This is a genomic window from Nocardioides sp. YIM 152588, assembly GCF_040191335.1.
Taxonomy (GTDB): Bacteria; Actinomycetota; Actinomycetes; order Propionibacteriales; family Nocardioidaceae; genus Nocardioides.
In genome coordinates, this window is record NZ_JBEGDJ010000038.1 from 1 (window position 1) to 41,385 (window position 41,385).

Here is a 41,385-nt window from a genome sequence, read left to right on the forward strand (position 1 = left end):
GCAGCGGGTCGACGTTGCCCCCGGAGAGCAGCACGACCACCGGGCCGGTGAGGTCGTCGGCGGTGCCGTCGAGCGCCGATCACCCAGATCACCGTGCTGGCCGCGACGCCCGGGCGGAAGATGCAGAAGAACGCCGCGATCGTCGCGGTGACCCTGGTCGCGGTGGGCGCGGCCGTCGCCCTGTGGCTGCTCGCCCCGGGCTCGACCGCGGCCGCCGTCACGACCGTCACCGCCGTCGGCGGCGTCGTCGGCAGCGTCCTGTCCGGGGCGGCGGCGGTCAGCAAGCAGGTCGACGCCGGGGTGGACGGCGCCGCGTGGGCGCTAGGGACCCGCGTGCTGGGCGGCCCCGAGGCGCGCCTGCTGCGCGAGCACGACCTGGCGCTGGCCGCGCAGGGCCGGCAGGTCAGCGATGCCACCGCCGCGGCGTTCCAGGCGGACGCCGCGCTCCAGGAGGCCCAGGACCGCGCGAGCGTCGACCCGCTCGGCGTGCTGCTCGAGGACATCGACGCGGCCGGCGACTACCGCGACCACCTCACGCTGGTCAGCAAGGTCCAGGAGCACTTCACGCTGGTGAACCGGGCGGTGAGGGACCACACCGGCGATCCCCAGCACACGCCGGCGCAGCCGCTGGACCGGGTCGTGGTGCTCATCGACGACCTCGACCGGTGCCCGCCGAAGAAGGTCGCGCAGGTCCTGGAGACCGTGCACCTGCTCTTCGACTTCGAGATGTTCGCGGTCGTGCTCGCGGTCGACACGCGCTGGCTGGAGCAGTCGCTGCAGATCCGCTACCGCAAGCTGCTCGGGGGCGACGGCGCGACGGCCTCGCCGACCGACTACCTGGAGAAGATCGTCCAGATCCCGATCCAGCTGTTCGCCCTGGCGGAGACGGACGCGGCGCGCCTGGTCCGCGGCCTCACCGCGTCGGCGCCACCCACCGCGGGGACCGGCGAGACGACGGCCGCGCCCGACGGTGGGCGGGACGCGGCGCCGGACGGGGCGGACCGGATGCTGCTGCCGGTCGCGCCCCGGCCGGAGGCGACGACGGTCCGCGCCACCGCCCTGGAGGTGAGCGACCGGGAGGCCGCGGCGCTGAGCGCGGCGGCGTCGCTCGCCGGCAGCACCCCGCGCGCGGTGAAGCGGTTCGTCAACACCTACCGGCTGGTGAAGGCGACCGCCGACGCGCCCGAGGCGCTGGACCAGCCGCGCCACGGGGAGCTCGGCGACCACGACGCGATCGCCGTGCTGCTCGCGATGGGCGTCGGGCTCGGCACGCGGACTCCCGAGATCCATGCCGCGCTCCGCCTCGCACCGCCGGGCACCAGCCTCGAGCACGCCCTGGGGACCGTCGCCACCGGCGCGCCGCGGCTGGCGCGCTGGCTGGCCGACCACCCGACGTACGCCCGGGCGCCCGTCGACCTGTTCCGGCCGTGGCTGCGGCAGACCTCCCGCTACTCCTTCCACGCGCCGCCGTCGGGCTGACCCGTGGCGGGCGGGCCGCCGCCGCGGGCCGGCGTCAGCCGACGGCGCGGCGCACCAGGTCGGCGACGGCCTTCTCGACCTCATCGGTGACGGCGGTGACGGCGAAGGCCGTCGGCCACATCGGGCCGTCGTCGAGGCGGGCCGGCTCGTTGAACCCGAACGACGCGTACCGCTCCCCGAACTTCGCCGAGCCCTTGAAGAAGCAGACCACCTTGCCGTCCTCCGCGTAGGCCGGCATGCCGTACCAGGTCTTCGCGGCCAGCCCGGGGGCGACGTCGAGGACGATGGCGTGGATCCGCTCGGCGATGGCGCGGTCCGCGTCCGGCATGTCCGCGATCGCGTCGAGGCAGGCCTGCTCCTCCTTGACCCGCTTGTTGCCGCCCTTGGCGACCTTGAGCTCCTCGGCGCGGGCCTTCATCGCCGCCCGCTCCGACTCGCTGAACCCGGTGCTCGTCCCGGTGCTCGTCCCGGTGCTCGTCATCTCTGCCTCCCTGTCCGTGATGTCCGGTGCCGGCGATCCGCCGGCACCGCCGACGCTAGGTCGCGGCGGACGGGATCGCTTCTCCGTTCCTGACCGCCTTCGCCCGCGGCCACCGACCGCCGCGGGCTGCCATGATGGGAGCGCCCGACCGCACCTGCCCAGGAGTGCCATCGTGACCTTCATCGAGGCCGTCCAGGTCTGCCTCACCAAGTACATCGGGTTCGTCGGCCGCGCGCCGCGCTCGGAGTACTGGTGGTTCTTCGTCTTCAACCTGCTGGTCAGCCTCGGCGCCACGACGCTCGACGCGGCCGTCGGCGGCGACCTGATCGCGACCGTCGCGGCGCTGGCCCTGTTCCTGCCGAGCCTCGCCGTCGGCGTGCGGCGGCTGCACGACACCGGCCGCAGCGGGTGGTGGATGCTGATCGCCCTGGTGCCGGTCGTCGGCTGGATCGTGCTGGTGGTCTTCTTCTGCCTGCCGGGCGACCGGGCGAGCAACCGGTACGGCGCGCCGTTCGTGGCGTTCTGACGCCGCCGGTCCCTATCCCCCGCTGCCGGGCAGCGGGGGCAGCTGGCTCGGCGGCGGCTGGGTCGGCGACGGGCGGCTCGGAGACGGCGTCGACCGCACGGTCCGGGTCTGCGTCGGCGCGACGGTGGGCTTCCTGGTGGGGGCGGTCGTGGTCGGCGTCGTCGCGGTGGGGGTGCTGGGAGTGGCCGTGGTCGGCTCCTCCGTCGGCAGGGTCGGCTCGGTGGTCGGCTCGGTCGGCGGGGTCGTGATCGGCGGCGTGGTGGGCTCGGTGGTGGGCTCGGTGGTGGGCTCGGTGGTGGGCTCGGTGGTCGGTTCGGTCGGCTCCGTCTCGCAGACCGCGCCCCCGGACGAGCTCCCGCTGAACGGCTCGGTCGTCTCTCCGCCGGGGTAGCTCACCGTCACGGTCCAGTCGTAGCTCGCGCCCGGCGCCGAGTAGGTCTGGTGGAACCCCGACAGGTCGCCGTCGCTCGCGTAGTCGTCGACGACATCGTGCTGGGTGCCGCCGATGATGATGGTGATCGTCACCGGAACGGTGACCACGTTCATCTCGATCCACTCGGGCGCCGGGTCGTAGGTGATGTCGGCCCGGAACGTGCCGCAGGTCGCGTTGACGCTGATCGTCGGCGGCGCGGCGTACGCCGGCTGGGCGACCAGGAAGGCGGCGCCCCCGCCGATCATCGCGACGGCCGCGACCACGGCGGTCCCGATGACGGCGAGGGGCGGGCGCGGCGACGGGAGTGGCGACGGGCGTGGCGCCGGGCGTGGCGACATGGGGTGCCTCCGAGATCCGAGAGACCTCCGACAGTATCCGCAGGTCACAGCGTGCGCGACCCCCTGAGGAGGGCGACCGGCCGGACGCCGAGCGGCCCGGCGCCTCCGAGGAGGTGCCGGGCCGGTCGGGCCGATGGGGCCACCGTCAGTCGGTGACCACGGCCTTGAGCACGTCGACCTTGGCCGCCGACCGGGCCGGGCCCAGCGCGGCCAGGACCCCGGCGACCGCGGCGACCGCGACGTAGACGGCGATCTGGCCGAACGGGACCGAGATCGCCTCGATCCCCTCGTCCTTGAGCACCTGCGACATGGCGATCCCGATGCCGGTGCCGAGCACCGCCCCGGTGAGGGCGCCGATCAGCGAGATCACCGCGGACTCCCAGCGGACCATCGCCCGGACCTGTCCCCGGGTCATCCCGACCGCCCGGAGCAGCCCCAGCTCGCGGGTCCGCTCGAAGACCGACAGGGCGAGCGTGTTCACGATCCCCAGCAGGGCGATGATCACGGCCAGGCCGAGCATCACCGTCATGAAGGTGAGCAGCGTGTCGATGAAGCCGCTGGCCTCCTTCTCGAAGCCGTCCCGGTCGAGCACCTGGGCGTCGGGGTGGTCGGCCAGGGCCGCGTCCACGGCCGCCCGCACCGCGGCCGGGTCGGCCCCGGCGTCGAGGGTGACGAACGCGTTGGTGACCAGCTGCGGACCCGCCAGCGCCCGCTGCGCCGCGCGGCTGACCACGTAGTCGCTGCTGATCCAGCCCTTGCCGGCGTAGACCGCGGCGATCCGCAGCCGGTGCGCACCGCTCTGGGCGAACTCGGCGCTCACCCGGTCGCCGACCTTCCAGCCGTGCTCCTCGGCGGCGGACTCCGAGACCATCACGGCGTCCGTCCCCAGGTCGGAGAGCGAGCCCTCGCTGACCCCGAGGTTGAAGACCTCACCGGCGTTCGCCGGGTCGATCGAGGAGTAGCTGCCGCCCTCGCCGTCGAAGCGCGCCTCGCCCCAGCCGTCGGCCGAGACCTGGTCGACACCGTCGACCGCCTCCACCGCGGCGACCACGGACGGGCTGTAGCCCGGCGCCTGGGTGCTCGAGGTGACCACGTACAGGTCGGCGTCGACCCGGTCGGAGAGCACGTCGCCGAAGGAGGCCTTCAGCGAGGAGGCGAAGACGCCCATGCTGACCACCAGCGTCAGTCCGATCATCAGCGCGGCGGCGGTGGCAGAGGTACGGCGCGGGTTGCGCACCGCGTTCTGCCGGGCCAGGTCGCCGGGCAGACCGCGCAGCCGCAGGGGCGTCGCGATCAGGGCGGCCAGCGGGCGGACGGCGACCGGCAGGCCGATCACCACGCCGAGCATCGCGGCCGCGAGCCCGAGCCCGAACATCGACATCCCACCCTCGCCGAACAGCGCGTAGAGCAGTGCGGCCGTGCCACCGGCGAGGACGACGAGCCCGACCAGCGCGCGGGCCACGGAGGGCCGCTCGCTGCCCGGCGCCGAGTCGCGCAGCGCCTCGATCGGCAGCACCGTGGTCGCCCGGCGGGCGGGGACCAGGGCGGCCAGCACGGTGACGCCGGTGCCGACGGCCAGGGAGACCCAGACGTGGCCGGCCTCGATCTGCAGGGTGGTGAACGGCAGGGCCAGCCCGGTCGCGTCCATCAGCCACTTCAGCCCGCGGGCCAGCCCGACGCCGATCCCGAAGCCGATCGCCGAGGCGACCAGCCCGAGGCAGACGGCCTCGATCAGCAGGCTGCCGAGCACCTGGCGGCGCTTGGCACCGATGGCGCGCAGCAGGGCGATCTCCCGCGTCCGCTGGGCCACCGTCATCGTGAAGGTGTTCCAGATGATGAAGGAGCCGACGAAGAGCGCGATGCCGGCGAAGACGCCGAGGATGATGCCGACGATCCTGAAGTTCTCCTTGGTCGCCTCCGCGTTCTCCTCCGCGGCGGCCTTCCCGGTGATCGCCTCGGCGCCCTCGGGGATCACCCGGGAGAGCCGGTCGGCCAGCAGGGCCTGGTCGACGCCGTCGACCGCGCTGACCTCGATCCGGTCGAACCACCCGGGGCGACCGAGGACCCGCTGCGCGGTCGCTGTGTCGAAGTACGCCGCGGTGGTGCCGCCGAGGTCGGTGATGCCGTCGCCGTAGCCGACGGTCCCGACGACGGTGAACTCCCGCGTCGGTCCCTGGAACAGGACGTCGATCGTGGCGCCCAGCGGGATGTGGTGCTCCGTGGCGCTGGTGGCGTCGATGGCCACCTCGTGCCGGTTGGTCGGCGCGTGCCCGCTGAGCAGCTCCACGTCGCCGCGGAGCGCCTCCTCGGCGGCCATGCTGTAGCCGTTGGTCGGCGCGCCACCGGTGGTGGTGATCGCCCGGCCCTCGGTGTCGGTGAGCAGGGCGTAGCCCTGGACGGCGCCCTCGGCCGCGCGGACGCCGTCGACGCCGCGGACCGTGGCCAGGACCCGCTCCGGGATCGGGCCGCGGTTGGTGCCGACCCCGTCGGTCTGGGAGTAGGGGGCCTCGGTGCGGACCACCGCGTCGGTGCCGGCGCCGATCTTGCCGAACAGCAGGTCGAAGGCGGTCGCCGTGGTGTGGGTGAGGATCATCGTGCCGGCGAGCAGGGCGACGCCGAGCGCGATCGACGTCGTCGTGAGCAGGAAGCGCACGCGGTGCGCCACCATCCCCCTCAGGGTTGCGGTCAACATGTCAGGCTCCGAGGTTCTTCATGTGGTCGAGGACGTCCTCGGCCGTCGGGGAGTGGATCTCGCCGGCGATGCGGCCGTCGGCGAGGAAGACGACCCGGTCGGCGTACGCCGCCGCGTTCGGGTCGTGGGTCACCATCACGACCGTCTGGAACAGGTCGTCGACGGCGGAGCGCAGGAAGCGGAGCAGCTCGGTCCCGGAACGGGAGTCGAGCGCGCCGGTGGGCTCGTCCGCGAAGACGATCTCCGGACGCGAGGCCAGCGCGCGGGCCGCCGCGACCCGCTGCTGCTGGCCGCCGGAGAGCTGCGCGGGGCGGTGCCCCAGGCGCTCCCCGAGCCCGACGGTCTCGACGATCGAGGCCACCCACGCGCGGTCCGGCCGGCGGCCGGCGATGCGCAGGGGCAGCACGATGTTCTCGGCCGCGGTCATGGTCGGCAGCAGGTTGAACGACTGGAACACGAAGCCGATCCGGTCCCGCCGCAGCTTGGTCAGCCTGCCGTCGCGCAGCCGGGTGATCTCGGTGTCGCCGAGCCAGACCTCGCCGGAGGTGGGCCGGTCGAGGCCGGCGAGCACGTGCAGCAGGGTCGACTTGCCCGAGCCCGAGGGGCCCATGATCGCGGTGAACCGGCCGCGGTCGAGCTCCACGCTGACGTCGTCGAGGGCGACGACCGCGGCGTCGCCGGTGCCGTAGCGCTTGGTGGCGCCGACGACGCGGGCCGCGGGTGAGGCCTGGCCGGGGGCGCCGGTGCGGTGCGCGGGGTGCTGCGCTGCACCGGTGGTCGTGGTGCTGGTGAAGACGGACATCTCGGATCTCCCTCAGATCTCCTTGGTGGGATCGCCACCCGGTCGAGCGGCATGACACGAGCACACCGCGATCCGGCCCGGGCCTCGATCGGGCTGGGCGCACGCCGTACGGCGGCAGCCGCACGTCCGCGGGTGCTGCCGGGGTGGGGTGGGCCGCACCCCGGGGGTGGGGGCAGCCCCCTCCCCCACGGGTCCGGGAACGGCGAGACTGCTGCCATGACCTGGCGGCTGCGCGTGCGCCGGCCCACGCGCCTGGAGGTGCTCTGGACGAGCATCGTCTGGGGCGCCGTGACCGGGTTCGTGGTGCTGTCCTACCTCGTCGTCGTGGTCGGCGGCGGCGCCCTGCTCGGCGACTCCTCGTCGCCGCACCTGGGCCTGTCGGTGCTGGCCACGGCGATCGTGGCGCTCGGCTTCGACCCGGTGGCGGCCGGGGCCCGGCGGGCGGCCTCCCGCGTCGTCGCGGGCCGCCGCCCGTCGCCCTACGACGCGCTGCGCAGGTTCACCAGCGCCGTCACCGGCACCGGCACCGTCGAGGAGCTGCCCGCGCGCCTCGCCCGGCTCCTGGTCGAGGGCACCGGCGCCGCCTGGGCCCAGGTGTGGGTGGTGGTCGGCGGCGCGGCCGTGCCCGCCGCCGCCTGGCCCGCCGACGCACCGGTCCCGCCCGCGCTGCCCGATGCCGCGGCGGACCCGCCCGGGACCCACCGGCTGCCGGTGCTGCACGGCGGCGAGCGGCTGGGCGTGCTGGTGCTGCGCGAGCGCGACGGCGTCCGGCTGACGCCGATCGAGGAGCGCCTCTTCGCCGGTCTGGCCACCCAGTCCGCGCTGGTGCTGCGCGGCGCGCGGCTGCGGGCCGCGCTGGAGCAGCGACTCGCCGAGCTGTCCGCGCGGGAGGCCGAGCTGCGCCGCTCCCGCGAGCGGGTGGTCGACGCCCACGACGAGGCGCGCCGCCGCCTGGAGCGCGACATCCACGACGGCGCCCAGCAGCACCTGGTCGCCCTCGCGGTGAACCTCCGACTCGCGGCGACGCTGACCGAGACGTCCTGGGAGCGGGCCGCGGCGCTGCTGGACGCGCAGCGGGTGGCCGCGCGGGACGCCGTCGAGACGCTGCACCGCCTCTCCCGCGGCATCTACCCGCCGCTGCTGGCCGAGCACGGGGTCGCGGCGGCCCTGCGCGCCGCGGCGGGCGACGGGGTCGAGATCGTGGAGCGCGGCACGGTCCGGCAGCCGCGGGCGGTCGAGGCGGCGGCGTACTTCTGCTGCCTGGAGGCGGTCCAGAACGCCACCAAGCACGCCGGCGACGCGACCGTCCACGTGGTGCTGGACGGCACCGCGGACGGGCTGCGGCTGGCCGTCGAGGACGACGGCATCGGCTTCGACCCGGCCGCCGCGACCACGGGCGGTGGGCTGGCCGGCATCCGCGACCGGGTCGACTCCGCCGGCGGCACCCTCGAGGTGGTCTCGGCGCCCGGACGCGGCGCCCGGATCAGCGCGCTCCTCCCGAGCCGGGCGGGGGCCTGAGGTGCTGCCCCGCCTCGCCTGGTCCGTGGTCGGCCTCACCGTGGCCCTGGTGGTCGCCGACGTCGCCGTGTCGGTGCGTGCGGTGTCGCTGACCTCCGAGACCGCGATCGCCGTGCACGGCTTCCCGTTCGTGGACCTCGCCAGCCTCGGTTGCGCCCTGATGGGTGCCCTCGTCGTGTCGCGCTACCCGCGCCACGCGGTCGGCTGGCTGCTGAGCGCCGTCGGGCTGCTCACCGCCGTCTCGCTGCTCAGCGAGGCCTACGCCTACTGGGTGCTCGAGGCGGACGGCCCCGGCCCGGCCACCCTCGGCCGGGTCGCCTCCTGGGTCGCCCAGCTGGTCGGCGGGCAGATCGTGGTCGCGGTGCTGGCGTGGCTGTTCCTGCTCGCGCCCACCGGGCACCTGATCTCGCCGCGGTGGCGCTGGGCCGCCGTGGTGCCGACGCTCGGCGCGGCCCTGTGCCTGGTCGCGATCCTCACGGTCGACCCGACGACGTTCGACCTGGTGGACTCCGACGACCGGTTCGGCACCACCCGGCTCTACCTCCTCGGCGTCGGCTTCCTGCTGATCCTGGTCGGCATGGCCCTGGCCTGGGTGTCGGTGCTGGTCCGGATGCGGCGGGCCTCCGGGGAGGAGCGCCAGCAGCTGGGGCCGATCGCGCTCTCCGCCGGGCTGGCCGGGGCCGGCCTGGTCGTGCTGGTCACGGTCCAGGAGCTCAGCGGCGGCGAGCAGACCTGGGCCGCGGGCGTGCCCCTGTTCGTGTCGTTCCTGCTGATGCCCGTGCTCTTCGCGGTGGCCGTGCTGCGCTACCGGCTCTACGACCTCGACGTGATCATCGGCCAGACCGTGGTCGTCGCCGCGGGCACCGCGTTCGCCGCCGTCGGCTACACCACGCTCGTGGTGGTCGCCGGGCGCCTGCTGGAGGGCCCGCTGACGGAGGGCGGCCCCGGCTTCTGGCTGTCGCTGGCCGCGACCGCGGCGGTCGCCCTCGCCTTCCAGCCCCTGCGGCGCTCGGTGGTGCGGCTGGCCAACCGGGCGGCGTACGGCGCCCGGGCCCAGCCGTACGAGGCGCTGGCCGAGTTCGGCCGGAGGCTGGCGGAGGCGCCCGACCCGGACGAGCTGCTGCCCGCCGTCGCGGAGGCGGCCGGACGGGCGGTCTCGGCGCGGGGCTCCCTGGCGGCGCTCGAGGTGCCCGGCGGCGTACCGGCGACCGGCACCTGGGGCTGGTGGTCCGCGGAGCCCGACGGCGCCCGGCACTCCTTCCCGGTGCGCGCCGAGGGCCGGGAGCTGGGGCGGATCGAGGTGGCGCTGCGGCGGGGGCGCACGCTGCGGGAGGCCGACGCGCGGCTGCTGGAGGCGCTGGCCGACCAGACCGGGGTGGCGTTCCGCAACACCGCGCTCTCCGGAGCGCTCGCCGACCGGGTCACGGCGCTGGACCGCGCCACCCGGGAGCTGGCCGCCTCCCGGCTCCGCCTGATCGAGGCCGAGGACTCCGCGCGTCGGGCGCTGGAGGCGGCGATCGCCCGCGACGTCCTGCCGTTCCTCAGCTCGCTGCCGGAGTCGATCGCGACCGCCCGGCGCGCCGTCGCGGACGGCGCCGACCCCGGCCTCGAGGGCCTGGTCGAGGGCACCCACCGGGCGCTGGACGCGCTGCGGGCGCTGACCCGCGGCGTCTTCCCCGCCCAGCTCGGCCGGTCGGGGCTGCCCGCCGCCCTCCGCGCGCTGGCGGAGCGGCCCGGCGGCGCGGACGTCCGGGTCGCCGCGGACCTGGCGGGGCGGTACCCGGCGCGGGTGGAGGCCGCGGTCTACTTCTGCGCCGCCGAGGCGGTCGCCGCGGCCGCGGGACCGGTCGACCTCGAGGTCGCGGAGGTCGCCGGGGACCTGGTGCTGCGGATCGAGGGCACCGTGGACGGGCTGGACGCGCAGGCCGTGGGCGACCGGGCGGGCGCGGTCGGCGGCCGGGTGAGCGTCGCGCCGGGTTCGGTCCGGCTCGCGATCCCGGTCGTGGCCCCGGTCGAGGACCCCGGCTCAGCCGCCGTCGGCCTGCGCGGCGCGCCAGGCCTCGGCTAGTCGGTCGGGCCCGAACGCGCCTTTGGGGATGTAGGCGGAGGCACCGCAGCCGGCGGCGTCCACCTGGTCCTCGTCGTACGTCGACAGCAGCACCACCACCGGCGCCGCCCCCGCCGCGCCGGACAGGAGACGACGGGTCGCCTCGACGCCGTCGATGCCGGGCAGGTTGACGTCCATCAGCACCAGCTCCGGCCCCAGTGCGGCGGCCGCCGCGAGGGACTGCTCGCCCGAGACCGCCGAGCCGACCAGCTCGAACCCGGGCGTCGCGTCGACGACCGCGGCCATGGCGGCCCGGTAGGGCTCCTGGTCGTCGACGATCAGGACCCGCACCACCGCCCGCTCACCCACCGGCTCACCCACCGCGGGGACCGCCGGTCGCGTCGAGGTAGGCCAGCACCGCCATCACGCGCCGGTTCACGTCGGACTCGTTGGCCAGGCCGAGCTTCTGGAACACCGACCCGATGTGCTTCTCCACCGCCCGCTCGCTGAGGTAGAGCGCCTTCGCCGTCGCCGCGTTGCTCCGCCCGGTGGCCAGCTCGCGCAGGACGTCCAGCTCCCGCTCGGTGAGCCCGCGCAGCGCCGGACCGGTCGCGCTCTTGCGCGCGAGCAGCCCCTCGACCACCTGCGGGTCCAGCGCGGAGCCGCCGCGGGCCACCTCCTCCAGCGCCCGGACCAGCTCGTCGACCTCGCTGACCCGCTCCTTGAGCAGGTAGCCGAGGCCGGCGACGCCGTCGGAGAGCAGCTCGACGGCGTACTCGGCCTCGACGTACTGGGAGAGCACCACCACCCCCGTGTCGGGGAAATCCGCGCGGATCCGCTTCGCCGCGTCGATCCCCTCGGTGGTGAACGTCGGCGGCATGCGGATGTCGGTCAGGACGGCGTCGGTCCGGTGCAGCGCGACGGCCCGGTGCAGCGCGTCGGGGTCGGCGACGGCCTCGACCAGCTCCAGGCCCTCGGTCTCGGCGAGGAGGCCCGCGACCCCCTCACGGACCAGGTAGTTGTCGTCGGCGAAGACGACCCGCACCGCCATGGCCCCAATCTAGGGCGTGCGCCCGGGCGGGTCCTCAGACCCCGGGGACGATCCGCAGGTCGCGGACGGCGCCGTCGCCCAGCGCGGCCAGCGCCTCCTGGTAGGCCGGGCTGTCGTGGGCCGCCCGCGCGGCCTCGACCGACTCGAACTCGATGAGCACGCTTCGCATGTCCTGGCCGGCCTCGTAGACCTGCTCGGGGAAGCCGCGCGCGATGAAGGTGCCGCCCGCCCCGGTCAGCGCGGGTCCGGCGAGCTCGGCGTACGCGGCGAGCTTGGCGTCGTCGCGGACCTCCCGGTACAGCGAGATCCAGTAGGCGGTCATGGGCACTCCTCGGGCTCGGTCGTCGCGCGGTCCGCGCGAGGACGATTCTGCCGGTCCTCCGCCGTGGCCCGGCGACCCGTCCGGATCCGGGGTCAGTGGTGCGCGGCCGCCTCGGCCGCCCAGAGCGCGGCTCCGACGATGCCGGCCCGGTTGCGCAGCGTCGCCGGCACCATCTCGGTGCGGATGTCGATCAGCGGGAGGAACTCGGCGGACTTCTTGCTGATCCCGCCGCCGACCACGAACAGGTCGGGCGAGAAGAGCGCCTCCACCATCGAGTAGTACTCGGTCAGGCGCTCCGCCCACTCCTCGAAGGTCAGGTCCTCGTTCTCGCGGGCCGAGTTCGCGGCGTACTGCTCCGCGTCACCACCGTTCAGCTCGAGGTGGCCGAGCTCGGAGTTGGGCACCAGCGCGCCGTCGTACACCAGCGCAGAGCCGATGCCGGTGCCCAGCGTGGTCACGATGACGAGGCCGTCGCGCCCCTTCGCGGCGCCGTAGCGCACCTCGGCCAGGCCGGCTGCGTCGGCGTCGTTGACGATGTGCACCTCGTGCCCGGTCGCCTTCGTGAAGAGCGCATCAGCATCCTCGCCGATCCACGCCGGGTCGATGTTGGCGGCAGAGCCGACGACCCCGCGGTGAACGACGCCGGGGACGGTGATGCCGACGGGGCCGGTCCGGTTCGGGAAGTGGCCGAGCAGCTCGGCGACCACCTCGGCGACCGCGCCGGGGGTGGCCGGCTGCGGCGTCTTGATCTTCACCCGGTCGCCGTCGAAGTCGCCGTCCCCCAGGTCGACGAGTGCGCCCTTGATGCCCGATCCGCCGAAGTCGATGCCGAAGGGTCGTGTGTCCACGCGTGCTCTCCCGTCCTCGCCTGCGGTGCCAGTCTCACCGGATCGGCCGGGCGTTGCCAACCGCACGCGCCGGGGCACCGCGCCGGGGGTCAGCCGTAGCGCAGCGCCTCACCCGGGCGGAAGCGGACCGCCCGGTGCACCGGCAGGAACAGCACGAGCAGCGCCAGCACGGTGGTCCCGACGAGCGCGAGCACGACGTTGCCGGGCGGGAAGACGACCGGCAGGCGCACCTCGACCACCTCCCACACCAGCCGCAGCAGCAGCCGGGTGAGCAGGTAGCCCAGCGGGATCCCGACCAGCCAGCCGAGCAGCGCCAGCACCACACCCTCGGTGGTGAAGATCCGCCGGATGTCGCGGGCCCGGGCGCCGATGCTGCGCAGGATGCCGATCTCGCGGGTGCGCTCGAGCACGTTGGTGGTGATGGCGTTGGCCAGCCCGACCATGCTCATCGCGACGATGAGGAACCCGAGGACCGCGATGGTGGTGGTGAGGGTGCTGTTCGCGGCGATCTCGTCGCGCTCGGCGACGTAGCGGATCTCGCTGGTCACCTCGTAGCCCCGGGCGGCCAGGCGGTCCTCCACGAGCGCGGTGACCCGGTCGGCCGCCTCGTCCTCGCCGGAGTCGGTGCCGATCCAGTAGGTGCTCGCCGCCGACGGCCGGTGCAGCAGGTCGCGCGCGGTGCCGAGCGGCACGTAGAGCGCGGTGCCGTTCTCCTGCTGGTTCGTGGCGAGCCCGATGATCTCGAAGTCGGCCTCGCCGGCGGCCGTGGTCAGGGTGACCTCGTCGCCGACGTCGATGCCGGCGGTCTCGGCGAGGTTGCGCTCCAGCACGGCCACCCGAGCGGCGGACGCGTCCTCGGCGGCGTCGAACCACCGGCCCTCGGCGAGCCGGTAGCGGAACAGCGGGTCCGGCTCGACGCCCCACAGGTAGGCCTCGCGCCCGCCGAGCTCGACCGCGTTCTTCAGCACCGGCTGCGCCTCGGCCACGCCGGGCGTCGCCAGGATGGTCTCGCGCGCCCGCTCGTCGAACGGCGCCCCCGCGGTGGAGATCTGGACGTCCTCCAGGTGGGAGCCCCAGGAGGTGCGCGAGGCGTCGGCCGCCGACTCGGCGAGCGCCAGGACGGCGAGCAGGTTGCCGACCGCGAGGGCGACGATCGCGGCGGTGGCCGCGCTGCGCCGCTTGCGGCGCCCCACGTTGCGCAGCCCGATCTGGGCCACCCGCGGCAGGAAGGCGGTACGACGCAGCGCGCGGTCGACCGCGTCGTCCCCGCCGGTCGCGGAGCCCGTCGCCTCCAGCGCCTCGCGCAGGTCGACGTGGAGCGCCCGGCGGATCGCGGGCAGCGCGGCCAGCGGCGGCGCCGCGAGCCCGATCAGCAGGCTGGCCAGGAGGACCCACGGGGCGACGCCGAAGCCGACATCGATCGCCCAGAACGTCGTGCCGAAGTAGCCGGCCAGCGCGGACGACATCAGGATCCCCAGCAGCGTCCCGGCCACGGCCCCGATGGCGCCGAGCAGCAGGGTGGTCCGCACGTAGACCAGCGCCACCTGCCGGCGCCGCGCCCCGACGGCGCGCATGATGCCGATCTCGCGGGTCTGCTCGGCCACCAGCGTGCTCAGCGTGTTCGACACCAGGACCGCCGCGGAGATCAGCGCCAGCACCGTGATCACGCCCAGCAGCTGCGCGAACTGCTCGGTGTCCGACTTGCCCGGCCAGTCGCCGGGCGCCCGGATCGAGGGCAGGTTGGAGAACCCCTCGAACCCGTCGACCGTCGCCAGCGTGGACCGGACCTCCTCCACGGTGGCCCGGGCCGCGTCCGGGTCGGTGTCGTCGAGGCGCAGCGCCAGCTCGCCGTAGCCCGGCTCGCCGCTCAGCCCCGCGACGGTCACCGCGTCGGCGTAGAGCACGATGACGCTCTCGTCCTGCACCTGCTCGCCGCCCGGCAGGCTGCGCCCCCGGCCGGTGAGGGGCAGGTCCGCGCTCTCGCCCCCGGCGCCGAGCAGGGTGACCGTGTCGCCGGCCTCGCCGTCGTACACGCCCGTGTTGGCGTCCTGGACGTCGGCCATCAGCTCGCCGGGGCCGGGGAGGGCGCCGGACTCGACCCGCACGACGTCGACGCCCTGGTCGGCCAGGTCGCGGACCCCGATCAGGCGTGCGGGGGCGCGGCGCTCGCCGATCAGCACCCGGGCGTCGACGCTGGAGCGCGCCTCGACCGCCGCGACGTTCGGCAGGGCGGCGAGGGCCGCCAGGTCGGCCTCGGTCAGCTCGAGCGGGCGCATGGTCACGGTGACGTCGGCGAGCCGGCCGTCGCGGACCTCCTGCTGCATGGCGTCGTCGATGAGCGGCGGGATGGCGAAGAACGAGATGCTGGCGACCGCGATCGCCAGCGTCAGCACCGTGAAGAACGTGCGCGCCGGACGCCGCAGGAGGTCGGTGACGGAGAGGCGGCGCTCGCCGGACAGCACGGCGGATCAGTCCCGGACCACGCGGCCGTCGCGGATCTCGACCACCCGCGGCGCCCGCGCCGCCAGGTCGCGGTCGTGGGTGACGAAGAGGATCGTCTTGCCCTCCTCGTTGAGCCGCAGCAGCAGCCGGAACATCTCGTCCGCGGTGACGCTGTCGAGGTTGCCGGTCGGCTCGTCGCCGACGATCAGGCCCGGGTCGGCTGCCAGCGAGCGGGCGATGGCGACGCGCTGCTGCTCCCCGCCGGAGAGCTCGGCGGGCAGGTGGTCGGCCTTGTCCCCGAGGCCCACGACCTCCAGGTTGTGCCGCGCGTGCTCGAACCGCTCCTTCGTGGAGCCGCGGCGCAGGAAGTCCAGCGGGAGCGCGGCGTTCTCCAGCGCCGACAGCGTCGGCAGCAGCTGGAAGAACTGGAAGACGATGCCGACGTGCGCGCCGCGCCAGACGGCCAGCTGCTCCTCGCTCATCTCGTCGAGCCGGGCGCCGTCGAAGGCGACCGTGCCGGCGGTCGGGCGGTCGATGCCGGTGATCATGTTGAGCACCGTCGACTTGCCGCTGCCGGAGGGCCCGACCACGGCGACCATCTCCCCCGGCGCGATCGACAGGTCCACCCCGCGCAGCGCCCGGTACTCCAGCTTGCCGGTCTTGAACGTCTTCTCGACCCCGGCGAGCTCGATCAGCGGCGGTCTCGTCGTCGCCGCCGGCTCCTGGCTGGTCGTCGCTTCGGTCATCGGCTGCTCCCGCGCTCGGCTCCCTTGCAGGATCGTGCGCGGCGTGGCGGCCGGGCAGGGTCGTTCGGCCCGTGTCGGCGGGGTACCTCGCCTGGCGCCGCTACCGTTCGGCCATGGCCACGCGACAGGGAGACCCACGGACAGCCCAGCGCCGGGGCGGCGGCCGGTCCCCCGCCGCTCGACGGGCCACGCGCCGGGCGCTGGCTCTCGCGGCGGCGTTCTTCGCGGTGCTCGGCGTCCTGGTCGCCCTGGACGAGGTGCCGACCCTGCTGATGGCGGCGTACGGCGTGCTCAGCGTGGTCGCGTTCGCGCTGTACCGGTCCGACAAGTCCGCCGCCGAGCACGGCAGGTGGCGGACGCCGGAGTCGACGCTGCACACCGTCGCGCTGGTCGGCGGCTGGCCCGGCGCTCTCGTCGCCCGCCAGGTGCTGCGCCACAAGACGGTCAAGCAGCCCTTCCGCAGCGTCTTCTGGGGCACCGTGGTCGCCAACTGCGCCGCGCTCGCCGCGTACGTCGTGCTGCTCTGACGGCGTCGGCCGCGGGCAGCGCAGAGGGGCCCGGACCACATGGTCCGAGCCCCTCTGCTGGGCTGGTGGAGCTGCGGGGAATCGAACCCCGGTCCTCGAGCGTCGATCCAGGTCTTCTCCGGGTGCAGTCCGTGATGTCGTCTTCTCAGCCCCGGTGCTCGCACGAACACGTCGCCGACAGGCTCAGTCAGGTTTGAGTCCCGATCAACCGCCCTGACAGCAGCGGATCAGCAAGTCTCCTGGATGACGCCTGGGTCCGGGACGGAGACGGATGCCCGGTCAGACGCTTCGATCACCGCGTCAGGCGGCGAGAGCGAAGGAACTGCGCTTAGCGTTGGCAGTTATTGGTTTCCAGCGATCGTTTACGAGATGACGCTGGCTTCTCGACCCGCTTCCCCTGGAACTAACGTCCCAAGTCGAAACCGATCAGCCCCTCTTGAGTTGTGCGGTCATTCTACGGGGTACAACGCCGCGACCGCGCGCGGGATTCCCTCAGTCGCCCAGCAGCCGGCGGGCGTTGTGCCAGCACACGTCGCGCAGCCACTCCTCGCCGAGCCCGGTCGCGGCCAGCCAGTCCAGCTGCTGACGGTAGGCGAACGGCAGGGTCGGGAAGTCCGAGCCCCACACCACCCTGTCCTGCAGGTCGCGCAGCCGGGGCACCAGGTCGACCGGGTAGCCGTGGCCGTGCTCGACGGCGTCCTCGGTGAAGAAGTGGGTGAACGCCATGGAGGTGTCCAGGTGCACGCCGTCGTACCGCTCCGCGAGCGCCAGGAACTCCGCGCACTCGGGCGCGCCCATGTGCGCGACCACGAGCCGCAGCCGCGGGTGGCGGGCCAGCACGCGGGCGGTGGAGTCGGGACCCGTGTACGGCGTGCCGACCGGTCCCGAACCGGCGTGGACCATGATCGGCGTACCGGCCTCGGCCAGCGGCCCCCAGGCGGGCTCGAAGGCCGGGTCGTCGAGGTGGTAGCCGCCGACCTGGAGGTGGAGCTTGAAGATCTCCACGCCGTCCTCGATCAGCACCGGGACGTGGTCGGCGGCCTCGGGCTCCGGGTAGAACGTCGCCGAGCGCAGCGCCTCGGGGACGCCCGCGGCGAAGTCGCGCGACCAGTCGTTGAGGAAGCCCGCGACGCCCGGCTTGTGGGCGTAGGGCAGCGTCGAGAACCGGCGCACGCCGGCGTCGCGCAGGAACGCGACCCGCTCCTCGGCCGGGAGGCGGTAGCGGATCGGCCAGTCGCGGCCGATCAGCTCGCCGCCGCCGTCGAACTCGCGCCACACGGCCTTCTCGATCGGCGGCGGCAGGAAGTGGGCGTGCAGGTCGATCAGCCCGGGCAGTCCGAGTCCCTCCCAGAACGCGCGCACCTCGGCGGCATCCCGGGTCAGGTCAGTCACGCATGCCCTTGAGCCGGCGACCGAGCTCGGTCTGCTTCTCGCGGTCCGCCTCGCGGGAGGCGATCGCCTGCCGCTTGTCCCAGGTCTTCTTGCCCTTGCCCAGGCCGATCTCGACCTTGGCGCGGCCCTTCACGAAGTAGAGGCTGAGCGGCACCACCGTCATGCCCTTCTCACTCACCCGCCGCTCGATCTTGGCGATCTCGGCGCGGTGCAGCAGGAGTTTGCGCTTGCGACGGGCGGCGTGGTTGGTCCAGGTGCCCTGCGCGTACTCGGGGATGTGCACGGCGTGCAGCCACGCCTCGCCGTTCTCGATGTCCACGAAGCCGTCGACCAGGCTGGCCCGGCCCATCCGCAACGACTTCACCTCGGTGCCCTGGAGCACCAGACCGGCCTCGTAGGTGTCCTCGATCTGGTAGTCGTGGCGCGCCTTCTTGTTCGAGGCGACGACCTTGCGACCCTCGGCGATGTTCTTGTCGGGCTTCGCTCCCCCGGACTTCGCGGACATCCCGCCATTCTCCCAGGGACCGGCAACCGGATTGAAACCGACCGGCCGACCGGCCGGGTGCCGTCGTCGGCCGCGTCACATGGATTCTGGTCGCCTACCGGCGAGTAGGGCGACGAGAATCCATGTGACGCGACTCCGACCCCGACCTACAGGTAGCTCATCGGGTTGACCGGGTTGCCGTTCTTCAGCACCGTGAAGTGCAGGTGGCAGCCGGTGGACCAACCGGTGGTGCCGACGTAGCCGACCACCTGGCCGCGGGAGACGCGGGCGCCCACGCCGACGGCGTACCGGCTGAGGTGGTTGTAGACCAGGGTGATCACGGCGCCGTTGACCCGGCCGATCGCCAGGTAGAGGCGGTAGCCGTAGACCTCGTCGTAGTACTCGTTGACGACGGTGCCCGAGGCGCCCGCCCACAGCGAGGAGCCGCAGGGGGCGCCGAAGTCGGTGCCGTTGTGCAGCGCGTAGTAGCCGTAGATCGGGTGGGTCCGGTAGCCGTAGGGCGAGGTGACCGGCCCGGAGGCGGGCACGTGCAGCAGGCCGCCGGTGCTGCCGCTGTAGCTGCCGCTCTGCTTCCGGGAGGCCTCCAGGATCTGCTGCTTGATCCGCTGCTCGCGCTTCTCCAGCCGCTTCAGCGCCGCGCGGTCCTTCTCGCGGGCGCGTACGGCGGCGTGGCGGGCGTCGCGGGTGCGGGTGACCAGGACGGCGACCTTCTCGCGGCTGTCGCGGGCCTGCCCGACCAGGACGCGGACGCGGGACAGGTTCTGCTGGGCCGCGCGCTTGCTGGCGGCGACCTCGTTGCGGGCAGCGCGCACCTCGTCGCGGTGGTCCTCCAGGGCCTCCTCGGCCTCGACGAGGTCCTCCAGCACGTGCTGCTCGCGGCCGACCACGACACCGTTGCCGGTCTCGTTGATCATGATCTCCTCGACAGACCCGGAGTTCAGGTAGGAGCTGACCATCGCCAGCTCGGGGTTGCCGCCGGTGGCGATGCCGATCACCGTGTCGCGGGTGACGTCACGCTGGTCGGCGACGTCCTCGCGGGCGGCGCGCACCTGCTCGACGGCGGTCTCGAACCTGGCCTCGGCGCGCTCCAGGCGGGCGGCCAGCCGCTGCTTGAGCAGGCGGGCCTCGGCGAGGTCGCCGCGCACCCGGACGAGGTCGCTGCGGGCGGACTGGAGCTGCCCGCGCGCCGTGTCGAGGCGGCGCGAGATCCGCGTCACCCGGCGGCTGGACTCCTCCAGGTGGTCGTGGGCCTTGTGGATCTGGCCCTGGACCTGCTTCTGCTGCTTCTTCAGCGCGTGGGTGTCGTCGTCGGCCCGGGCCGCGGGGACCGCCACGCAGACGAGCGCGACGACCACGGCGAGGCACGCGGCGGCGTACCGGGCTGGGAGCGCACGGCTGGCAGGGCGCAGCCGTCGAGCGCTGGGGAAGGAGCGCACGAATCAGACCTTCGGTGTTCGGGGAAGAGAACGCCTGTGAAGGTATCCGGCGGCGGTCAGACCTTGATGTATTTCCTGGTCAGCAGGAGTGTCGGGATCAGCGTCAGCGCCGGGCCGAGCAGGGCGATGCCGGGCGGCAGCACGCCCCAGATCGCCTGGCCCCAGTCCGTCCAGTCGATCCACGGCAGGAAGGTGACGATCTCCGCCATCCCCTTCTCGATCGCGAAGTACTGGAACGCCGCCAGCGCGCCCGCAGCCAGGGCGACGCCGATCGCGGCGGTGACCAGCGCCTCGAGGAGGAACGGCAGGGCGATGTAGAGCGTCGAGGCGCCGACCAGGCGCATGATCGCGATCTCCCGGCGGCGCGCCATGGCGGCCAGGCGGATCGTGTTGGCGACCAGCAGCAGCGCCGCGAGCAGCAGGAAGCCGGAGCCGATCCAGGAGCCGTACTTGAGCGCGGTCATGATCCCGAAGATCTGGCCGAGCGCCTCGCGCTGGTCCTTGATCGAGGAGACGCCGTCGAGGCCCTGGACGGCGCTGATCACGCCGTCGGCCTCGTTCGGGTCGGCCAGGGTCACCCAGTACGCCGCGGGCCAGTTGTCGACGGTGACCACCGGGTTGGGGCCGGCGAAGACCTCCGGCGGGAGGATCTCCTGGGCCTTCTCATAGCCCTCCTCCTTGGTCTGGAAGTCGTAGGAGGCGACCTCGGGGCTCTCGTCGAACGCCGACTGGATCCGCTGCCGCTGGGCGTCGGTGACCTCACCGCCCGCGCAGTTGGGGCTGTCGGAGGGGTCGTCCTCGGTGCAGAGGTTGACCAGGATCTGCAGCTCGTTGCCGAGCGTCTCCGCAGTGAGGTCGGCCTGGCGCTGCAGCATGATGCCGCAGCCGGCGAGCGCCAGGGAGACGAAGAGCGTCAGGACCACGGCGACATGCATCGTCAGGTTGCGACGCAGGCCGGTCCGCAGCTCGGAGAAGGTGTAGCGCAACTGCATGGGAAGGAGGTTCTCCTGCTATCCGTGCCGGGCGGGGCGAGATCGGGTGCCGGGGCGGTGGTGGATCGGGGCCGGGTCAGTGCTGGAAGCCGTAGCTGCCGGACGCCTCGTCCCGGACGACCCGGCCGTGCTCCAGCTCGACCACCCGCTTGCGGAACTGGTCGACGATCCCGTGGTCGTGGGTCGCCATCACCACGGTCGTGCCGGTGGCGTTGATGTCCTCCAGCAGGCGCATGATCCCGACCGAGGTGGTCGGGTCCAGGTTGCCGGTCGGCTCGTCGGCGATCAGGATCATCGGCCGGTTGACGAACGCCCGGGCGACCGCGACGCGCTGCTGCTCGCCGCCGGAGAGCTCGTCGGGCATCCGCTCGGCCTTGTCCTTGAGGCCGACCAGCTCGAGCGTCTCGGGGACGACCTTGTTGATCTCCTTGCGGGACTTGCCGATCACCTGGAGCGCGAACGCGACGTTCTCGGCGACCGTCTTGTTCGGCAGCAGCCGGAAGTCCTGGAAGACGGTGCCCACCTGGCGGCGCAGCCGCGGCACCTTCCACCCGGCCATCCGGTTGATCTCCTTGCCGGCGACGTAGACCCGTCCCGTGGTCGGGCGGACCTCGCGCAGCACGAGGCGCAGGGCGGTCGACTTGCCGGAGCCGGAGGTGCCGACGAGGTAGACGAACTCACCCTTGTCGATGTCGATCGTCACCTGGTCCAGCGCCGGCTTCCCGGGCCCCGCGTACTTCTTCGTGACCTTCTCGAAGCGAATCACCGGTCAGACGGTACGCGACCTGTGGGCGCGGGTGAGAAATCCCAGGTGAAGCGGTGCGTCGGCCGCACTCTAGGGTGGTCCCGTGCCCACGTCCCTGCGGGCGCTGCTGCTGGCAGTGCTGTTCACCCTCGCGCCGGTCGGCGCGGGCGTGCTGCTCGCCGGCGGACCCGCACCGACCGCCGCCCCTCCCCCGGCGTACACCGGCACCGACCTGGACGGCTTCGACACCACCGCCACCGCGATCGCCCGCGCCGGCTTCTGCTCCCGCGTCGTGACCGAGGCGGTCACCGAGGCGCTCGGCGGCGAGGCGGCGAACGCGGGCGTGCACGTCAACGGCGACCGCCTCGCGGTCGCCGGCGAGCGCGACGTCGTGCACGAGTACGGCTGCCGCTTCCGCGGCGCCGGCGCCCGCGCCGAGGCGTGGGTCTTCGCGCCGCCCGTCACCACGGCGCGGGCGCGGGAGCTGACGAAGGGCCCGGCGGAGAGCCTCGCGGAGGGGACGGCGGGCGAGGGCTGCCGCCGGCTGGACGACGCACCGGCGTTCGGCGCCCCGGGAGGCGCGGTGCTGTGCCCGGACGGGAAGCCGTCGCTCACCTACGCCGGGCTGATCGGCGACGCCTGGCTGACCTGCCGCCTCACCCTCCCCGCCGGTACGCCGGTGGCCGAGCTGCGCACGCGCGCCGGCCGGTGGTGCGTGGCGGTCGTCAGGGCGGCCGCCGTCGCCTGAGGGCTGGGCCGGGGGCGGGTCGTGTGCCTCAGGCTGCATGGGCCGGGGGCGCGTCGTGTGCCTCAGGCTGCCCGTGCGTCACACCGGACAGGCACTTCGTTCACTTGTCGGGGGTTGCAATGCCTGTCAAGCGACGGAATCACCGGTCGACCGGTGATTCCGACCGCCGGCTCCGACCGCCGCCGCCGACCCACCACGCTCAGTGACAGACGCGCTCGCGGCACCCGCGCGGGAGCACCACCCGTCCGTCGCGCACCGCGGCGTCGAAGTGGTGGATGTCGGAGAGCCCGTAGGTCCAGCGCAGCCCGTGGCGGGACATCAGCGCGACCACCGGGTGGCTGCGGGAGCGCCACGCGACGCGCGGGTGGGAGTGGCTCAGCCACCACCGGTTCGGGAAGACGCCCTGGGGCGAGCGGTAGGGGTTCTCCCAGGTGTTGACGTCGAGCGCGCGGCCGTAGGCGTGCGGGGACCGGACGCCGGGCCGGCCGACCACCTCGCGGCAGTTGAACGCGGAGGTGTTGCCGGCGGCCATCGAGGCGTAGTCGTCGGCGCCGCGGAGCTTCGCCGACCAGCCGAACCGGTCGACGCGGTACATCGAGCGGATCGGCAGCTCGCGCCGGTACATCTCGGCCAGCGCGCCGGACATCTGGCCGACGGCCCCGGCGGCCGCGACGACCTCGCCGCGGTGGCGGTAGCCGTCGTAGCCCCAGTAGTTGATCCGCAGCAGCCGCAGCCCGGCCCGGCCGACCGGGCAGCCGCGGTGCCAGCTGCGCCCCTTCATCTGGCGCCACACCTTGTTCGGGATGGTGCTGATCACCGCGTTCGCGCCGGAGCCGACCGCGCGGCGCTGCGGCGGCAGCTTCCGGCGCGGCGCCGGGGCGTTGGCCGGCAGGGAGACCGGCGTGCCGGGCGGCACGTTGTCCAGCCGGTGCGCCGCGCTGCGGGCGCGCTCGACCCACGGCTGCGCCGGCGCCACCGCCCGCCACCGGCTGTCCTCGCGCGGACCGACCTTGAAGGAGACCTCCCCGTCGGCCCCGGTACGCCGGGTCGCGGTGGTGTGCCACCGGCCGTCGCGGCGGCGCTGCAGGGAGACCTCGCCGGGGACCGGCTTCGACCCGGTGCGCCAGCGCGCGGTGAGCCGGACCGTGGTCTCGTCGACGATCTTCGCGGGCCCGGTCAGCCGCAGCCGGCTCGACCGGCGCCGCAGCGGCACCTGGTAGGTGGCCGAGGTCGCGGCGTGCGTCTCGTCGCCGTCGTACCGGGCCCGGACGCGGTTGTCGGCGGGGTCGCGGGCCAGCGTGAGCTCGGCGACGGCGGTCCCGGACTCGTCGGTGACCAGGTCGGCCAGGTGCTCCCAGGCGTCGCCGTTGCGCCGTTCGAGCACGATCGCGGCGCCGGGCAGGGGCGCGGAGGCGTCGCCGAGGCTCACCGTGACGGGCGTCTGGTTCCCCTCGACCGCCGCCGGGGCCTCGATGGTCAGCGAGGTGGGCTCGGTCGGCTCGGCCGCGCCGGCGCCCGGCGCCAGCGCGACGCCGAGGGAGGCGAGGAGCAGCAGGACGCTGCCGAGGATCCCGATCCGCTGCACGACAGCCGGCTCAGCCCGAGAGAGCGCGGCGATCAGCTGGCGTCCGCCTGCTCGGCCCCGCGCCGCCAGCGGATGCCGGCCTCGAGGAACCCGTCGAGGTCACCGTCGAAGACCGCCTGCGGGTTGCCGGTCTCGAAGCCGGTGCGTAGGTCCTTGACGATCTGGTACGGGTTGAGCACGTAGTTGCGCATCTGGTCGCCCCAGCTCGCGGCGACGTCGCCCTTGAGGTCCTTCTTGAGCGCCGCCTCCTCGGCCTTCTTCTTGGCGAGCAGCTTGGCCTTGAGCACGATCATCGCCGCCGCCTTGTTCTGCAGCTGGCTCTTCTCGTTCTGGCACGACACGACGATCCCGGTGGGGATGTGGGTCAGCCGGACGGCGGAGTCGGTGGTGTTGACCGACTGGCCGCCGGGGCCGCCCGAGCGGAACACGTCGGTGCGGATGTCGTTCTCGTCGACCTCGATCTCGTCGGTCTGCTCGAGCTGCGGCACGACCTCGACCGCGGCGAACGACGTCTGCCGGCGGCCCTGGTTGTCGAAGGGGCTGATCCGGACGAGTCGGTGGGTGCCGACCTCGACCGACAGGGTGCCGTAGGCGTACGGCGCGTGGATCGCGAACTCGGCGGACTTGATGCCCGCCTCCTCCGCATAGGAGATGTCGAAGACCTCGACGGGGTACTTGTTGCGCTCGGCCCAGCGGGTGTACATCCGCATCAGCGTCTCGGCGAAGTCCGCCGCGTCGACGCCACCGGCGCCGGAGCGGATGGTCACGATCGCCTCGCGCTCGTCGTACTCGCCGGAGAGCAGGGTGCGGACCTCGAGCGCCTCGACGTCCTTCTTGATCCGGGTGAGCTCGGACTCGGCCTCGGCGAGGGTGTCGGCGTCGCCCTCCTCGGCGGCGAGCTCGGCGAGCACGTCGAGGTCGTCGATCCGGCCCTGCAGGTTGCGGAACCGCTCGAGCTGGCCCTGCAGCGCGGAGAGGCGCCCGGTCACCTTGGTCGCGTTCGCCTGGTCGTCCCACAGGTCGGGCGCGGCCACCTGCTGCTCGAGGTCGGCGATGTCCGCCTCCATCTTCGTCAGGTCCAGGACCTGCTCGATGGTGTGCATCGTCGCAGTCAGCTGCTTGATCTCGGCGTCGAAGTCGGGGCCTGCCACAAGGAGCAACACTACGTGGCCGCGGGTCGGACTGGCGAAACCCTGCCGTCACTCGCGGTCCGCGGCCCCGGGCGGGACCCGCGCGGGGGTCAGCGCCGGCCGAAGACCTGCGCGACCCACCAGATGCCCTGGTGGTCCTGGGCGGCACCGACGCCGATCAGCCGGAACGTCGGCCGCAGCACGTTGGCGCGGTGGTCGGGCGACCCCATCCATCCGCGCACGGCGCCCCGGGCGTCGACGTACCCCATCGCCAGGTTCTCCCCCACGCTCCACAGCCCGCACTCGTCCAGGATCGGGTCGAGCGGCTGGTGCTCGAGCCGGTGGATCCGCGCGAGCCTCCGCGCCTGCCGCTGCGCGAACCGGTCCAGGCACGCCTGGCGGCGCAGCCGTGCCCGGTCGTGGCGGGCGCGCGTCCGGTTGGTCACCTTGACCACGGAGCGCTCGAAGTGGACCTTGCTCTGCCCCTGCGCCGCGGCGACGGCGGTCGGCTGCAGCAGCGTGGTGCCCCCGCCGAAGACCACGGTCAGCAGCAGTACGGCGACGGCGAGCGGCGCCGCGAGGGCGGAGCGCGCCGACGGCGAGTGCCACCAACGCACACCCCGCGGATCGTCCTCCCGAGTGAACTCTCCTGGCGTCATGCACCAGTGATCGGCCGGGTGAGCCGGGACGCGAGTCACTTGCTGGAACGATTCAGGTAAAGGTTTCCGAGGGCCGCGCCGACGCCGGGGCGGCGCTACCGAGTTTCGGGGGTAAGCACCCTTACGTCGCCCGGCGTACGCCCTGCGTTCGCATGATGGCGGACCGGCTCAGCGCGGAGCCGCGCCCTGCCCTGCTCCCGAGGCGTCCTCTCGGGTGAGTCGTGCTCAGGAGGAGCCGATGCGCATCCCTCGTTCCCTGGTCGGCGCGGCCTCGGCCGTCGCGCTGCTGGCCGGGCTGCCGGCGACGCCCGCGGCCGCCGCCCCGCTCGTCCCGGCCACGGCCACCGTGCTGGCGCCGGGCGTCTCGGCGTACTGGGAGATGGACGAGGAGGCCGGGTCCACGCTGATGCACGACAGCGGGCCGAACGGGCTGAACGCGCCGATCGACCCGACCGGCGTCGACAGCGGGTTCACCTTCGACGGCGCGACCGGCTACCACTGGGAGCGGCGCCCACCCGCGCAGCCGCCGGTCGAGCCGGAGCGCGTCATCCAGGTGCCCGACAACGCCGCCATCGAGCCCGGCGACGGCCCGTTCACGATCGAGATGCGCTACCGGACCGCCGAGAACTTCGGGAACATCACGCAGAAGGGCCAGGCGAACACCACTGGCGGCCAGTGGAAGATCCAGGCGCCGCAGGGCATCCCCTCCTGCCTGTTCAAGGGTTCCAACGACCGGGTCGCGACCGGCGCGAAGACCGCGCTGAACGACGAGCGGTGGCACAACCTCACCTGCGTGCTGACCGACGAGGGCGTGACGATGTACGTCGACGGGGAGTTCCGCAACCGCAAGCGGGGCTTCACCGGCACCATCGACAACAGCTTCCCGATGACCATCGGCGGCAAGATCGACTGCGACCAGGACCGGGTCACCTGCGACTACTTCTCCGGTGACATCGACTTCATCAAGATCACCCAGGCCGAGAACCTGGAGCCGACCGCGGCGTTCGACTCCTCCTGCTTCGGCGAGGTCTGCACCTTCGACTCCTCGGCCTCGGCCGACCCCGACGGCAGCCTGACGGGCTACGCGTGGGACTTCGGCGATGGCACCACCTCGACGCTGGCCAACCCGACCCACACCTACGCCGCCGCCGGCACCTACTCGGTGCAGCTCGTCGTCACCGACAACCAGGCGGCCAGCAGCGGCCAGGCCGCGACGGTGGTCACCGAGGACGCCGAGCCGGTCGACAGCACGATCCAGTTCGTCGCCGCGATCACCGCGGCCGCCAACCGCGACAGCGCGACGGTGACCGTGCCGCTGACCGCGACCGAGGGCGACCGGATGCTCCTCGTGCTCGGCTACAACAACCTCAACCGGACCGTGGGCGACCCGGCCGGCTGGACCCGCCTCGGGGCGCTGACCTCCGGGAGCATGGGCTCGGTCGCGTGGACGAGGGTGGTCGGCGCCGACGACCCGGGCCAGGAGGTGTCGGTGCCGTTCAGCGGCAACTCGAAGTTCACCCTGACCCTGGCCGACTACACCGGGACGTCGGCGAGCGCCGCAGTGGCGTTCGCGGGCTCGACCTTCGCTGCCTCAGCGACGACGCGGACCACGCCGGTGGTGACCGCCGCCGCGGGCGACTGGGGCGTCTCCTACTGGGCGGACAAGTCGGGCAGCACCACCGCCTGGACCGCGTCGGACGCGGTGACCACCCGCGACGCGGCCTGCGCGGAGAGCGGTGGCCGGGTCTGCAGCCTGCTGGCCGACTCCGCCGGGCCGCTCACCCCCGGCCCCTACGGGAACGTCGAGGCGAGCACCGACGCCCCCTCCGACCAGGCGACGATGTGGACCTTCGTGCTGAAGCCCTCGACCGCGGCCCCGCCGGCCAACGTGGCGCCGACGGCGGCGTTCTCGGCCAGCTGCCCGGAGCTGGAGTGCGCCTTCGACTCCACTTCCTCGAGCGACCCCGACGGCAGCATCGCCGACTACGACTGGGACTTCGGCGACGGCGCCACGTCCACCGAGGCGTCCCCGGTGCACGCCTACGCGGCGGAGGGCTCGTACGACGTCACGCTGACCGTCACCGACGACGACGGCGACACCGGGTCGGTGACCGAGACGATCACGGTCCCGGAGCCCCCGGCGGCCGACCCGCTCGCGTTCGTCGACTCCGTCGCGATCGAGGCCAACAACAACGGCCCGAACGTCGACGTACCGGCGACGGCGAGCGTCGGCGACCGGCTGGTGATGGCGCTGAGCATCAACAAGGACGACCGCGAGATCTCCGACCCGACCGGGGTGACGGGGTGGACACTGCTGGACAACGTGGCCGCCTCGGACATGCGCACCGCGATCTGGACGAAGGTGGTCGAGGAGGGCGACCCCGGCACCCGCGTGCAGATCCCGATGGACAGCAACGCCAAGCACACGCTGACGGTCGCGGTCTACTCGGGCGTGGACGCCACCCCGGCGCTCACCTTCGCGGCGACCCCCGACACCGCCAAGCACGTCAACCGGGTCACGCCGGCGGTGCCGGTGCCCGAGGGCGCCTGGGTGGTCTCGTACTGGGCCGACAAGTCCTCCTCGACGACGTCGTGGACGCCGGTCAGCGCGGTGACCGGGCGGGAGATGCTCTGCGGAGACAACAGCGGCCGGATCTGCAGCCTCCTCGCCGACTCCGGCGGGCCGCTGACCGGCGCGCCGTACTCCGGTGCCACCGCCGCCACGGACGACACCTCGGGCAAGGCGACCGCCTGGTCGATCGTGCTGCCGCCGGCGGGCTGAGGCGGGGCGGGGTCTAGCCGATCGAGCCCTCCGGGAAGAACTGCACGACGAGCTGGCTGCCGTACACGCTGGCGTACGTGGAGACCTCGGCCTCCCGCAGCTGCCAGCCGTACGTGTGGCGGCCCTTCGTCACCGGGATCACCTCCAGCTGGGCCTGGCTCTGGTCGAAGAGGCCGTCGACGTCGCCGCCGTCCAGGTAGTGGGTGCGGCCGGCGATCGCGCCGTCGACGGTGAACCGCCCGTTCATGAAGGTGTCCGTGTCGCCGGCGCTGACCGAGGTCACCCCGTGGAGCACCACGTAGCCGTCCGCCGGAGCCGTCAGCTCGACCGTCGCCACGGAGGTGTACGGGTTGGCGAGACCGACGATCGGGCCGGCCGGGCTGGCCGCGACGCGACCCCGGCCGAGCGAACGGAGCTTGATGTCCTTCGCGGCGAGCGAGCGGTTCTTCACCTTCTTCGACGTGACCGCCCCGGCGGCCAGGTCGACGGTCTTCACCTGGCCGTTCCTGATCTGCGGGGAGGACACCGAGTTCTTCGCCAGCCCGGCCGCGACGGCCGCGCCGCCGCCCCCGGCGACGGCGACCACGAGGGCCAGGGTCGAGACGACGTTGGCGTAGGTGAGCCGGCGGCGCGGGCGGGGCCGGTCGGTGCTGGCGGTGGCGGGCATGGGTCCTCCGGTGCGCTCGGGAGCCGGCCCCGGGCTTCCCGGGACCGGGCAACGTGGCCGACCATGCTGGCGAACTCCGCGCGGCGCCGTGGGGGAACGGCGATCTCGCCGCGGCCCGGTCCGGCGGCGCGTCAGCGCGGGGTGACCACGGCCGACGCCGTCGCCCGCACGGTCGGGCGCGCCGGCACGCCGGGCAGGCGCAGCGGCAGGTCGACGGGGGCGGTGAGGGCGACCAGCACCCGGTCCCCCTCCACCCGTACGACGGCGCGCAGGCCGGGGTGCTGCCGGAGGGCGCCGACGTCGCGCAGGTAGGCCTCCACCGCCGCCCGCGCCTCCCCGGGCGAGACCTCGAGGTTCCCCTCGCCCAGCCCGCCCCGGTAGACGGCGTCGCCCTGCGCGCCCAGGTCGGCGCCCCGGAGCGCGGCACCGTCGGCGAGCGAGTCGAGCTCCTGCCGGCGCAGGTAGGCGGCGCTGGCGTCGACCACCACCACGACCAGCAGGAGCACGATCGCGGCGAACGCGATCACCAGCGGCAGCGTCGAGCCCCGCTGGCCGCGGGCCCTCACGGGCCGACCTCCCGGAACTGCCCGATCGGCACCGTGTGCGCGGCGTCGAGCCGGAACCGCGGCGCGCCGCCGCCGAGGACGTCGGGGAAGAGCGGCAGGTCGACCGCGGTGGTCACCCGGACCGTGATCACCGACGTGCCGCTGTGGCAGCGCGTCGGGTACGGCGTGCAGCTGACGCGCAGCGTCGGCTCGGCGTCCACCCCCTGGTCGGCCAGCGCGATCCGGGCCGCCTCGCGGGCCCGCCGCACGCCGGTCGCGTCGTCGGGCGCCAGCGCGTAGGCGCGGGCCGCGGCCCGCGCGGCGCCGCTGGTGCCGAACGCGCCGCGCTGCACGTCGAACGCGGCGACGACGATCCAGGCCAGCGGCAGCAGGAGCAGCAGCGCGATCCAGGTGACCTCCACCAGAGCGCTGCCGCGCTGGCCCACCGCGTGCCTCCGCCGGGGCGGCCTCACGGCAGCGCCTCCTCGCGCACGGCGTGGCCGGAGACGTCGAAGGAGATGGCGGGCCCGCCCAGCCCCAGGGCCGGCACCTCGGCGTGGACCACGATCTCGATCGCCGGCGCCCCGCCGATGGACGCCGGTCGCGGGACGATCCCGGTGACGAACGCCCCTCCGATCGCCTCGTCGACCTGGTCCCACGTCCGGGCCACGCCGTCGGCCGGGCCGTGGTCGGCGGTGGCGGCGTACCGGGCGCCCTCGGAGGCCGCGGCGGCGAGCGTGGCGCGCACGTGCAGCACCAGCGCCAGCTGGACCAGCCCGAGGAGGATCGGCACCAGCACCACGACGGCCAGCACGAAGTCGACCGCCGCGCTCCCCCGCTCGCCGCGGCGGGAGGAGGGTGTCATCGCACCGGTCTCACTGGACCGGGCTCACTGGACCGAGCTCAACGCGGACTGCAGCATCTGCGTGAGCTGGGGCTTCGCGATCTGGAACAGCGCCACGCCGACGCCGATCGTCATCACGGTGATCAGCACCCAGCCCGGCACGTCTCCGCGCTGGTCGCGGCGACGGAGCTGCCTGAGGCGGGCGCGGAGGCTGGCGCCGAGGCGGGTGTGGAGCGGGAGCGACTCCATGGTGGTTCCTTCCTGTGGGTGGTGAGGTCCTGTTCGGGAGACGGGTCGGGGTCAGGGTGCGGTCAGGGAGAGGCCCACGAAGCCGGGCCAGAACGCGAACAGGACGGTGACCGGGAGGATCAGGAACACCACCGGCACCATCATCGCGATCTCCTTGCGGGAGGCCTGCTCGATCAGCTCGCGGCGACCGGCCTCCCGGACGTCGGCGGCCTGGGCGTGCAGCACGTCCGCCAGCGGCGTACCGCGCTCGACGGCGACCGCGACGCCGTGGGCGAAGCGGGCGACGACGGGCACCCCGGTGCGCGCGGCGAGCCGGTCGAACGACTCCGCCACCGGTTCGCCGATCCGGATCTCGGCCAGCACGCCGCCCAGCTCGCGGCCGAGCTCGCCGCGGCTGCGCCGGACGACGCGGTCCAGCGCCGCGACGGGTCCCTCCCCCGCGGCGACGGCCAGCGCGAGCAGCTCGGCGACGGTCGGGAACTCGGCGACGATGGACCGCTCGCGGCGGCGCACCAGCGCGCTCAGCCGCTGGTCGCGCAGCATCACGCCGCCGACGAACGCAGCGCCGCAGAGCAGCACCGCGGGCAGCGGGTTGGCCGGCCGGGCCCAGGTCGTGACCACCGCGAGGCCGGCGGTCGCGGCGAAGCCGACCAGGCCCCACACCACCTGCTGCACCCGGAAGTCGTGGACGGTCAGCTCGAGGCCGGCGCGGTCGAGCCGGCGGGCGACGGAGGCGGCGCCGCCGAGCGTCCGGTCGACCAGGTCGGCCGCGGCGCGCAGGACCGGGGCGACCGCGGACGCGAGCGTCGAGGGCCCGGGCGCCCCGGGCGCGACCGCGCCCTCGGGCAGCAGGTCGCGCAGGTACGGCAGCACCCGGGCCTCCAGCGGCGGGCGGCGCAGCGCCCGCACCCGCGCCCCGACCAGGAGCAGGCCGGCCGCCCCCAGCGCGCCGACCAGGCCGCCCGCGACGGCGCCGCTCATGCGAGCACCCGCCGCTCGTCCGGCAGGCGACCGACCCGCACCATCAGCCGGTAGGCGACCAGGCAGGCCGCGGCGCCGACCAGCAGCACGACCGCGCCGCCGGGCGTCCGGTACCGGGCCATCACCTCCGGCTGCGTGCCCATCATCAGCAGCACCAGCCACGGGGCCGCGACGGCGACGCGGGCGCCGTTGACCGCCCACGACTGCCGCGCCTCGAGCTCGGAGCGGGTGCGGATGTCGTCGCGCAGGTAGCCCGACAGGTTCCGCAGCAGCCGCCCGAGCTCGCCGCCACCGACCTCGCGCGCGATCCGCAGCGCCTCGACGACGCGGTCGCCGACCGGGTCGGCGAGCCGCACCTTGAGCCGGTCCAGGCAGTCGCCGAACCGGCCCGTCACCTGGTAGTCCAGCGCGAACCCCTCGAACGCGGCCCGCAGCGGAGCGGGCCCGCGCACCGCGAGGGCGGCGACGGCGTCGGGCAGCGACATCCCGGCCCGTACGGCGGAGGCCAGATCGTCCACGGCGTCGGGCCACACGTGGGCGAACTCCCGGCGGCGGCGCCGGGCGCGGCCGGCGAGCACCCCGACCGGGAGGTAGCCGGCTGCCGGACCAAGCACGAGCGCGAGCACTGGCGTACCGGTGAGAGCGAGCCCCAGCACCGCCCCGGCCAGCGCCGATCCGGCGCACAGCGCCACCAGGGCGCGGTCGGAGAGCCGACCCAGCCCGGCCTCGGCGAGCAGCGCGGCCAGGCGTCCCGACCGGCCCCGGCGCGGGGCGGGCGGCCAGGCGAAGGCGGACCACACCAGCAGGCAGCCCACCCCCACGCCGAGTCCGACCACCGCGCCCATCGCTGCCGCCTCAGCCCGCGCCGTTCAGCAGCGCGCCGGGGTCGATGCCGACCCGGCGGTACTGCTCCAGCCGCGGCGGCATCCCGAGGCCACGGACGAGGCGGCCGCGCCGGGTCTCGAAGATCGGCTCGGTCTCGATCACGTCCCCCTCGATCCGGCCCGGCACCGCGACGATCTCGTTGACCCGCCGCGCGCCACCGGGGTCGACGCCGAGGTGCACCACGAGGTCCACCGACGCCGCCACGGTCGGCACCACGAACCGGGCGGAGATGTTCTCCCCGGCCAGCAGCGGCAGCGTGCAGGCCTTGGTCAGCGCCTCGCGGGCGCTGTTGGCGTGGATGGTGCACATCCCGGGCAGACCCGAGTTCAGGGCGAGCAGCAGGTCGAGGCACTCCTCGGCGCGCACCTCGCCGACGATGACGCGCGAGGGCCGCATCCGCAGCGCCTCCTTGACCAGGTCGCGCAGCCGGATCTCGCCGGTCCCCTCCAGCCCCTCCTGCCGGGTCTGCATCGCCACCCAGTCCGGGTGCGGGAAGCGGATCTCGAAGACCTCCTCGGCCGAGACCACCCGCTCCGAGCCGGGTATCGCCGCGGCCAGGCAGTTGAGCATGGTCGTCTTCCCGGCCTGCGTGCCGCCGGCGACCAGGATGTTCAGCCCCGCCCGCACCGACGCCTCCAGGAAGCGCGCCGCCTCCGGCGGCAGGCTGCCCAGCTCGACCAGGTCCGACAGCCGCGAGGCCCGCACCACGAACTTGCGGATGTTCACCGCCGAGAAGCCGCGGCTGATCCCCTTCAGCACGACGTGCAGCCGGTGGCCGTCGGGCAGCATCGCGTCCACGAACGGCCGGGACAGGTCGATCCGGCGACCGGTGGTCTTGAGCATCCGCTCCACCAGCTCGGCCACCTGCTCCTCGGACAGCACCACGTTGGTCAGCTCGTGCCGACCGCGCCGGGCCACGAAGACCCGATCCGGGTCGTTGATCCAGACCTCCTCCACCGCCGGGTCGTCCAGCAGCGGCTGCAACGGCCCGAACCCCGCCACCCGCGCGACCAGCTCACCGACCACCGCGTCCGGGTCGGCGACCGCGACCACCACCCCGGTCAGGCTCCGCTCGTCGTGCTCGCGCACCAGCGCGACGGCCAGGCGGCGTACCGCCTCGGGCTCGCGCTGCGGGTCGATCCCCTCCGCCCGCACGGCGGCGCGCAGCGCAGCGTCGAGCCGGCCGACGACGTCGTCCGGCGAGTGCGCATCCTGGAGCAAGGCCACGTCAACCCCCATGCTGACCTGGTGGATGCCGCAAACTACGGCACCCGCCGGGAGCGCGCGACCGCTTCCTCCCGCGCCTGTGGAAATTTGACCGACCGCCGCGCGTCGGCCGCCCCGGCGGGCGCGTGAGGCGGGTCGTGTGCCCAGGAACCCCCTATCCCGATGTGTGAAGGCTCAGGACCCGCGCCTGCGCCCGACCCGACCGGGGTCGTGTGCCCAGGAACCCCCTATCCCGATGCCTCAGGCACACGACCCCGACCCGAGCCCGAGCCCGATCCGACCCGAGCCCGATCCGACCCGAGCCGAGCAGGCCCGATCCGACGCGCCGACAGCACCGCGTTCCGCCCACGGGCGGCGCGATCCCCGGCAGACTGCGGGCACTTCACCCGGGCACCTCACCGTCGGGAGGCACGACCATCGACCACGAGCAGACCGATCCGGCCACCACAGCCCTCGCGGGGTTCCTCACCTCGCTCTGGGCGATGAAGACCATCACCCGCTACAACCACACCGTCGGCGCCACGGGCCCGATGACCCTGGCCGAGCTCGCGGACCTGGTCGACCGGGCCGACCCGGCGCCGGCGGTCCGCGACGCCTCCGAGTTCGCGCACCAGATCGATGCGACCGGTCTGGACCGCTACCTCGAGGCGCTCGACCCGGAGAGCCGCTCGCTGACCGACCTCGGGACCGAGGAACTGATCGACCACCTCAGCCGCCTGGTCCCCGACCCGGCGGTCGCGCTGTCGATGGTCGACCTGCTCGTCCCCGAGCCGGCGGTGGAGTACCTCCGCGCGCGCATCGACACCCGCGGCTGGACGCCCAGCCCCGACCGGCTCAGCGCGGGCCGCCTGTTCGTCCTCGACTGGATCGACCTGGTGCACGGCGGCGCCGTCGAGGACGGCTGGCACGAGCTCGAGCGCGACTGACCAGGGCCGGACGCGGAACGACATCGCCCCGGTGGACCGCCGACCGACGCCCCACCGGGGCGGCTCGACCCGTCAGGGCCCGGCCCAGGCGATCACCTGGATCGGTCCGGGGTTGTTCGACTCCTTGTTGCCGCCGTTGAGCACCACGAACTGCGCCCTGCCGCCCACGGTCACGGCCTCGACGTCGTTCGCGTCGCCGCCTGCCGACGGGACGACGTGGGCCTGCCACCCGCCGGCGGCCGTGCGCACGTAGATCACGTCGTCGGGGTTGCCGGAGCCGGAGGACGAGCCCACCTGCCCGTAGACGTCGAGCCTCCCGTCGCCGTTGACGTCACCGACCGCGACCGACCACGCCTTGGCACCCGAGATCGTCCCGATCCGGACCGTGCTGGTGCTGACCCCGCCGGCCGTGCCCGCCCGGTAGGCGAAGCCGCTGCCGTCGGAGTAGACGAGGTCCGGGATGCCGTCGCCGGTCAGGTCCGCCACGGTGGCCGCGTTGAAGAACGGCAGCGTGACCTGCCGGGAGCGGCTCATCTCGGCGAACCCGGTGCCGGTGTTGCGCATCAGGTAGGGACGCTTGCCGGCGAAGGCCTGGCCGAGCAGGTCCGGACGCCCGTCGCGGTTGTAGTCCCAGGCCAGCGCGAGGCGGTTGCCGACGTTGTTCTGGCTGACGTTCCACTCCGGCCCGTCGCGGAAGCCCAGCCAGGTGCCGGCCGCGTTCTCGCCCCGGTTGATCAGGACCCTCGACTGCTCGTTGTAGGGATGGTCCGGCTCGGCGTTGCACGGGTCGCTGGAGGAGCTGCGCTCGCGCTGCGCCGAGAGGAAGAGGTCCGTCCAGCCGTCGTCGTTCAGGTCGAACGTCACCACGTGCCGCCCCCGGGTGCACGCCTCCCCCGCCCCGGACGCCGTCGCCCGGTCGACGAACGACCCGGGTGAGATCTGCAGGAACAGCTCGTTGTTGATCGCCTCCGTCTTCACCCGGTTGCTGCGGTAACGCCCGGCGGCGCAGTAGAGGTCCTGCAGGCCGTTGCCGTCGAAGTCGGCCCACGCACACGCGTGCCGGTCGACCAGCCCGCCCTGCGGGGACGGCCGCGGCATGACCGTGGTGGCCGGGTTCGAGGTGACGGCGACCCGGGTGAAGGTGCCGTCGCCGTTGTTGCGGCGCACCTCGCCCGCGTTCCGCATGTGCAGCGACATCGAGAAGTCCATGTCGCCGTCGTTGTCGTAGTCGGCCGTCGTGACGTCCCAGGACGGTGTCGAGGGCCAGGTGATGCCGGCCGCGGTTGCGCGGTCGACCAGGTCGGGCGACGCGGGGGCAATCGAGACCCGCGCGCCCCCGATCGTGGAGATTCCGGCCGTGTGGCCCGACGCCCCTTGCGCCGGAAGGGCCACCACGGCCACGATGGCGGCGCACGCCGCCAGATGCCTCGTATTCATGCTCGCCAACTCCGCTATGAGTGGCGGCCCCAACCCCTTGATCACAGGGGACGGCGCGGAGCGCCGCCCGTCGAGAGGCGTTCGTCCCACCGTGTGCGGGCCGATCGGCCCGCACACGGAACGCCCCCACCGGGCCTCGGCCCGGGCGAGTGCCCGGGCCGAGGCCCAGGCTCACTGGAGCGTGAACGCGTACAGCTTGTCGTTCGCCGTCCCACCGAGGTTCGTGTAGCCCGAGCCCCAGAAGACGGTGCCGTGGGAGATCGCCGCGCCGGAGAGGCAGGAGCCCCCGCTGGCGAACGACCACAGCACCTCGCCCGTGGCCGCGTCGAGGGCGTACATGTGCCCGTCCGCGTCAAGGGCGCAGCCGAAGACCACGCCGTTCGCCGTGGTCACCGGTCCGGACGCGCCGCCGCCGGACGGCGGAGCGGTCTGCCACAGCACGAGGCCGGTCGACGCGTCCAACCCGGACCAGACGCCGTCGCTGGTGCTGCTGCCGTCGGGAAGGATCCACTCGGCCGCGTTGCTGTTGGCGTTGGCGGTGTAGACCCGCCGGCCGTCCACCGCGGACCCCCACTGCAGGCCGCCGGCGGTGCCACCCGGGCCGGCCTGGGTGACCCAGACGACCTCGCCGGTGTCGGGGTCGAGCGCCCAGTACTGGCCGCTCTTCTGGCCGGCGCCGACCAGCTCGCGCCCGGCACCGTTGCCGTCCACGGCCTTGAACAGCGCGGGCGCCTGGCCGAAGTCGTAGTCGGGACCGGCCGGCTCCGGGCAGTTGTCCCCGTCCCCGAAGAACGGGATGCAGTCCACCGTCCAGGCGTCGTACGGCAGCGCCCTGGTCACCCACTTGATCCCGCCGGTCCGCATGTTCAGCGACATGATCGAGTCGAAGTGGTTGTCGGCCGGCAGGCAGGCCTGGATGGCGTCGGGGTCGTCGCCCGCGGCCGTCACGCAGTCCAGCGTCTCCTCGGGGACGTCGTAGTTGTTGCCGGTGGCGATGTAGACCGAGCCGCGCTTGACGTCGATCGCGGGCGAGCTGCCCCACACCGCGTTGCCCGGGAAGCCCTCCGGAGCCGTGGAGGTCTGCCACAGGACCTCACCGGTGGCCAGGTCGAGCGCGCTCATGCTGCCGCGGAACGAGCAGCAGTCGTAGCCGGGGACGAACGCGGCCAGCGCCTCCTCGAGCGAGGCCGTGCCGACGTAGACGACGCCGTCGAAGACCGTGGCGGACTGGGTGATGATCGCGGCCGGGTGGCTGTCCAGCTGGGTGCTCCAGACCAGGTCGCCGGTGTCCTTGTCGATGGCGAGCATCTTGCCGCCGCCGCCGAGGGGCCCGCCCTGCGTGCCGAGGACCAGCAGGTCGCCGGCGATCGCGGGCGTGGCCCGCGCCTTGTCCCCCGCGACGCCGGTGTAGTCGGCGATCGTCGCGGACCAGTCGACCTCGCCGGTGCGGCGGTCGGCGGCGTACAGGTTGCCGGCCCAGTCGGGTGCGTAGACCCGCTCACCGTCCACCGCGGGGGTCGCGGAGACGTCGCCGCCGGTGGTCAGCACCCAGGAGACCGCCAGGTCGCCGACGGTCGACGGCGAGATCTTGGACTCGGTCTTCTGGTACCGGGTGTTCTGCCGATCGCCGCCGGCCGAGGACCACCCGCTGCCGCCGGGCGGGGCGGCTCCGGCGGCGGCCTGCCCGGCGATGATCAGGGAACTTGCCGCGATCGCGGCCAGGAGCATCTTCTGCGCGCGCTTCCACCTCGTCAGAGCCATCGTTGCCTCCTGTCCCCGCGCTGGGGCGGGCCGCCCGGAGTCGCGCGAGGTTGACTCATCAACCTAGCGAAATGTGACGTCCGTCACATCCTGTGAATCCGGTACGACGCCGCCGCGGCACCCCGGGCCCGACACCCGCGACCCCGCGTAGGGTGAGCAACGGCGAGGCCGGAGGTATCAACCGGCCCCGCCCACGCTCCATCAGGTGTGAACACGATCTGTGGCAGCCCGACCGCGCGGGGCGCGAAGGAGGCGTCGGTGGACGACCCCGAGTCCGTCGCCGCGCTCGTGGAGGGCGCACGCCGGGGCGATCCCCGGGCGTGGGACCAGCTGGTCGAACGCTTCCTTCCGCTCGTGCGGGCGCTGATCGCCCGCTACCGGCTGCCCGGCGCCGAGGCCGACGACGTCAACCAGACGGTCTGGCTGCGCCTCGTCGAGCACCTCGACGACCTGCGCGAGCCACGCGCGCTCCCCGGCTGGCTCTCCACGACCACCCGGAACGAGTGTGCCCGCGCCCACGAGCGCGCCGGGCGCACCATCCCCGTCGACCCCCAGGTGGACGGCAAGCTCGACAGCCCCGCGGAGGACCGCGACCTGGCCGAGGGCCTGATCGCGCTGGAGCGGCAGCAGGCCCTGCGCGCCGCGCTGGCCGAGCTGCCCGCCGACCGCCGGCAGCTGCTCGAGCTGCTGCTGGAGGACCCCCCTCCGGCGTACCAGGAGATCAGCAGCCGACTCGGCATCCCGATCGGCAGCATCGGACCCACCCGGGCGCGGGCTCTCCGCCAGCTGCGAGGAACCCGGGCCGTGCGGAGGCTCCTCGACGAGCCCCCGGAGGAGAGGAGTTGAGCGCCATGAGCGACATGACGAGGTGGGACGACGACGACGAGCTCGTGGCCGCGCTCCGCGAGGCCCGCGCCGGCGCGGTCACCGACGCCGACCGCGAGGCCGCACGCGCCGCGTTCGCGTGGCGCACCATCGACGAGGAGCTGCTGCAGCTCTCGCACGACTCCGCGCTCGAGGAGGCGGTGCTGGTCCGCGGCGACGGCGAGGACGCCCCGCGGGTGCTCGGCTTCGAGGGCGCCGACTTCAGCCTGGAGCTGGAGGTCGACGGCGACACCCTGATCGGCCAGGTGGTGCCCGGCCGGCGGTGCGAGGTCGCGGTGGTCACCCCCGGCGGGGCCACCCGCAGCAGCACCGACGCCTCCGGTCTCTTCTCCCTGGCCGCGCCCGACCGGCGGCCGATCCGGATCACCGTCTCCGACGCCGGCCGCACCGTGTCGACGGAGTGGCTCACCCTCTGACGCGGCGGTCGGGCCGGACCGGCCCGACGGCTACAGGACCGGCCCCACGCCGCGGATCGCGTTCGCCCGGGCCTCCCCCAGCAGCTCCTCGGCGGCCAGCCGCGCGCTGACCCCCGACCGGCTCATCCGGGCCGCGATCAGCCCCGCCACCAGCGGGGTCGCGAACGAGGTTCCGCTCCACTGCGCGATCCCCCTGAACGACCGGCGCCGCTCGTCGAGCGGCAGGGTGTCGAACGGCGGCTCGTGGGCGAAGTAGTCCCCGACGGGGAAGGCGTTGACGTGGTCGTCGCCCAGCGCGTAGACGTCCACCCAGCTGCCGAAGTTCGAGTACGCCGCGCGCCGGCCCTCCGCGTCGATCGCCCCCACCCCGATCGCCCACGGGAACGCCGCCGGCCAGAACGGCGCCCGGGTGTCGTCGTTGCCGGCGGCCGCCACCAGCACGGTCCCGCCGACCTGGCTGAGGAAGTTGCTCCAGAAGACCTCGAAGCTGAGCAGCGGGCGGTCGCCGCGGGTGCTCGCCCCCGCCGAGAGGCTGATGACGTCCGGCCCCAGCGCCAGGGCCTCGCACAGCTGCACCACCATGTCGGACTCGTACGCCGCCCCGCCCCGCGGCAGGAAGCCCTCGACGCGGACCTCCGCCGACGGCGCCTGGCAGCGCACCACGCCGGCGATGAACGTGCCGTGGCCGCCGTAGGGGTGGATGTCGGCCGGGTTGATCACCTCCGGGTCACCGGTCACCCCCGCCAGCCACGGGCTGAGCGGGCTGGCCGCGGCGTCGGCGTACCAGCCGGTGTCGACGACGGAGACGAACGCGCCCGCGCCGTCGGTGGTGACCGTGTTGACCGCCGGCAGCGGCGTCGTGTCGGGCGGCTCGAGCGGCTCGGTCGCCGGGCAGAGCGAGCGGCCGGTACGGGAGACGTAGAGGACGTGGTCGGGCGTGGCCACACCCGGCCCCAGCCGGCGGTCGAGCTGGTCGAGCACCTCGGGGATCTCGTCGTCGGTCTCGACGACCACCCGGGTGACCCCGTTGACCAGGCTGGCGTCCACGTCGCCGCGGCCGTCGAGCGCGTCGAGGACGCGCTGCAGGTCCGCGTCGCGGACCAGGATCCGCCGCCGCCGGTAGAGGTAGAGCCAGTCGGCGGGGTCGTCCCCCTCGATGGCCACGCCGACGTCCTCCAGCGCCTCGAGGACGATCTTGAGTTGGACGCGCGTGCGTTCGCGCCGCTCCTCCTCGGACCGCTTGCGGTACCTGTCTCCGGACTGCTCCATGCCCGCTCCGATCGGGTTGTGGTGCCGGTCGTGGCAACCGTAGCGGGAACGCGACGTGCGGTTAAGTGGTCCACGATGGACACCTCGGGAGACGCCTCCGGCGCGACCGGCGCCGCGCCCGCGCCCGCGCCGGACGACCTGCCCGCGCTCGCGCTCTCCCGGCCCGCCGAGGCGCTGCGCAGCGCGCGGGCACTGGCGGCCTCGACGACCGAGCCCCTCGCGCTCTCCTACGCCCACCAGGCCGCGGGCATCGTGCTGCGCGACACCGGCGAGACCGAGGACGCGCTGGTCGAGCTGCGCGCCGCGCTGGCCGCTGCGCGGGCCACCCGCGACGCCGACCGGGTCGCCGACGTACGGGCCACGCTGGGCACGGCCCTGGTCGTCGCCGGGCGCACCCGGACCGGCCTGCGCCAGCTCGAGACCGCGGCCCGCGACGCCCGCGGCCCGGTCCGGGCCCGCGTCCTGATGCGGCGCGCCGCCCTGCTCTCGATGCTCGGCCGCCACCCGGAGGCGCTGGCCGACATGCGCCGGGCGCTGGCCGGGATCCGCGAGGCCGGCGACGAGCTGTGGGAGGCCCGGGCGCTCAACAACCGCGCCGGCATCCACCTCGAGCAGGGGTCGCTGACCCGCGCCGAGCGCGACCTCGACGCGGCCGAGCGGCTCTTCCTCGCCACCGGCCAGGAGCTGGAGTCGGTGCTGGTCGCCCACAACCGCGGGCTCATCGCCTACTACCGCGGCGACCTGCCGACCGCCCTGGCCGTGTACGACGACGCGGCGGCCCGGTTCCGCGCCCTGGACGCGACCTCCGGGGACCTCGCCTTCGACCGCTGCGTGGCGCTGCTCGCGGCGGGCCTCGCCGGCGAGGCGCTCGCCGACGCCGACGCGGCCGTCGCGGACCGCTCGGTCGCGCCGTCGCAGCGCGCCGAGCTGCTGCTGGCGGCCGCGCTCGCCGCCCTGGCCGCGGGATCGACCCCCTGTTCACCGCCGTCGTCGAGGCCGCCGAGGAGGCCGTCCTGAACTCCATGCTCACCGCCCCGACCACCGTCGGCCGGAGCGGCCACACCAGC

41 protein-coding genes and 1 other RNA gene are annotated in these 41,385 nt (G+C 74.1%); 12 read left to right on the top strand and 30 right to left on the bottom strand.

Annotated features, from left to right (window positions below; all coding sequences use genetic code 11):
- Positions 1-93 precede the first annotated feature (93 nt).
- Complete coding sequence (locus ABLM29_RS16170; RefSeq protein WP_349715251.1) at positions 94-1,479, top strand: P-loop NTPase fold protein; 1,386 nt, start codon at positions 94-96, stop codon at positions 1,477-1,479.
- A 34-nt stretch (positions 1,480-1,513) separates the two neighbouring features.
- Here ABLM29_RS16170 and ABLM29_RS16175 read toward each other — a convergent pair whose 3' ends face one another.
- Entirely contained in the window at positions 1,514-1,960 is a 447-nt protein-coding gene (locus tag ABLM29_RS16175) for an iron chaperone (protein ID WP_349715252.1), read from the bottom strand.
- A gap of 172 nt (positions 1,961-2,132) precedes the next feature.
- Between ABLM29_RS16175 and ABLM29_RS16180 the strand changes: the two genes are divergently transcribed.
- A complete protein-coding gene (locus tag ABLM29_RS16180; RefSeq protein ID WP_349715253.1) occupies positions 2,133-2,486 on the top strand; it encodes a DUF805 domain-containing protein in 354 nt (117 codons plus the stop codon).
- 12 nt (positions 2,487-2,498) lie between these two features.
- Here the strand turns inward: ABLM29_RS16180 and ABLM29_RS16185 are convergent, their stop codons facing one another.
- The 3 genes from ABLM29_RS16185 to ABLM29_RS16195 form a co-directional block, all read right to left on the bottom strand.
- Positions 2,499-3,257 carry a hypothetical protein gene (locus ABLM29_RS16185; RefSeq protein ID WP_349715255.1) on the bottom strand — a complete coding sequence of 253 codons (759 nt, stop codon included), beginning with the start codon at positions 3,255-3,257 and terminating at the stop codon, positions 2,499-2,501.
- A 145-nt stretch (positions 3,258-3,402) separates the two neighbouring features.
- Positions 3,403-5,949, bottom strand: a complete 2,547-nt coding sequence (locus ABLM29_RS16190; protein ID WP_349715257.1) for an ABC transporter permease — start codon at positions 5,947-5,949, stop codon at positions 3,403-3,405.
- A gap of 1 nt (position 5,950) precedes the next feature.
- On the bottom strand, positions 5,951-6,751 hold the full coding sequence (locus ABLM29_RS16195; RefSeq protein WP_349715259.1) for an ABC transporter ATP-binding protein: 801 nt from the start codon (positions 6,749-6,751) through the stop codon (positions 5,951-5,953).
- A gap of 216 nt (positions 6,752-6,967) precedes the next feature.
- Here ABLM29_RS16195 and ABLM29_RS16200 point away from each other — a divergent pair, with 216 nt between their 5' ends.
- Entirely contained in the window at positions 6,968-8,269 is a 1,302-nt protein-coding gene (locus ABLM29_RS16200; protein WP_349715260.1) for a sensor histidine kinase, read from the top strand.
- 1 nt (position 8,270) lies between these two features.
- Positions 8,271-10,337 carry a hypothetical protein gene (locus ABLM29_RS16205; RefSeq protein ID WP_349715263.1) on the top strand — a complete coding sequence of 689 codons (2,067 nt, stop codon included), beginning with the start codon at positions 8,271-8,273 and terminating at the stop codon, positions 10,335-10,337.
- On the opposite strand, the gene ABLM29_RS16210 is transcribed toward ABLM29_RS16205, so the two are convergent.
- The 6 genes from ABLM29_RS16210 to ABLM29_RS16235 all read right to left on the bottom strand — a co-directional run bounded on the left by ABLM29_RS16210 (position 10,296) and on the right by ABLM29_RS16235 (position 15,725).
- Complete coding sequence (locus ABLM29_RS16210) at positions 10,296-10,685, bottom strand: response regulator (RefSeq protein WP_349715265.1); 390 nt, start codon at positions 10,683-10,685, stop codon at positions 10,296-10,298. The two genes, ABLM29_RS16205 and ABLM29_RS16210, sit on opposite strands and share 42 nt — an antisense overlap.
- A gap of 4 nt (positions 10,686-10,689) precedes the next feature.
- A complete protein-coding gene (locus tag ABLM29_RS16215; RefSeq protein WP_502889252.1) occupies positions 10,690-11,367 on the bottom strand; it encodes a response regulator transcription factor in 678 nt (225 codons plus the stop codon).
- Between the two features lie 34 nt (positions 11,368-11,401).
- Positions 11,402-11,689 (bottom strand): DUF1330 domain-containing protein, encoded by a 288-nt coding sequence (locus ABLM29_RS16220; RefSeq protein ID WP_349715266.1) that lies wholly within the window; start codon positions 11,687-11,689, stop codon positions 11,402-11,404.
- Positions 11,690-11,781: 92 nt separating this feature from the next.
- Complete coding sequence (gene ppgK / locus ABLM29_RS16225; protein WP_349715268.1) at positions 11,782-12,537, bottom strand: polyphosphate--glucose phosphotransferase; 756 nt, start codon at positions 12,535-12,537, stop codon at positions 11,782-11,784.
- Positions 12,538-12,626: 89 nt separating this feature from the next.
- Complete coding sequence (locus ABLM29_RS16230) at positions 12,627-14,999, bottom strand: ABC transporter permease (RefSeq protein ID WP_349715270.1); 2,373 nt, start codon at positions 14,997-14,999, stop codon at positions 12,627-12,629.
- A 6-nt stretch (positions 15,000-15,005) separates the two neighbouring features.
- Complete coding sequence (locus tag ABLM29_RS16235; protein WP_349715272.1) at positions 15,006-15,725, bottom strand: ABC transporter ATP-binding protein; 720 nt, start codon at positions 15,723-15,725, stop codon at positions 15,006-15,008.
- A 113-nt stretch (positions 15,726-15,838) separates the two neighbouring features.
- Here ABLM29_RS16235 and ABLM29_RS16240 point away from each other — a divergent pair, with 113 nt between their 5' ends.
- Positions 15,839-16,252 (top strand): DUF1294 domain-containing protein, encoded by a 414-nt coding sequence (locus tag ABLM29_RS16240; protein ID WP_349715274.1) that lies wholly within the window; start codon positions 15,839-15,841, stop codon positions 16,250-16,252.
- A 63-nt stretch (positions 16,253-16,315) separates the two neighbouring features.
- Here the strand turns inward: ABLM29_RS16240 and ssrA are convergent.
- The 6 genes from ssrA to ftsE all read right to left on the bottom strand — a co-directional run bounded on the left by ssrA (position 16,316) and on the right by ftsE (position 21,343).
- Positions 16,316-16,686, bottom strand: a transfer-messenger RNA (tmRNA) gene (gene ssrA, locus ABLM29_RS16245).
- A gap of 58 nt (positions 16,687-16,744) precedes the next feature.
- A complete protein-coding gene (locus ABLM29_RS16250; RefSeq protein WP_349715276.1) occupies positions 16,745-17,644 on the bottom strand; it encodes an amidohydrolase family protein in 900 nt (299 codons plus the stop codon).
- Positions 17,637-18,149, bottom strand: a complete 513-nt coding sequence (gene smpB, locus ABLM29_RS16255; protein WP_349715278.1) for an SsrA-binding protein SmpB — start codon at positions 18,147-18,149, stop codon at positions 17,637-17,639. Before smpB ends, ABLM29_RS16250 begins: the two co-directional genes overlap by 8 nt.
- Before the next feature lie 146 nt (positions 18,150-18,295).
- Positions 18,296-19,585 (bottom strand): M23 family metallopeptidase, encoded by a 1,290-nt coding sequence (locus ABLM29_RS16260; protein ID WP_349715279.1) that lies wholly within the window; start codon positions 19,583-19,585, stop codon positions 18,296-18,298.
- A 56-nt stretch (positions 19,586-19,641) separates the two neighbouring features.
- Positions 19,642-20,577, bottom strand: a complete 936-nt coding sequence (gene ftsX / locus ABLM29_RS16265) for a permease-like cell division protein FtsX (RefSeq protein WP_349715280.1) — start codon at positions 20,575-20,577, stop codon at positions 19,642-19,644.
- 76 nt (positions 20,578-20,653) lie between these two features.
- A complete protein-coding gene (gene ftsE / locus ABLM29_RS16270) occupies positions 20,654-21,343 on the bottom strand; it encodes a cell division ATP-binding protein FtsE (RefSeq protein WP_349715282.1) in 690 nt (229 codons plus the stop codon).
- An 82-nt stretch (positions 21,344-21,425) separates the two neighbouring features.
- Here ftsE and ABLM29_RS16275 point away from each other — a divergent pair, with 82 nt between their 5' ends.
- Positions 21,426-22,070, top strand: coding sequence for a hypothetical protein (locus ABLM29_RS16275; protein WP_349715283.1), 645 nt, complete (start codon positions 21,426-21,428; stop codon positions 22,068-22,070).
- Positions 22,071-22,269: 199 nt separating this feature from the next.
- Here ABLM29_RS16275 and ABLM29_RS16280 read toward each other — a convergent pair whose 3' ends face one another.
- From ABLM29_RS16280 to ABLM29_RS16290, 3 genes are all read right to left on the bottom strand, one after another.
- Positions 22,270-23,655 (bottom strand): M15 family metallopeptidase, encoded by a 1,386-nt coding sequence (locus ABLM29_RS16280; protein ID WP_349715284.1) that lies wholly within the window; start codon positions 23,653-23,655, stop codon positions 22,270-22,272.
- A 32-nt stretch (positions 23,656-23,687) separates the two neighbouring features.
- Complete coding sequence (gene prfB, locus ABLM29_RS16285) at positions 23,688-24,806, bottom strand: peptide chain release factor 2 (protein ID WP_349715286.1); 1,119 nt, start codon at positions 24,804-24,806, stop codon at positions 23,688-23,690.
- 89 nt (positions 24,807-24,895) lie between these two features.
- Positions 24,896-25,402 (bottom strand): CAP domain-containing protein, encoded by a 507-nt coding sequence (locus ABLM29_RS16290; protein WP_349715287.1) that lies wholly within the window; start codon positions 25,400-25,402, stop codon positions 24,896-24,898.
- Between the two features lie 280 nt (positions 25,403-25,682).
- On the opposite strand from ABLM29_RS16290, the gene ABLM29_RS16295 reads away from it, so the two are divergent.
- Positions 25,683-28,226 (top strand): PKD domain-containing protein, encoded by a 2,544-nt coding sequence (locus tag ABLM29_RS16295; protein WP_349715288.1) that lies wholly within the window; start codon positions 25,683-25,685, stop codon positions 28,224-28,226.
- Positions 28,227-28,239: 13 nt separating this feature from the next.
- Here the strand turns inward: ABLM29_RS16295 and ABLM29_RS16300 are convergent, their stop codons facing one another.
- The 8 genes from ABLM29_RS16300 to ABLM29_RS16335 all read right to left on the bottom strand — a co-directional run bounded on the left by ABLM29_RS16300 (position 28,240) and on the right by ABLM29_RS16335 (position 33,624).
- Positions 28,240-28,893, bottom strand: coding sequence for a hypothetical protein (locus tag ABLM29_RS16300; protein ID WP_349715289.1), 654 nt, complete (start codon positions 28,891-28,893; stop codon positions 28,240-28,242).
- A 131-nt stretch (positions 28,894-29,024) separates the two neighbouring features.
- Positions 29,025-29,459, bottom strand: a complete 435-nt coding sequence (locus ABLM29_RS16305) for a pilus assembly protein TadG-related protein (protein ID WP_349715290.1) — start codon at positions 29,457-29,459, stop codon at positions 29,025-29,027.
- A complete protein-coding gene (locus tag ABLM29_RS16310; RefSeq protein ID WP_349715292.1) occupies positions 29,456-29,911 on the bottom strand; it encodes a hypothetical protein in 456 nt (151 codons plus the stop codon). Before ABLM29_RS16310 ends, ABLM29_RS16305 begins: the two co-directional genes overlap by 4 nt.
- Complete coding sequence (locus ABLM29_RS16315) at positions 29,908-30,303, bottom strand: TadE family protein (RefSeq protein ID WP_349715294.1); 396 nt, start codon at positions 30,301-30,303, stop codon at positions 29,908-29,910. The genes ABLM29_RS16310 and ABLM29_RS16315 overlap by 4 nt, the downstream gene beginning before the upstream one ends.
- Before the next feature lie 24 nt (positions 30,304-30,327).
- On the bottom strand, positions 30,328-30,531 hold the full coding sequence (locus ABLM29_RS16320; protein ID WP_349715296.1) for a hypothetical protein: 204 nt from the start codon (positions 30,529-30,531) through the stop codon (positions 30,328-30,330).
- A gap of 51 nt (positions 30,532-30,582) precedes the next feature.
- Complete coding sequence (locus ABLM29_RS16325; protein WP_349715298.1) at positions 30,583-31,512, bottom strand: type II secretion system F family protein; 930 nt, start codon at positions 31,510-31,512, stop codon at positions 30,583-30,585.
- Positions 31,509-32,357 carry a type II secretion system F family protein gene (locus tag ABLM29_RS16330; RefSeq protein ID WP_349715300.1) on the bottom strand — a complete coding sequence of 283 codons (849 nt, stop codon included), beginning with the start codon at positions 32,355-32,357 and terminating at the stop codon, positions 31,509-31,511. Before ABLM29_RS16330 ends, ABLM29_RS16325 begins: the two co-directional genes overlap by 4 nt.
- Positions 32,358-32,367: 10 nt before the next feature.
- Complete coding sequence (locus ABLM29_RS16335; RefSeq protein ID WP_349715302.1) at positions 32,368-33,624, bottom strand: TadA family conjugal transfer-associated ATPase; 1,257 nt, start codon at positions 33,622-33,624, stop codon at positions 32,368-32,370.
- Between the two features lie 482 nt (positions 33,625-34,106).
- Here ABLM29_RS16335 and ABLM29_RS16340 point away from each other — a divergent pair, with 482 nt between their 5' ends.
- A complete protein-coding gene (locus ABLM29_RS16340; RefSeq protein WP_349715303.1) occupies positions 34,107-34,550 on the top strand; it encodes a hypothetical protein in 444 nt (147 codons plus the stop codon).
- Positions 34,551-34,622: 72 nt separating this feature from the next.
- Here the strand turns inward: ABLM29_RS16340 and ABLM29_RS16345 are convergent, their stop codons facing one another.
- Both ABLM29_RS16345 and ABLM29_RS16350 read right to left on the bottom strand, forming a co-directional pair.
- Positions 34,623-35,942, bottom strand: a complete 1,320-nt coding sequence (locus ABLM29_RS16345; RefSeq protein ID WP_349715304.1) for an FG-GAP repeat domain-containing protein — start codon at positions 35,940-35,942, stop codon at positions 34,623-34,625.
- 216 nt (positions 35,943-36,158) lie between these two features.
- The gene (locus tag ABLM29_RS16350) at positions 36,159-37,748 is read right to left on the bottom strand and encodes an outer membrane protein assembly factor BamB family protein (protein WP_349715305.1); all 1,590 of its coding nucleotides are present in this window, start codon (positions 37,746-37,748) and stop codon (positions 36,159-36,161) included.
- A 258-nt stretch (positions 37,749-38,006) separates the two neighbouring features.
- Here ABLM29_RS16350 and ABLM29_RS16355 point away from each other — a divergent pair, with 258 nt between their 5' ends.
- Entirely contained in the window at positions 38,007-38,594 is a 588-nt protein-coding gene (locus ABLM29_RS16355; RefSeq protein ID WP_349715306.1) for an RNA polymerase sigma factor, read from the top strand.
- A gap of 5 nt (positions 38,595-38,599) precedes the next feature.
- Complete coding sequence (locus ABLM29_RS16360; protein WP_349715307.1) at positions 38,600-39,049, top strand: hypothetical protein; 450 nt, start codon at positions 38,600-38,602, stop codon at positions 39,047-39,049.
- Between the two features lie 30 nt (positions 39,050-39,079).
- On the opposite strand, the gene ABLM29_RS16365 is transcribed toward ABLM29_RS16360, so the two are convergent.
- Complete coding sequence (locus ABLM29_RS16365) at positions 39,080-40,318, bottom strand: S8 family peptidase (protein ID WP_349715308.1); 1,239 nt, start codon at positions 40,316-40,318, stop codon at positions 39,080-39,082.
- A 75-nt stretch (positions 40,319-40,393) separates the two neighbouring features.
- Here ABLM29_RS16365 and ABLM29_RS16370 point away from each other — a divergent pair, with 75 nt between their 5' ends.
- Both ABLM29_RS16370 and ABLM29_RS22345 read left to right on the top strand, forming a co-directional pair.
- Positions 40,394-41,335, top strand: coding sequence for a tetratricopeptide repeat protein (locus tag ABLM29_RS16370; RefSeq protein ID WP_349715309.1), 942 nt, complete (start codon positions 40,394-40,396; stop codon positions 41,333-41,335).
- Positions 41,293-41,385, top strand: a 93-nt coding sequence (locus tag ABLM29_RS22345; protein WP_502889254.1) for a P1 family peptidase, incomplete at its 3' end; no start/stop codon positions are given. The genes ABLM29_RS16370 and ABLM29_RS22345, both read left to right, overlap by 43 nt.

Coding starts and splice junctions, on each gene's coding strand:
- ABLM29_RS16320 (WP_349715296.1), bottom strand. CDS start 30,531: ATGGAGTCGCTCCCGCTCCACACCCGCCTCGGCGCCAGCCTCCGCGCC.
- ABLM29_RS16190 (WP_349715257.1), bottom strand. CDS start 5,949: ATGTTGACCGCAACCCTGAGGGGGATGGTGGCGCACCGCGTGCGCTTC.
- ABLM29_RS16185 (WP_349715255.1), bottom strand. CDS start 3,257: ATGTCGCCACGCCCGGCGCCACGCCCGTCGCCACTCCCGTCGCCGCGC.
- ABLM29_RS16350 (WP_349715305.1), bottom strand. CDS start 37,748: ATGGCTCTGACGAGGTGGAAGCGCGCGCAGAAGATGCTCCTGGCCGCG.
- ABLM29_RS16215 (WP_502889252.1), bottom strand. CDS start 11,367: ATGGCGGTGCGGGTCGTCTTCGCCGACGACAACTACCTGGTCCGTGAG.
- ABLM29_RS16195 (WP_349715259.1), bottom strand. CDS start 6,751: ATGTCCGTCTTCACCAGCACCACGACCACCGGTGCAGCGCAGCACCCC.
- smpB (WP_349715278.1), bottom strand. CDS start 18,149: ATGTCCGCGAAGTCCGGGGGAGCGAAGCCCGACAAGAACATCGCCGAG.
- ABLM29_RS16235 (WP_349715272.1), bottom strand. CDS start 15,725: ATGACCGAAGCGACGACCAGCCAGGAGCCGGCGGCGACGACGAGACCG.
- ABLM29_RS16220 (WP_349715266.1), bottom strand. CDS start 11,689: ATGACCGCCTACTGGATCTCGCTGTACCGGGAGGTCCGCGACGACGCC.
- ABLM29_RS16340 (WP_349715303.1), top strand. CDS start 34,107: ATGAAGACCATCACCCGCTACAACCACACCGTCGGCGCCACGGGCCCG.
- ABLM29_RS16360 (WP_349715307.1), top strand. CDS start 38,600: ATGAGCGACATGACGAGGTGGGACGACGACGACGAGCTCGTGGCCGCG.
- ABLM29_RS16175 (WP_349715252.1), bottom strand. CDS start 1,960: ATGACGAGCACCGGGACGAGCACCGGGACGAGCACCGGGTTCAGCGAG.
- ABLM29_RS16330 (WP_349715300.1), bottom strand. CDS start 32,357: ATGGGCGCGGTGGTCGGACTCGGCGTGGGGGTGGGCTGCCTGCTGGTG.
- ABLM29_RS16365 (WP_349715308.1), bottom strand. CDS start 40,318: ATGGAGCAGTCCGGAGACAGGTACCGCAAGCGGTCCGAGGAGGAGCGG.
- ABLM29_RS16315 (WP_349715294.1), bottom strand. CDS start 30,303: ATGACACCCTCCTCCCGCCGCGGCGAGCGGGGGAGCGCGGCGGTCGAC.
- ftsX (WP_349715280.1), bottom strand. CDS start 20,577: ATGCAGTTGCGCTACACCTTCTCCGAGCTGCGGACCGGCCTGCGTCGC.
- ABLM29_RS16295 (WP_349715288.1), top strand. CDS start 25,683: ATGCGCATCCCTCGTTCCCTGGTCGGCGCGGCCTCGGCCGTCGCGCTG.
- ABLM29_RS16370 (WP_349715309.1), top strand. CDS start 40,394: ATGGACACCTCGGGAGACGCCTCCGGCGCGACCGGCGCCGCGCCCGCG.
- ABLM29_RS16240 (WP_349715274.1), top strand. CDS start 15,839: ATGGCCACGCGACAGGGAGACCCACGGACAGCCCAGCGCCGGGGCGGC.
- ABLM29_RS16200 (WP_349715260.1), top strand. CDS start 6,968: ATGACCTGGCGGCTGCGCGTGCGCCGGCCCACGCGCCTGGAGGTGCTC.
- ABLM29_RS16300 (WP_349715289.1), bottom strand. CDS start 28,893: ATGCCCGCCACCGCCAGCACCGACCGGCCCCGCCCGCGCCGCCGGCTC.
- ABLM29_RS16325 (WP_349715298.1), bottom strand. CDS start 31,512: ATGAGCGGCGCCGTCGCGGGCGGCCTGGTCGGCGCGCTGGGGGCGGCC.